58 protein-coding genes and 1 pseudogene (2 of these 59 only partly in view) are annotated in these 57,671 nt (G+C 36.7%); all 59 read left to right on the top strand.

What is annotated here, in order from left to right; all coding sequences use genetic code 11:
* Positions 1–236 carry the final stretch of a signal peptidase I gene (lepB, locus tag BLE01S_RS08480; protein WP_066139727.1) on the top strand. The gene continues 307 nt to the left of window position 1, outside the view, so the window shows 236 of its 543 coding nt (coding positions 308–543); its start codon lies off the left edge, out of view; its stop codon occupies positions 234–236.
* A 19-nt stretch (positions 237–255) separates the two neighbouring features.
* Positions 256–1,113, top strand: coding sequence for a ribosome biogenesis GTPase YlqF (ylqF, locus tag BLE01S_RS08475; protein WP_066139724.1), 858 nt, complete (start codon positions 256–258; stop codon positions 1,111–1,113).
* Between the two features lie 322 nt (positions 1,114–1,435).
* Entirely contained in the window at positions 1,436–2,206 is a 771-nt protein-coding gene (rnhB, locus tag BLE01S_RS08470; RefSeq protein WP_066139721.1) for a ribonuclease HII, read from the top strand.
* A gap of 18 nt (positions 2,207–2,224) precedes the next feature.
* Positions 2,225–3,784 carry a TP0910 N-terminal domain-containing protein gene (locus tag BLE01S_RS08465; protein ID WP_066139718.1) on the top strand — a complete coding sequence of 520 codons (1,560 nt, stop codon included), beginning with the start codon at positions 2,225–2,227 and terminating at the stop codon, positions 3,782–3,784.
* Complete coding sequence (locus tag BLE01S_RS08460) at positions 3,781–4,071, top strand: EscU/YscU/HrcU family type III secretion system export apparatus switch protein (protein WP_066139715.1); 291 nt, start codon at positions 3,781–3,783, stop codon at positions 4,069–4,071. Before BLE01S_RS08465 ends, BLE01S_RS08460 begins: the two co-directional genes overlap by 4 nt.
* A gap of 96 nt (positions 4,072–4,167) precedes the next feature.
* Positions 4,168–5,328, top strand: a complete 1,161-nt coding sequence (gene sucC / locus BLE01S_RS08455; protein ID WP_066139712.1) for an ADP-forming succinate--CoA ligase subunit beta — start codon at positions 4,168–4,170, stop codon at positions 5,326–5,328.
* Between the two features lie 82 nt (positions 5,329–5,410).
* Positions 5,411–6,313: a succinate--CoA ligase subunit alpha gene (sucD, locus tag BLE01S_RS08450; protein WP_066139709.1), complete on the top strand. Its 903-nt coding sequence runs from the start codon at positions 5,411–5,413 to the stop codon at positions 6,311–6,313.
* Positions 6,314–6,372: 59 nt separating this feature from the next.
* Positions 6,373–7,251, top strand: a complete 879-nt coding sequence (gene dprA / locus BLE01S_RS08445; protein WP_420812669.1) for a DNA-processing protein DprA — start codon at positions 6,373–6,375, stop codon at positions 7,249–7,251.
* Positions 7,252–7,472: 221 nt separating this feature from the next.
* Positions 7,473–9,548 (top strand): type I DNA topoisomerase, encoded by a 2,076-nt coding sequence (gene topA, locus BLE01S_RS08440; protein ID WP_066139706.1) that lies wholly within the window; start codon positions 7,473–7,475, stop codon positions 9,546–9,548.
* A gap of 165 nt (positions 9,549–9,713) precedes the next feature.
* On the top strand, positions 9,714–11,018 hold the full coding sequence (trmFO, locus tag BLE01S_RS08435; RefSeq protein WP_066139703.1) for an FADH(2)-oxidizing methylenetetrahydrofolate--tRNA-(uracil(54)-C(5))-methyltransferase TrmFO: 1,305 nt from the start codon (positions 9,714–9,716) through the stop codon (positions 11,016–11,018).
* 60 nt (positions 11,019–11,078) lie between these two features.
* Positions 11,079–11,978: a tyrosine recombinase XerC gene (gene xerC, locus BLE01S_RS08430; protein ID WP_066139700.1), complete on the top strand. Its 900-nt coding sequence runs from the start codon at positions 11,079–11,081 to the stop codon at positions 11,976–11,978.
* A 19-nt stretch (positions 11,979–11,997) separates the two neighbouring features.
* Positions 11,998–12,540: an ATP-dependent protease subunit HslV gene (gene hslV / locus BLE01S_RS08425; protein ID WP_066139696.1), complete on the top strand. Its 543-nt coding sequence runs from the start codon at positions 11,998–12,000 to the stop codon at positions 12,538–12,540.
* A gap of 47 nt (positions 12,541–12,587) precedes the next feature.
* Positions 12,588–13,990 (top strand): annotated as a pseudogene (gene hslU, locus BLE01S_RS08420) (ATP-dependent protease ATPase subunit HslU).
* Between the two features lie 139 nt (positions 13,991–14,129).
* Positions 14,130–14,909, top strand: coding sequence for a GTP-sensing pleiotropic transcriptional regulator CodY (gene codY / locus BLE01S_RS08415; RefSeq protein WP_066139693.1), 780 nt, complete (start codon positions 14,130–14,132; stop codon positions 14,907–14,909).
* 582 nt (positions 14,910–15,491) lie between these two features.
* Complete coding sequence (gene flgB / locus BLE01S_RS08410; RefSeq protein ID WP_066139690.1) at positions 15,492–15,884, top strand: flagellar basal body rod protein FlgB; 393 nt, start codon at positions 15,492–15,494, stop codon at positions 15,882–15,884.
* A 1-nt stretch (position 15,885) separates the two neighbouring features.
* The gene (gene flgC, locus BLE01S_RS08405) at positions 15,886–16,344 is read left to right on the top strand and encodes a flagellar basal body rod protein FlgC (protein WP_066139688.1); all 459 of its coding nucleotides are present in this window, start codon (positions 15,886–15,888) and stop codon (positions 16,342–16,344) included.
* 95 nt (positions 16,345–16,439) lie between these two features.
* Positions 16,440–16,688 carry a flagellar hook-basal body complex protein FliE gene (fliE, locus tag BLE01S_RS08400; protein ID WP_231955948.1) on the top strand — a complete coding sequence of 83 codons (249 nt, stop codon included), beginning with the start codon at positions 16,440–16,442 and terminating at the stop codon, positions 16,686–16,688.
* 70 nt (positions 16,689–16,758) lie between these two features.
* Positions 16,759–18,351, top strand: a complete 1,593-nt coding sequence (gene fliF / locus BLE01S_RS08395; protein ID WP_066139682.1) for a flagellar basal-body MS-ring/collar protein FliF — start codon at positions 16,759–16,761, stop codon at positions 18,349–18,351.
* A gap of 10 nt (positions 18,352–18,361) precedes the next feature.
* On the top strand, positions 18,362–19,375 hold the full coding sequence (fliG, locus tag BLE01S_RS08390) for a flagellar motor switch protein FliG (RefSeq protein ID WP_066139680.1): 1,014 nt from the start codon (positions 18,362–18,364) through the stop codon (positions 19,373–19,375).
* Positions 19,368–20,135, top strand: a complete 768-nt coding sequence (gene fliH / locus BLE01S_RS08385) for a flagellar assembly protein FliH (protein ID WP_169800021.1) — start codon at positions 19,368–19,370, stop codon at positions 20,133–20,135. The genes fliG and fliH overlap by 8 nt, the downstream gene beginning before the upstream one ends.
* Entirely contained in the window at positions 20,132–21,457 is a 1,326-nt protein-coding gene (fliI, locus tag BLE01S_RS08380) for a flagellar protein export ATPase FliI (RefSeq protein ID WP_066139672.1), read from the top strand. The genes fliH and fliI overlap by 4 nt, the downstream gene beginning before the upstream one ends.
* Entirely contained in the window at positions 21,454–21,900 is a 447-nt protein-coding gene (fliJ, locus tag BLE01S_RS08375) for a flagellar export protein FliJ (RefSeq protein ID WP_066139669.1), read from the top strand. Before fliI ends, fliJ begins: the two co-directional genes overlap by 4 nt.
* A gap of 8 nt (positions 21,901–21,908) precedes the next feature.
* Positions 21,909–22,505 (top strand): MotE family protein, encoded by a 597-nt coding sequence (locus BLE01S_RS08370; protein WP_066139666.1) that lies wholly within the window; start codon positions 21,909–21,911, stop codon positions 22,503–22,505.
* A 31-nt stretch (positions 22,506–22,536) separates the two neighbouring features.
* A complete protein-coding gene (locus BLE01S_RS08365) occupies positions 22,537–23,844 on the top strand; it encodes a flagellar hook-length control protein FliK (RefSeq protein ID WP_066139665.1) in 1,308 nt (435 codons plus the stop codon).
* Between the two features lie 8 nt (positions 23,845–23,852).
* Positions 23,853–24,482 carry a flagellar hook assembly protein FlgD gene (gene flgD, locus BLE01S_RS08360; protein ID WP_066139663.1) on the top strand — a complete coding sequence of 210 codons (630 nt, stop codon included), beginning with the start codon at positions 23,853–23,855 and terminating at the stop codon, positions 24,480–24,482.
* 15 nt (positions 24,483–24,497) lie between these two features.
* Positions 24,498–24,890, top strand: coding sequence for a TIGR02530 family flagellar biosynthesis protein (locus BLE01S_RS08355; RefSeq protein ID WP_066139660.1), 393 nt, complete (start codon positions 24,498–24,500; stop codon positions 24,888–24,890).
* A gap of 96 nt (positions 24,891–24,986) precedes the next feature.
* Positions 24,987–25,829, top strand: a complete 843-nt coding sequence (gene flgG / locus BLE01S_RS08350) for a flagellar basal body rod protein FlgG (protein WP_066139655.1) — start codon at positions 24,987–24,989, stop codon at positions 25,827–25,829.
* Positions 25,830–25,880: 51 nt separating this feature from the next.
* A complete protein-coding gene (locus BLE01S_RS08345) occupies positions 25,881–26,099 on the top strand; it encodes a flagellar FlbD family protein (protein WP_066139653.1) in 219 nt (72 codons plus the stop codon).
* Positions 26,092–26,523, top strand: coding sequence for a flagellar basal body-associated protein FliL (gene fliL, locus BLE01S_RS08340; RefSeq protein ID WP_285863871.1), 432 nt, complete (start codon positions 26,092–26,094; stop codon positions 26,521–26,523). The genes BLE01S_RS08345 and fliL overlap by 8 nt, the downstream gene beginning before the upstream one ends.
* A 33-nt stretch (positions 26,524–26,556) precedes the next feature.
* Positions 26,557–27,558: a flagellar motor switch protein FliM gene (fliM, locus tag BLE01S_RS08335; RefSeq protein ID WP_066139651.1), complete on the top strand. Its 1,002-nt coding sequence runs from the start codon at positions 26,557–26,559 to the stop codon at positions 27,556–27,558.
* On the top strand, positions 27,548–28,699 hold the full coding sequence (fliY, locus tag BLE01S_RS08330; protein WP_066139648.1) for a flagellar motor switch phosphatase FliY: 1,152 nt from the start codon (positions 27,548–27,550) through the stop codon (positions 28,697–28,699). Before fliM ends, fliY begins: the two co-directional genes overlap by 11 nt.
* A gap of 20 nt (positions 28,700–28,719) precedes the next feature.
* The gene (gene cheY / locus BLE01S_RS08325) at positions 28,720–29,082 is read left to right on the top strand and encodes a chemotaxis protein CheY (protein WP_066141050.1); all 363 of its coding nucleotides are present in this window, start codon (positions 28,720–28,722) and stop codon (positions 29,080–29,082) included.
* A gap of 10 nt (positions 29,083–29,092) precedes the next feature.
* Entirely contained in the window at positions 29,093–29,785 is a 693-nt protein-coding gene (locus BLE01S_RS08320) for a flagellar biosynthetic protein FliO (protein ID WP_066139645.1), read from the top strand.
* Complete coding sequence (fliP, locus tag BLE01S_RS08315; RefSeq protein ID WP_066139638.1) at positions 29,778–30,446, top strand: flagellar type III secretion system pore protein FliP; 669 nt, start codon at positions 29,778–29,780, stop codon at positions 30,444–30,446. Before BLE01S_RS08320 ends, fliP begins: the two co-directional genes overlap by 8 nt.
* Positions 30,447–30,491: 45 nt before the next feature.
* On the top strand, positions 30,492–30,761 hold the full coding sequence (gene fliQ, locus BLE01S_RS08310) for a flagellar biosynthesis protein FliQ (protein WP_066139636.1): 270 nt from the start codon (positions 30,492–30,494) through the stop codon (positions 30,759–30,761).
* A gap of 4 nt (positions 30,762–30,765) precedes the next feature.
* Positions 30,766–31,545: a flagellar biosynthetic protein FliR gene (gene fliR, locus BLE01S_RS08305; protein WP_066139633.1), complete on the top strand. Its 780-nt coding sequence runs from the start codon at positions 30,766–30,768 to the stop codon at positions 31,543–31,545.
* Positions 31,542–32,624: a flagellar biosynthesis protein FlhB gene (gene flhB / locus BLE01S_RS08300; protein ID WP_066139630.1), complete on the top strand. Its 1,083-nt coding sequence runs from the start codon at positions 31,542–31,544 to the stop codon at positions 32,622–32,624. The genes fliR and flhB overlap by 4 nt, the downstream gene beginning before the upstream one ends.
* A 34-nt stretch (positions 32,625–32,658) precedes the next feature.
* Positions 32,659–34,692: a flagellar biosynthesis protein FlhA gene (gene flhA / locus BLE01S_RS08295; protein WP_066139628.1), complete on the top strand. Its 2,034-nt coding sequence runs from the start codon at positions 32,659–32,661 to the stop codon at positions 34,690–34,692.
* Entirely contained in the window at positions 34,689–35,852 is a 1,164-nt protein-coding gene (flhF, locus tag BLE01S_RS08290; RefSeq protein ID WP_066139625.1) for a flagellar biosynthesis GTPase FlhF, read from the top strand. The genes flhA and flhF overlap by 4 nt, the downstream gene beginning before the upstream one ends.
* Positions 35,849–36,718, top strand: a complete 870-nt coding sequence (locus BLE01S_RS08285; RefSeq protein ID WP_066139622.1) for a MinD/ParA family protein — start codon at positions 35,849–35,851, stop codon at positions 36,716–36,718. The genes flhF and BLE01S_RS08285 overlap by 4 nt, the downstream gene beginning before the upstream one ends.
* Positions 36,718–37,815, top strand: coding sequence for a CheB methylesterase domain-containing protein (locus BLE01S_RS08280; protein ID WP_066139620.1), 1,098 nt, complete (start codon positions 36,718–36,720; stop codon positions 37,813–37,815). The genes BLE01S_RS08285 and BLE01S_RS08280 overlap by 1 nt, the downstream gene beginning before the upstream one ends.
* Positions 37,806–39,830: a chemotaxis protein CheA gene (locus BLE01S_RS08275; RefSeq protein ID WP_066139617.1), complete on the top strand. Its 2,025-nt coding sequence runs from the start codon at positions 37,806–37,808 to the stop codon at positions 39,828–39,830. The genes BLE01S_RS08280 and BLE01S_RS08275 overlap by 10 nt, the downstream gene beginning before the upstream one ends.
* Before the next feature lie 22 nt (positions 39,831–39,852).
* Positions 39,853–40,323, top strand: a complete 471-nt coding sequence (locus BLE01S_RS08270) for a chemotaxis protein CheW (protein ID WP_082788625.1) — start codon at positions 39,853–39,855, stop codon at positions 40,321–40,323.
* Entirely contained in the window at positions 40,313–40,954 is a 642-nt protein-coding gene (locus tag BLE01S_RS08265) for a chemotaxis protein CheC (protein ID WP_066139612.1), read from the top strand. Before BLE01S_RS08270 ends, BLE01S_RS08265 begins: the two co-directional genes overlap by 11 nt.
* Positions 40,947–41,441 carry a chemotaxis protein CheD gene (locus tag BLE01S_RS08260; protein WP_066139609.1) on the top strand — a complete coding sequence of 165 codons (495 nt, stop codon included), beginning with the start codon at positions 40,947–40,949 and terminating at the stop codon, positions 41,439–41,441. Before BLE01S_RS08265 ends, BLE01S_RS08260 begins: the two co-directional genes overlap by 8 nt.
* 44 nt (positions 41,442–41,485) lie before the next feature.
* Positions 41,486–42,268, top strand: coding sequence for a FliA/WhiG family RNA polymerase sigma factor (locus tag BLE01S_RS08255; protein ID WP_066139605.1), 783 nt, complete (start codon positions 41,486–41,488; stop codon positions 42,266–42,268).
* Positions 42,265–42,576: a hypothetical protein gene (locus tag BLE01S_RS08250; protein ID WP_066139602.1), complete on the top strand. Its 312-nt coding sequence runs from the start codon at positions 42,265–42,267 to the stop codon at positions 42,574–42,576. Before BLE01S_RS08255 ends, BLE01S_RS08250 begins: the two co-directional genes overlap by 4 nt.
* An 8-nt stretch (positions 42,577–42,584) precedes the next feature.
* Entirely contained in the window at positions 42,585–43,106 is a 522-nt protein-coding gene (locus BLE01S_RS08245) for a hypothetical protein (RefSeq protein WP_066139598.1), read from the top strand.
* Positions 43,107–43,260: 154 nt separating this feature from the next.
* Positions 43,261–43,983 (top strand): 30S ribosomal protein S2, encoded by a 723-nt coding sequence (gene rpsB, locus BLE01S_RS08240; RefSeq protein ID WP_066139595.1) that lies wholly within the window; start codon positions 43,261–43,263, stop codon positions 43,981–43,983.
* Positions 43,984–44,121: 138 nt separating this feature from the next.
* Positions 44,122–45,003: a translation elongation factor Ts gene (tsf, locus tag BLE01S_RS08235; protein ID WP_066139593.1), complete on the top strand. Its 882-nt coding sequence runs from the start codon at positions 44,122–44,124 to the stop codon at positions 45,001–45,003.
* Between the two features lie 245 nt (positions 45,004–45,248).
* Positions 45,249–45,974: a UMP kinase gene (pyrH, locus tag BLE01S_RS08230; RefSeq protein ID WP_066139591.1), complete on the top strand. Its 726-nt coding sequence runs from the start codon at positions 45,249–45,251 to the stop codon at positions 45,972–45,974.
* The gene (frr, locus tag BLE01S_RS08225; RefSeq protein ID WP_066139588.1) at positions 45,974–46,531 is read left to right on the top strand and encodes a ribosome recycling factor; all 558 of its coding nucleotides are present in this window, start codon (positions 45,974–45,976) and stop codon (positions 46,529–46,531) included. Before pyrH ends, frr begins: the two co-directional genes overlap by 1 nt.
* A 215-nt stretch (positions 46,532–46,746) precedes the next feature.
* Positions 46,747–47,544, top strand: coding sequence for an undecaprenyl pyrophosphate synthase (uppS, locus tag BLE01S_RS08220; protein ID WP_066139585.1), 798 nt, complete (start codon positions 46,747–46,749; stop codon positions 47,542–47,544).
* Entirely contained in the window at positions 47,541–48,332 is a 792-nt protein-coding gene (locus BLE01S_RS08215) for a phosphatidate cytidylyltransferase (RefSeq protein WP_066139583.1), read from the top strand. The genes uppS and BLE01S_RS08215 overlap by 4 nt, the downstream gene beginning before the upstream one ends.
* Positions 48,333–48,361: 29 nt before the next feature.
* Positions 48,362–49,507 (top strand): 1-deoxy-D-xylulose-5-phosphate reductoisomerase, encoded by a 1,146-nt coding sequence (locus BLE01S_RS08210; protein ID WP_066139580.1) that lies wholly within the window; start codon positions 48,362–48,364, stop codon positions 49,505–49,507.
* An 18-nt stretch (positions 49,508–49,525) separates the two neighbouring features.
* Positions 49,526–50,797 (top strand): RIP metalloprotease RseP, encoded by a 1,272-nt coding sequence (gene rseP, locus BLE01S_RS08205; RefSeq protein ID WP_066139577.1) that lies wholly within the window; start codon positions 49,526–49,528, stop codon positions 50,795–50,797.
* A 31-nt stretch (positions 50,798–50,828) separates the two neighbouring features.
* Positions 50,829–52,535 carry a proline--tRNA ligase gene (locus BLE01S_RS08200; RefSeq protein WP_066139574.1) on the top strand — a complete coding sequence of 569 codons (1,707 nt, stop codon included), beginning with the start codon at positions 50,829–50,831 and terminating at the stop codon, positions 52,533–52,535.
* A gap of 179 nt (positions 52,536–52,714) precedes the next feature.
* Positions 52,715–57,040, top strand: coding sequence for a PolC-type DNA polymerase III (locus tag BLE01S_RS08195; protein ID WP_066139571.1), 4,326 nt, complete (start codon positions 52,715–52,717; stop codon positions 57,038–57,040).
* A gap of 172 nt (positions 57,041–57,212) precedes the next feature.
* Positions 57,213–57,671, top strand: partial view of a ribosome maturation factor RimP gene (gene rimP / locus BLE01S_RS08190; RefSeq protein ID WP_066139569.1) — the 5' portion only. Its footprint extends 9 nt past the window's final position; the window shows 459 of its 468 coding nt (coding positions 1–459); its start codon is at positions 57,213–57,215; the stop codon falls past the right edge of the window.

Genomic DNA, 57,671 nt, shown 5'->3' with positions numbered 1-57,671 from the left:
CTTATTTAGATACGTATAAAAAACAGATTGCAGACGGCCCATTAACCGAAGATTTCACATTACAAGACACGCCTGGTGAAAGCGAAGTGGTGCCAGAGGGTGAAGTTTTTGTAATGGGTGATAACCGTCGATTCAGTAAAGACAGCCGACATATCGGAACCGTTTCTCTCGATGAAGTAATTGGAAATACGTCTTTAGTATATTGGCCGGTTAAAGATATTAGAGTTGTAAAGTAGCTAAAGGGGGCGAACATCTATGACAATCCAATGGTTTCCAGGACATATGGCGAAAGCGCGCAGAGAAGTAACGGAAAAACTAAAATTAGTTGATATCATTTTTGAGCTTGTGGATGCCCGAATTCCGATATCCTCCTCTAATCCAATGCTCCAAGATATAATCCAACAAAAGCCACGGCTCATTTTATTAAATAAAGCTGATATGGCAGATCAAAGGTTAACTAAGAAATGGATAGAAGCATATGAAGATAGAGGTTTGAAAGCATTAGCTATTAATGCACAAGCAGGAAATGGAATGAAGGAAATTGTAAAGGCAGCACAGGAAATTCTTCATGAAAAACGTGAACGTCAAAAAGCGAAAGGTTTAAAGCCTCGACCAGTACGAGCAATGATTATTGGCATACCTAATGTAGGAAAATCGACACTCATTAATCGGTTGGCAAAAAAGAATATTGCAAAGACGGGTAATACACCGGGCGTAACACGTGCACAGCAATGGATAAAGGTAGGCAAAGAGCTGGAGTTACTTGATACACCAGGAATACTCTGGCCTAAATTTGAAGACCCTGAGACGGGTTATAAACTTGCTTTAACAGGAGCAATTAAAGATACTTTATTAAATATGCAGGATATAGCTGTATTTGGTTTGCGTTATCTCGAAGAAAACTATCCAGATCGCCTGATGGAACGATACGAACTATCAGAAATCCCTGATGATATTGATCATTTATTTGATCATATTGCATCTCAAAGAGGGTGTATTGCTCAAGGGGGCGATACGGATTATGATAAAACGGCGGATGTCATTGTTAAGGATTTGAGAACGCAAAAATTTGGAACAATCACTTTTGATTTGCCTGACAAAGATCCGGTTTAACGAGGGGGCTAGACTCCTGCTAGAAAAATGGAGCGTGGAGGCCCCGAACCGCCTAAGGTTAGCGAGAGACTGCAATGTAAATCAACGGTATAAATAATAAAAGAAGGAGGGGTATCCAAAAAGTCAATTACTACGACTTCTTGGACAGCCCCTCTTTTGGTTGCTTTCATAAAATAAAGTACACATTACTAAGCAGATCGAATACGTGTATTCCTGCGTGACTAATATAAGATCTACAATGAAATACGAACGAAGAGCTCACGTGCTAGTGTTAAAAACACAATTTTGATACCGATAATAATAGTAAAAGACGGAGTGAACCATGAGATCAATTGCCATTAAAGAAATTAAAGAAATGTTAACAAATATTACAGATGAAAATGATCCGCTATTAACAGAACTTGCTAATGATTCGAGAAAAGGTGCACAGTCACTTTTACAAAAGTGGAAGCGAGAAAAAAGTGCACAAGTAAAAGATAAGGAGCGCTTTGTGCGCATGACTGAACACGAACGGGAAGCACGAATAGAAGGATATGAGTGGATTGCAGGAATAGATGAAGCAGGGCGTGGACCACTAGCAGGTCCAGTCGTTTCAGCAGCGGTCATATTAACCCCTGATAGTTATATAGAAGGACTGAATGATTCGAAAAAGGTAAGCGAAAAAAACAGAGCAAGGTTATATGAGGCGATCATGCGAGAAGCAATTGCGGTAGGTGTAGGAATTATTCAATCGGAAGAAATTGATCAGGTAAATATTTATGAAGCTGCGAAAAAATCAATGTTAAGTGCAGTTCAAAATTTACCGAAAAAACCCGATATGTTATTTATCGATGCGATGACTTTAAATAGCATTTATCCAGAAAAAACCTTTATTAAAGGAGATGCAATTAGTGTATCTATTGCAGCAGCATCAATCATTGCAAAGGTGACGCGCGATCGAATAATGGAGAAATACAATGAGCAATACCCCGAATATGGTTTTTCTAGTCATATGGGATATGGTACAAAGAGTCATATAGAAGCCATTCAAGCATTTGGTCCTTGTCCTATCCATCGCATAAGTTTTGAACCGATAAAATCACTGATTAAATAGGCTGGAGGTGAAGGGAAGTTGGATATTCAAACAGTGCTAAGAAATATGCTGTCACATCATGAAACGAAAATAAGCGGGCAATTAAGTTTTAAACCTGGACAAATATTTTATGGTACTGTCCAAAAACTTTTTCCAAATCAGCATGCAGAAATTCAAGTCGGTGCCCATAAAATGATGGCTAAACTTGAAGTTCCGTTAGTTAGCGGAAATGGATATTGGCTGCAAGTGACCTCTGGTGAAGTAGAAACTAGACTCAAGCTTCTCACATCTGGCACTGATTCTGTTCTTAAGGATAACGGGACACAAGTCTTGCTTAAGCAACTTTCACTTCCGGATGATAAAAAGAATCAAGTACTTGCTCGATTTTTAATGAACGAGCAAATTCCACTTTCCAAAGAAGAGATGAGGCGTGCTTCCCAGTTTTTAAAACAAACGGGCGATATAGATGGCGCTTTAAATACGATAAAGCTTATGAAAGAAAAGCAAATGCCGATGAATGAAGAGGTATTTAGATCACTCATGACGGTAGGTAAAGAATCTTCAACAAATCAATTGATTCAATCATTGCAAACAGCTTTAACATCAGAGAGTGAAATAAGTTCCTCAGGAAAAGAGATTTTAACTCTTCTAAACAGCTGGCAAAAAGAAAGCCTCACGCAACGGGGGCATCAGTTGTTTCGTGAGATATTGCAAGCGACTGGAGAACAATCTGCGCCCGCTCAAAAAATGATCATGCAATCACTTTTACAAAAATTAAATATTTCCTCCGGTTCTATTGACCAGAGAATAATTGAATTAGCTATTCAAAAACTAGGTTTATATGCAAAGTTTATGCAATCAGGTACGGAAGTTGCTCCAATTCCGAATGAGTTGCAAAGCTTCGTACAATCATTATCTGTTGCTGAAAAAGAGGCTATACAACAATTAGTTGCCACTGCTGAAAAACAGTATAAGGGTGAGGCAGCATTACAGCAATTAAAACAGTCCTTACAAAGAACAGGATTATTTTACGAGGGTGAGATTTTCCAAGAACGTAGCAGAGATATTCTAGAGTCATTGAAACCATTGTTAGTAAAATATGTTCAAGAAACAAGTAGCACAGCCGTTAATGGATCAAGAGATAATGCTGAGCAGTTATTAATGCGTTTTAACGGTCAACAATTGCTCTCTTTCGAAAATGGACCTGTCCAACAAATTTTATACGAGATCCCGATACAGTTGGGTAAATATCAAACTGAACTAACGATGCAATGGGAAGGGAAGCGTACATCAGATGGCCAAATTGATCCTGACTTTTGCCGGATTATATTTTATTTAGAGCTAGAGCATTTAAAAGAAACAGTTGTTGAAATGCAAGTCCAAAACCGTGTTGTGACAGTGAATATTATAAATGAATCACCGGGAATAAAGCCGATAGCAGAGTCATTGGTACCTACATTAAAAACAGGACTTGAACAAATGAAATATCAACTATCAGCTGTTCATTTTAAACAGCCGGAAACGAATATAAAGCAACCAACTAAAAAAGGGTATTATCAAAGTCAACACTCATATACAGGAGTAGATATACGCATATGAGACATAAAAAAATTCAAATAGACAATTCAAAAATAGAAGCTATTGCATTAAAATATCAACAAGGCACACAAGAGGCACCAATGGTTATTGCGAAGGGGAAAGGAATAGTAGCGGAAAATATTTTAGAAAAAGCAAAGGAAAATGAAATACCTATTCAACAGGATTCAACACTTGTTGGATTACTAAGTCAATTAAATATGAATGAGACAATTCCAGAAGAATTATATAAAGCTGTCGCAGAAGTGTTCGCGTTTGTATATCGGCTAGATAGAAACCAAAATAGTTAATGTCAGTTTCGGTCGATAAAGGTGGACATCTTTCCCTGCATTTAATACAATTAAAGCGCAATCTATTTTTTTGAGAGTTTGACAGGAGGATGTAAAATGAATATCCATGAGTATCAAGGTAAAGAAATCCTCAGAAAGTATGGGGTAACTGTACCTGCAGGCAAAGTTGCTTTTACCGTTGAAGAAGCTGTTGAAGCGGCGAAAGAACTAGGCAGCGACGTAAGTGTCGTAAAAGCACAAATCCATGCGGGTGGAAGAGGAAAAGCCGGCGGGGTAAAAGTAGCAAAAAATTTAGAAGAAGTACGTACATATGCCGAAGAGATCCTAGGTAAAACATTAGTAACTCCGCAAACAGGACCTGAAGGTAAAGAAGTTAAGCGTCTTCTTATTGAAGAAGGCTGCGATATTAAAAAAGAGTATTACGTAGGACTAGTTGTCGACCGTGCCACAGATCGCATCGTTTTGATGGCATCTGAAGAAGGTGGTACAGAAATCGAGGAAGTTGCAGAGCAAACTCCAGAAAAGATTTTTTATGAAGTAGTGGATCCAGCAATAGGTCTAACGGGGTTCCAGGCAAGGAGAGTTGCCTTTAATATTAATATCCCGAAAGAACTCGTTGGGAAAGCTGCTAAGTTTATGTTAAGCCTTTACAAAGCATTCGAGGAAAAAGATTGTTCTATTGCAGAAATCAATCCTCTAGTAGTAACTGGTGACGGCAATGTAATCGCTCTAGATGCAAAACTCAATTTTGATGCGAACGCTTTATTTAAACATAAGGATATTCTAGAGTACCGCGATCTTGATGAGGAGGATCCAAAGGAAATAGAGGCTTCTAAATATGATCTAAGCTATATTTCCCTTGAAGGTAATATTGGCTGTATGGTAAACGGTGCTGGTCTGGCGATGGCAACAATGGATATCATTAAGCACTATGGTGGAGATCCCGCTAACTTCCTCGATGTTGGGGGCGGTGCTACTGCTGAAAAAGTAACAGAAGCTTTCAAGATTATTCTTTCTGATGAAAATGTAAAAGGTATTTTTGTAAATATTTTTGGCGGAATCATGAAATGTGACATCATTGCTACCGGGGTAGTAGAAGCGGCAAAACAAGTAAGTCTTGAAGTTCCACTCGTTGTGAGATTAGAAGGAACAAATGTGGACCTTGGTAAAAAAATCTTGAATGAATCAGGACTGAATATTATTGCAGCTGAATCTATGGCAGATGGAGCTCAAAAAATCGTTGAATTAGTAGGTTAATAAATAAAAGATATTTTCATATATTCGGGCCATGCCCAGTCTGTATATGATGTAGCCAGAAATTTGAAAGGCAGGGAAAATCATGAGTGTTTTTGTAAATAAAGATACAAAAGTAATTGTCCAAGGGATCACCGGCTCAACAGCTCTTTTCCATACAGAGCAAATGCTTGAATATGGGACGAAAATTGTCGGTGGTGTTACACCAGGAAAAGGCGGATCGGAAGCAGCGGGTGTTCCGGTTTTTAACACTGTGGAAGACGCTGTTAAAGAGACGGGAGCAAATGCTTCTGTTATCTACGTACCAGCACCATTTGCAGCAGATGCAATCATGGAAGCTGTTGATGCAGAATTGGATCTAGTTATTTGTATTACAGAGCATATCCCAGTTATTGACATGATCAATGTGAAGCGTTATATGGAAGGGAAGAAGACTCGTCTTGTTGGCCCTAACTGTCCAGGAGTTATCACTCCGGATGAATGTAAGATTGGTATTATGCCAGGCTATATTCATACAAAAGGCCATGTTGGCGTTGTTTCTCGTTCAGGTACATTGACATATGAAGCAGTACATCAGTTGTCACAAGCTGGAGTTGGCCAAACGACAGCTGTAGGTATAGGTGGAGATCCAGTAAATGGTACAAACTTTATAGATGTTTTGAAAGCATTTAATGAAGACCCGGAAACAGAAGCGGTCATTATGATCGGAGAAATTGGCGGGACTGCCGAGGAAGAAGCAGCTGAATGGGTGAAGGCTAATATGACTAAACCTGTGGTTGGCTTTATCGGCGGGCGTACAGCGCCTCCAGGGAAGCGTATGGGCCATGCAGGAGCGATTATTTCTGGCGGTAAAGGTACTGCGGATGAAAAAATGCGTGTCATGAATGAATGTGGCATTAAAGTTGCAGAAACACCTTCTGTCATTGGTGAAACATTGATCGAAGTATTGAAAGAAAAAGGCTTGTATGAAAAATGTAAAACACATTGATTATTAGTGAGATAACCCCTCCAAAATGAGGGGTTATTTCACTACCAATAAAAAAGGAAGTGATTCTTATTTTTCAAGAAAAATTGCTCCACCTCATTCATTGTCGGTCAATCGGCAATAAAACAATCAAAAACCTATTACGTTTTGACCCCGACCTTAAAAACTTGTATTCCACTTCACTTAACAATCTTCAACGATATCTACAGCTTACTCCTTCCCAAATGCTAAAGTTTTCCCGTGAATTTCATGCTATCCAAACGAAAAAGTTACTTGAACTTTATGCGAAGGAAAATATTGTGATCATCCCATATAATCACCCGGAATACCCTCAATTACTACGAGAAATTCATGATCCGCCACTTGTTTTATTCTCAAAAGGAGACAGGTCCTTATTATCAAACAAAGCAATCGCAATCGTAGGAGCTCGGGATGCTGATAATTATGCTAGAGAGGCGATTGAGCTACTATTACCACCTCTAGTCGAAAAAAAATTTGTCATTGTTAGCGGTTTGGCAAAAGGAACAGATACAATAGCACATGAAAGTACAATTGCGCACGGCGGAAAAACAATTGCTGTACTAGGTGGTGGATTTTTTCATATTTATCCTCGTGAAAACAAACAACTAGCAGATAAAATACAGCATGCTCATTTATTAATATCAGAATATCCTCCAATATGGAGACCGGAAAAATGGCATTTTCCAATGAGAAATAGAATTATTAGTGGGATGACGCTTGGTACTATTGTTATACAAGCTAAAAGCAGAAGTGGTTCTTTAATCACTGCTGACCAGGCATTGGAAGCTGGGCGTGAGGTATTTGCTTTACCCGGTCAAATCAATCAACCGCTTTCTGTTGGGACAAACCACCTGATTCAACAAGGTGCTAAATTGGTAGCTAGTGGCCAAGATATTCTGGAAGAACTAAACCTAGATTAGAAGTTTCTATCCCTATAAACCACTAAAAATGTAATGATAAAAATTAAAAAGCTTGCAATTCCTTCTATTGTAGGATAGATTTTCAAAAGATATAGAATTGGAATATAATGAATTTCCATCTGTCACATTTTATCCTTCATTGACAAATATAAAATGGGCGTATAGTATTTACTCTAATTTATAGATGGAATTTATTATTAACCTCTAGGGAGGATTTTTGCATGTCAGATTACTTAGTAATTGTAGAATCGCCAGCTAAGGCAAAAACAATAGAACGTTATTTAGGAAAAAAATATAAAGTAAAGGCATCCATGGGCCATGTGCGTGATTTACCAAAGAGTCAAATGGGAGTAGATGTTGAACAAAACTTTGAACCCAAATATATTACAATCAGAGGCAAAGGTCCAGTAATGAAAGAATTAAGGACTGCAGCTAAAAAAGCGAAAAAGATTTTTCTCGCAGCTGACCCGGATCGTGAAGGGGAAGCGATAGCATGGCATTTAGCAAATAGTCTTGATGTGGATATCCATTCTAATTGCCGAGTAGTTTTCAATGAAATTACAAAAGATGCAATTAAAGAGTCGTTTAAACATCCGAGGCCAATTAATATGGACCTTGTTGATGCACAGCAAGCAAGACGTATTCTTGATAGGCTTGTAGGTTACAATATTAGCCCATTACTATGGAAGAAAGTGAAGAAGGGTTTGAGTGCAGGCCGTGTACAATCAGTAGCGCTTCGATTAGTAATCGATCGAGAAAACGAAATAAAGAATTTTATACCTGAGGAATATTGGTCCATTGATGGAGAATTTAAAAAAGACAAAAATGATTTTCAAGCCGGTTTTTATGGTTTAAAAGGAAAAAAAACAAAGCTAAGTTCGGAAGCGGACGTTAATTCAGTAATGGATAAGCTTTCAGATGATGTATTTAAAGTTGTCTCCGTTGTGAAAAAAGAAAGAAAAAGAAATCCAGCTCTACCATTTACTACATCATCTTTACAACAGGAAGCGGCTAGGAAGTTAAACTTTCGGGCAAGAAAAACAATGATGCTTGCTCAACAGCTTTATGAAGGAATGGACATAGGTAAAGAAGGTACTGTCGGTTTGATTACGTATATGCGTACAGATTCTACTAGAATTTCCGAGGTAGCTCAAGAGGAAGCCGCAGAATTTATTTCCTCTAAATATGGCAGTGAGTATTTAAAATCCGATAAACCAAAAGCGAAGAAAAAAGGAAAAACCCAAGATGCGCATGAAGCTGTGAGACCTACAAGCACATTGCGTGAACCAAGCTCTGTTAAGGCATTTTTAAGTAGAGACCAATTAAGATTATATAAGCTTATTTGGGAAAGATTTATTGCAAGTCAAATGGCACCCGCTGTAATGGATACGATGGCTGTAGATTTACAGAATGGTGAAGTAATTTTTCGAGCGAATGGGTCAAAGGTTAAATTTTCTGGTTTTATGAAAGTATATGTAGAAGGTTCCGACGATCAATTAGAAGAAAAAGAAAACTTTCTACCGGATTTGGTTGAAGGAGACGAAGTAATTGCTGACAAAATCAGTCCAAAACAGCATTTCACTCAGCCGCCTCCAAGGTATACGGAAGCTAGACTTGTTAAAACCCTTGAAGAACTTGGGATAGGAAGACCATCGACATACGCCCCAACACTTGATACGATTCAAAAACGAGGTTATGTGGCGTTAGAAAATAAACGCTTCATACCTACAGAGCTTGGTGAAATTGTATTAGAGCTCATAATGGAATTTTTTCCGGAAGTGATTAACGTCGAGTTTACAGTAAAAATGGAAAGTGAACTAGATGAAATTGAAGAAGGAAAGATTGCGTGGGTTTCGATTATAGATGAATTTTATAAAGGATTCGAGGTTAATTTAAAAAAAGCTGAGATTGAAATGCGCGAAGTAGAAATTGAAGATGAGTACGCAGGAGAAGATTGTGATCTTTGTGGTAATCCGATGATTATTAAAATGGGTCGCTATGGTAAATTCATGGCATGCAGCAACTTCCCTGAATGTAGAAATACGAAAGCGATTGTGAAACAAATTGGAGTAAAGTGTCCAACTTGTAAACAAGGAGAAATTATTGAGCGGAAAAGTAAGAAAAAACGAATCTTTTATGGCTGTGATCGCTACCCAGAATGCGAATTTATTTCATGGGATAAGCCGATTGAACGGCCGTGTCCTAAGTGTAGTAGCACACTTGTGGAGAAAAAACTTAAAAAAGGAATTCAAGTTCAATGTACGAGTTGTGATTATAAAGAGTTGTCTCAGCAGTAATATTATTTAAACACCACTTAAGAGTCTTCACTCTAAGTGGTGAATTTTTTGTCATAATTAAAAAATTCAATGCGCATTATTTTTCTTTCATGGATCATTAGTGTAAAATGCAATAAGCATTGTGTACTGTATAGATGATATTGATATTTTTTGGGAGGCATATAAATGACGCAAACCGTAAATGTAGTTGGGGCCGGTCTTGCAGGCAGTGAAGCTGCTTGGCAATTAGCCAAAAGAGGTATCCATGTAAAGTTATTTGAAATGAGACCGATAAAACAAACACCGGCTCACCATACGGATAAATTTGCAGAACTAGTGTGTTCGAATTCGCTACGTTCCAACACATTGGCGAACGCGGTAGGTGTGTTGAAAGAAGAGATGCGATTACTTGACTCTGTCATTATTAGTGCAGCAGATCGCTCATCTGTTCCAGCCGGTGGAGCGCTAGCAGTCGATAGGCATGAATTTGCGGGCTACGTTACTGAAAAAGTTAAACAGCATCCTCTTATCGAGGTATTTAATGAAGAAATAAAAGAGATTCCAGAAGGGATTACAATTATAGCGACTGGACCTCTAACAAGTGAATTACTATCTAAGCAACTTCTAGAACTGACTGCTGAGGAATATTTATATTTTTATGATGCTGCTGCACCTATCATTGAGAAAGACAGTATTGATATGGATAAAGTTTATTTAAAATCCCGTTATGATAAAGGTGAGGCTGCTTATCTAAACTGTCCAATGACTGAAGAAGAATTTGATCGTTTTTATGAGGCTTTAATTACTGCCGAAACAGTACCATTAAAAGAATTTGAAAAAGAAATCTTCTTTGAAGGGTGCATGCCCATTGAAGTTATGGCTGGAAGAGGAAAAAAAACAATGTTGTTTGGCCCGATGAAACCTGTAGGGCTTGAAGATCCTCGAACTGGAAAAAGACCCTATGCAGTAGTCCAACTTCGTCAAGATGATGCTGCGGGTACGTTGTACAACTTAGTAGGCTTCCAAACGCATCTAAAATGGGGCCCTCAAAAGGAAGTTCTTCGTCTGATACCTGGTTTGGAAAATGCAGAGGTTGTCAGGTATGGAGTAATGCACAGGAATACTTTTATTAATTCTCCTAACGTACTTGCACCTACATATCAATTTAAAGAACGCCCGACATTATTTTTTGCTGGTCAAATGACAGGTGTAGAAGGGTATGTAGAATCTGCAGCAAGCGGATTGATTGCAGGTATTAATGCCGCCCGTTTAGCTATTGGAGAAGATCCAGTTGTTTTCCCTAAAGAAACAACAATGGGAAGCATGGCTAATTATATTACGGCAACTGGGGCAAAAAACTTTCAACCAATGAATGTGAATTTCGGTTTGCTGCCTGATTTGCCGGAAAAAATAAAAGATAAAAAGCTAAGGAATGAGCAGTACGGGGAAAGAGCGTTGCGAACAATTCAAAACTTTGTGAAAAATTTGTAACATTTATTGCGCTGACTACTAAAGTATGTTAATCTTTAGTAGTCTTTATGAGGTGAACCTGTGAAAGAATTTTCAGATGAATCAGTATATTGTTTTATCGAATATTTACAAATAGAGAAGAACTATTCCCAGTATACAATTGATTTCTATAGAAAAGATATTGATGACTTTATTTTATTTATGACAGCACAGGGCTTAGAAGCTTTTATGGATGTGGAATATTCGGATGCCCGCTTGTATGTTACCGATTTATATAATCAACAATATGCACGTTCTAGTGCTGCGAGAAAAATATCATGTCTACGTAGTTTTTTTAAATTTCTTTTAAGGGAAGAAAAAGTAAAGGAAAATCCTTTTGCTCTTGTCATCCAAAGGAAAGAAGGAATAAAGCTACCTAAATTTTTTTATGTAGAAGAGATGGAGTTGCTTTTTGAGGCATGTTCGAATCCTACATCATTAGGAAAACGAAATTTAGCACTATTAGAGCTGTTATATGCAACAGGAATTCGTGTAAGCGAATGTGCTAACATTCAATTAAAAGATGTGGATTTTGATTTTGCTACCCTGTTAGTAAAAGGAAAAGGGCGGAAAGAACGTTATGTTCCGTTCGGAAGTTTTGCATTAGATGCCTTACAGATCTATATAAATGAAGTAAGACAACATTTGTTAGGCACTAATCAGCATCAATACCTCTTCCTTAATTCTCGAGGCGGTCCTCTTACTGCACGTGGAATTCGTTATATTTTAAATAAAATAATCGCTGAAGCATCTTTAACAGGAAAAATTCATCCACATATGCTGCGCCACAGTTTTGCCACACATTTGTTAAATAATGGTGCGGATATGCGGACAGTACAGGAATTGCTGGGGCATGCACATTTATCTTCAACACAGGTTTATACTCATGTGACTAAGGAACACTTGAGAAAAACTTATATGAATTTTCATCCCCGTGCATAGTCATGAAGGAGGGATAACAATGGGACAATTTCATGCCACAACGATTTTTGCTGTTCAACATAAAGGAGAGTGTGCAATGGCAGGCGATGGCCAAGTGACATTTGGCAATGCTGTCGTCATGAAGCATACTGCAAGAAAAGTCCGGAAATTGTTTAATGGCAAAATACTAGCTGGCTTTGCGGGGTCAGTCGCAGATGCCTTTACACTGTTTGAAAAATTCGAAGAGAAACTTCAAGAATTTAATGGAAACTTGCAAAGGGCGTCCGTTGAATTAGCGAAGGAATGGCGAAGTGATAAAGTATTGCGTAAACTTGAAGCAATGCTAATTGTCATGGATAAAAGTCATCTATTGTTAGTTTCAGGAACCGGCGAAGTGATTGAACCGGATGATGGAATACTTGCGATTGGTTCAGGTGGGAATTATGCGCTTGCTGCTGGCAGGTCATTAAAACAATATGCTGCGGATCATCTATCAGCTAAAGAAATGGCAACTGCTGCTTTAGAAATAGCCGCGGATATTTGTGTGTATACGAATCGGAATATTATCGTCGAAGAAATTTAAACTTGTTTGCTTAAAGTTGCAAAGGAGGAAACGGATTGGACTCAAGGATGCAAGGGGCAAACATGACCCCAAGACAAATTGTAGAGAAGCTTGATCAACATATTATTGGTCAGAAAGACGCTAAAAGGGCTGTTGCAGTAGCTCTTCGTAACCGATACCGACGGGGATTGCTTAATCCAGATATCCGCGATGAAATTATTCCGAAGAATATCTTAATGATGGGTCCTACTGGTGTCGGTAAAACAGAAATTGCTAGGCGTATGGCAAAATTGGTTAAAGCTCCATTTGTAAAAGTGGAGGCGACAAAATTTACCGAAGTAGGTTATGTAGGTCGAGACGTAGAATCAATGGTGAGAGATTTGATGGAAATAGCCATCAGAATTGTGAAAGACGAGAAAATGCAAGATGTGAAAGTACAAGCCGAAAAACAAGCTAATAAACGTCTTGTTGAATTACTTGTTCCTTCTAAGAAAAAAACTGAAAACTTTAAAAACCCATTTGAAATGATTTTCGGTGGACAACAGCAAGAAGAGGACAAGATGAAGAAAAGCAACGCGAATATAGCATTCGTGAACAAAGAAAAATAATCTCAGAAAAACTTAACGCTGGAGAGCTTGAAGATCAAATGGTTCAAGTTGAATTAGAAGAACAGCAACCATCTATGTTTGATATGCTTCAAGGTTCTGGGATGGAACAAATGGGCATGAATATGCAGGATGCATTTAGTAATTTGATGCCCAAAAAAATGAAAAAAAGAAATTTAACGGTGAAAGATGCTCGTGTTGCCCTTACAAACGATGAAGCACAGAAGATGATTGATATGGATGAAGTTTCCCAAACTGCTATCATTAGAGCGGAACAAACAGGAATCATCTTTATCGATGAAATTGACAAAATTGCAAGCAAAGCTAGTAATTCTTCATCCGCTGATGTATCAAGAGAAGGTGTGCAGCGTGACATTTTACCAATCGTTGAAGGTTCTACAGTAGTTACAAAATACGGCCCTGTAAAAACGGATCATGTGTTATTTATCGCGTCTGGAGCCTTTCATATAGCGAAGCCATCGGATTTAATTCCTGAACTTCAAGGAAGATTTCCGATTAGAGTGGAACTTGGAAAGCTAGCCATTTCAGATTTTGTCAGTATTTTGACAGAGCCGGATAATGCTTTGATAAAACAATATACTGCATTATTGGAAACGGAAGGTATACAAATCGAATTTTCTGACGATGCTATTTATAGACTTGCTGAAATTGCTTTTAATGTCAATCAACAAACAGACAATATTGGAGCGAGACGTCTTCATACAATTATGGAAAAACTACTTGAAGATCTATCGTTTGAAGCACCGGAAGTTACTTTAGAAAAAGTAAATATCACTAAAAATTATGTCGATGAAAAACTAGGTGCTATTGTAGAGAATAAGGATTTAAGCGAGTTTATTTTATAAACGTTTAATTTCTTATTGGTAAGGGAAAAGAAAAGCAACAATCATGTGCAACTAGTAAACATGATTATGTGAAGAAAAACACATCAACACGAATAATTATCAAAATATATAACTTTGCAGCTATTTAGGAGGAAGTATAATGGATTTATTAACAAGAACTAGAAAAATCAACTCAATGTTACAAAAGACTTCAGGGAAAACAGTTAATTTTAAAGAGATGGCAGAAACATTAACAGAAGTAATTGAAGCAAATGTTTTTGTCGTAAGCAGAAGAGGTAAATTGTTAGGAATCGCAATTAATCAACAAATTGAAAATGAAAGAATGAAAAGAATGTTCGAAGATAGACAGTTTCCGGAAGAATATACGCAAAATCTATTCAAAATTACAGAGACTTCTCCAAACTTAGATGTGGATAGTGAATATACAGCGTTTCCGATTGAAAATAAGGAATTATTCGAAAAAGGTCTGACTACTATTGTGCCTATTATTGGTGGAGGAGACCGACTTGGTACACTGATACTTGCTCGCTTAGAGGATCAATTCCAAGATGATGATCTAATTTTAGCTGAGTATGGAGCAACAGTTGTTGGTATGGAAATTTTACGTGAAAAATCGGAAGAAATTGAAGAGGAAGCAAGAAGTAGAGCTGTAGTACAAATGGCTATTAGTTCCCTATCTTATAGTGAACTAGAAGCAATTGAGCATATTTTCGAAGAATTAGATGGTAATGAAGGTTTATTGGTTGCTTCTAAAATTGCAGACCGAGTTGGTATTACGCGTTCGGTTATCGTAAATGCACTAAGAAAGCTTGAAAGTGCAGGAGTAATAGAATCAAGATCTCTTGGTATGAAAGGAACATACATTAAAGTTTTAAATTCGAAATTCCTTAAGGAATTAGAAAAAATTAAATCAAACTAAAATAAATTAAAAAGACTGCGGACTCGCAGTCTTTTTTTGTATGTAAAAGAACGATAGAAGAATGTATTTCGCATCTAGATTCAGTATAAAAAACGGCTGGAGAATAGAAATTTTTTTCAAAGCTTTTCTTCATTTAGTTTGTACAATGTTCATATTCCCTCCAGGATACAAGGCGCCTTTGGTCTCCTTCCTACATGGAGGGAAGTGAGTAACCGTGCGAGATTATGCCATTTGACTTGATGTTTAGTCGTCAAATTCCCATAAATTTGTCGAAAGTGGCATGTAATTGGACCTATATCTAATTACCCCTATTGACTAATTTAATTAATTGATTCATTATGTTTATATGTAGGGAAGGAAACAATAAGATTGTATATATAAGGGTTTAAGGAGTAGGTAGGCTAAAAGGCATATATGCAAGTATTTTTCAAGAGAATATTTGAAAAATAAAACTAAAGTCGTAAATTTGTCGCAAAGTGTCGTATTTAGCAATATTACCACTAGACTAACTGTTACATAACTATTACAATTACATTAGATTGTTTTGCAAGATGTGTAAAAATTAACCGGAGGTGTCATACTTTGGACTTCTTTTCAGGTAATATAAATACGTTGGAAAAAGCGTTGAATTATTCATCACTTAAACACAAAGTAACAGCTGAGAATATAGCTAATGTTGATGTACCAAATTATAAAGGGAAAGATGTAAGTTTTAAACAAATGCTACGTGAAGAGTCTGGAAAATCAATCAATGCCTATAGAAGTGACCCCCGTCATTATCAAATCACTGCTAAACCCGGAAAGTCTTCTATTATCACAAATAAAAACCTACAATATAATCACAATGGGAATAACGTAGATATGGATAAAGAGATGGCAAATTTAGCTACAAATCAAATATACTATAATGCATTAATTGACAGATTAAACAGCAAATTTTCATCCCTTTCAAATGTAATTAGAGGAGGTAGGTAAAATGTCTTTATTTCAAGGAATGAATATTACTACCTCTGCGTTAACAGCTCAACGCTTACGGATGGATGTTATCTCTTCAAATATGGCGAACGTAGATACAACAAGAGGGAAGATGGTTGATGGCGAGTGGCAGCCGTATACTAGGAAAATGGTTGTCATGGAACCGAAGGCTTCATCATTTTCCTCTATGTTAAATACAGCAATTAACTCAAATAATGTTAGTTCTGCTTTAAATGGGGTAAAAATTACTAATATTGTTGAAGATAATGCTCCATATCGACTTGTGCATGATCCGGACCATCCAGATGCAAATGATGAAGGTTTTGTACAGTTACCGAATGTCGACCCATTAAAAGAGATGGTTGATTTAATTAGTACTACACGTTCTTATGAAGCGAATGTAACAGTAATGAACTCAACAAAATCTATGTATATGAAAGCTTTAGAAATAGGTAAATAATGTTCAGAGGGGAGGCATTATATAGGATGCCTGTAAATAGTGTTAATTTCAGTGATATTCAGCCTAATAATGTGAATAATATAACTAACTCAAGTATGAATAGGTTAAATGAAACGGAACAGAAATCTAATTTTGGTGAATTTTTGACAAATGCCATAAACGATGTGAATGGTGCGCAGATTCAATCAGATATTGCAACTGATAAATTAGCAAGAGGTGAAGATATAGAACTGCATAATGTAATGATTACTGCCCAAAAAGCATCAATCAGTATGCAAACTGCACTAGAGGTGCGCAATAAAGCTGTAGAAGCTTATCAAGAAATTATGAGAATGCAAGTTTGATAGGTTGTAGCAATTAATAATTTTAATAGTATGTCGTTTGATAAATGTATGTATGTTAAGGGGCTTTTACATGAAAGAGACACTATCAAGGTATATAAAAAAGACAAAAGAATATTGGACAAGTCGAACAGGGAATCAAAAATTCATTTTATTAGGTTCTATTTTGACTGCCGTTATTTTTGGTGTGGGGATTGCTTATTTTGCCACTAAAACTACATTAGTACCTTTATATACCAATCTAACACCTTCTGAGACAGGTTCTATTAAGGAGAGTTTGGATTCTAAAGGGATTAAATCGGAAATCGCCAATGGAGGTACTACTATACGGGTTCCGAAAGAAAATGTAGAAGCTTTAATGGTAGAGCTTGCGGCAGAAGGGATTCCTAAATCAGGAAATATTGATTATTCATTTTTTGGCGAAAATGCTGGATTTGGGATGACTGATAATGAGTTCAATGTTTTAAAGTTAGATGCAACACAGACGGAATTGGCCAAAATGATGAAAAGTATTGATGGGATAGAACAGGCGACGGTTATGTTTAACATGCCTGAAAAGGGCGTATTTTTGAATGATGCAAAAGAAACAGCCTCAGCATCTATTGTGCTTCAAACAAAGCCAGGGCATGAGTTCAGTGACAAACAAATAAAGTCTTTATATCATCTAGTATCTAAGAGTGTTCCTAATTTACCTCCTGAGAATATTGTTATCAGAAACCAATTTTTAGATTACTTTGATTTAAATAATGAACAATATGCTGATGATGGTTATACACAGCAAATGCAAATTAAAAGTCAAGTGGAGCGAGATATCCAAAGGCAAGTGCAAAATATGCTCGGTACCTTAATGGGATTCGATAAGATTGTTACATCTGTCACCGCAGATATTGATTTTACACAGGAAAATCGCGAAGAAAATATCGTTACGCCAGTGGATGAAGAAAATATGCGTGGGATAGAAATTAGCGCACAGCGAATTACAGAAACATTTACCGGCACAGGGGATGAAGTTGGCGGTGTTCCTCAAGCAGAAGATGCGCCAGATAGTGGGGGAAGCCAATATTTAGAGGGTGCTGAAGGTAACGGCGATTACGAAAGAACGGAAGAAACCCTTAATAATGAAGTTAATAGGATTCGAAAAGAGATCGTAGAAAGTCCTTATAAGATTCGTGATTTAGGAATTCAAGTGATGGTCGAACCACCTAACGCAGATGACGTGAATTCATTTCCGGAAGATAGAAAAGAAGATATAAGAAAAATGTTGTCAACAATTGTAAAGACATCTATTAATAAAGATTTTGATACGGATGTATCTGATGCTGCGATAGAAAATAAAGTTCTTGTTTCTGTTCAACCGTTTAATGGGAAAGTTGATATAGAAGCTGATCCAAAAAGCGGATTGCCTTGGTGGGTGTTTGTTGTTGGTGGTCTATTACTCGCCATTATCGGACTCTTAATTTTCTTTATGCTTAGAAAACGTAAAGAAACGGAGATGGAAGAAGAAATATATATGGAAGAAACCATTCCTGAACCAATGGATATCCCAGACTTAAATGAAGAAGTGATGAACGAAGCTAACGTTCGCAGGAAACAGTTGGAAAAAATGGCTAAGGAAAAGCCGGATGAATTTGCTAAATTGCTACGTACATGGTTAACAGAAGATTAGGAGGATGGACATGTCAAGAAGAGAAGCTGGTCTAACAGGAAAACAAAAAGCTGCTATCCTCTTGATCTCACTTGGACCAGATGTTGCTTCATCTGTTTATAAACATTTATCTGAAGAAGAAATGGAAAAATTAACGCTGGAAATATCAAGTGTGCGAAAAGTAGATTCTGCAGCAAAAGAAGATGTGATGGATGAATTTCATAATATCGCCATAGCCCAAGATTATATTTCCCAAGGTGGAATTGGTTACGCGAAAACGGTATTAGAAAAGGCGCTTGGTGCTGAGCAGGCACTAGAGATTATTAATAGACTTACATCTTCATTACAAGTAAAGCCTTTCGATTTTGCTCGAAAAGCTGACGCTGGTCAAATATTAAATTTTATTCAAAATGAACATCCACAAACAATTGCGCTTATATTATCGTACTTAGATCCTGAGAAAGCTGGTCAAATTCTATCGGAACTTCCGCAAGAATTACAAGCTGATATTGCAAAAAGAATCGCTATTATGGACAGTACTTCTCCAGAAGTAATTAGTGAAGTGGAAGCAATACTTGAACGGAAGCTTTCAGCAACTGTTACGCAAGATTATACGCAAACCGGAGGAATTGAAGCGGTAGTAGAGGTATTAAATGGGGTGGATCGTGCCACGGAAAAAACGATTCTTGACTCATTGGAAATTCAAGATCCTGAGCTAGCCGAAGAAATAAAGAAACGTATGTTTGTGTTTGAGGATATTGTTACACTTGATAATCGTTCCATACAGCGTGTGATTCGTGAATGTGAAAATGAAGATCTCTTACTCGCATTAAAAATTTCAAGTGAGGAAGTAAAAGAAGTAATCTATCGCAATATGTCTACACGTATGGTTGAAACCTTTAAAGAGGAAATGGAATTTATGGGTCCTGTACGATTGCGTGATGTGGAAGAGGCTCAAACGAGTATTGTTAATATCATTCGTAGGTTGGAGGAAACTGGAGAAATTATCGTTGCCCGTGGTGGGGGAGATGATATTATTGTCTAGAATTATTAAATCCGGAACTTCTACGTTAAAAAAAAATGATTCAAGATTAATTCAATTAAAACAAGTTCACCTGGATAGAGATGAAGAATATGCTTCTGTAAATACCGAGTTTAATAATGAACAACAATTAATACTTGCAAATGCAGAAAATGAAGCAAAATCACTTATATCTCAAGCTCAATCGCAAGCGGACAATATGATCAATGAAATGAAAGAGCAACAGGAAGCATGGGAGCACGAAAAAAGAAATCTGTCTGCATTTGCTTACGATGAAGGCTTCCAAGCAGGTGTGGAAGAAGGCAGAAGCAGTGGTTTCAATGAATATGAGAAACTAATAGAAATTGCAAAGCAAGTAACGGATGATTCAAAAATAGCTTTTTCCGAACATATTCAAATTGCGGAGGGAACGATTTTAGAAATTGCGATTGCAGTTGCTGAACGAATTCTTCACACTACATTAACGGAAGAAAAAGAAAAGTTTGTTCCTCTAGTGAAAAGGGCGATAAAAGAGGCGAGAGATTTTAAAGATGTACAAATTCACGTACATCCAATACATTATGATCTGCTAATTAATGAAAAAGCAGAGTTAGACGCAATATTCCCTAACAATATTACATGTTTTATATATCCTGATACGGATTTAGAGGAGCATGCCTGCTTTATTGAATCTGATAATGGAAGAATAGATGCTAGCATTTCAAGCCAATTAGTAGAGCTTAAAGAAAGCTTAAAGGATTTAATTGAAGGAGAGTCTCAATGAAAGCAAAGGAATTACTACCCTTCATACCTAATATAGATACGCTCCAGTATTATGGAAAAGTAGTAAAAGTGGTTGGCTTAATGATCGAATCACAAGGGCCTGAAAGCTCAATAGGAGATGTTTGTTTCATACATGTAGGCGCCAAAACAAAAAAACGAAAAATAATGGCAGAGGTTGTTGGCTTTAAAGAGCAAAATATCGTTTTAATGCCCTATACAAACATCCAAGACATCCGACCTGGAAGCCTTGTGGAAGCCACTTCAAAACCGTTACAAATAAAAGTGGGTCCTGAATTAATTGGTAAAGTAATTGATTCGCTCGGACATCCAATAGATGGTTCAACAATGCCAATTGGAATGAAAGCAGTCGATACAGATAAAACTCCGCCAAATCCATTAAGTAGACCTACGATTGCAGAGCCTTTGGAAGTTGGAGTTAGACCAATAGATAGTTTATTAACTGTCGGTAAGGGACAAAGGCTTGGGATATTTGCTGGAAGTGGTGTTGGTAAGAGTACACTGCTTGGAATGATTGCTAGAAATACAAAAGCTGATATTAACGTAATTGCACTTATTGGTGAGCGAGGAAGAGAAGTAAGAGAATTTGTTGAAAATGATTTAGGTCCAGAAGGGTTAAAGAAATCAATCATTATTGCTGCCACTTCAGATCAGCCTGCATTAATGCGAATAAAAGGTGCATTTACAGCGACTGCTATTGCGGAATATTTTCGGGATAAAGGCCATGATGTCATGTTCATGATGGATTCCGTTACACGTGTAGCGATGGCGCAGCGTGAAGTAGGCCTTGCGGTAGGTGAACCACCCGCTACTAAAGGCTATACTCCTTCTGTTTTTTCTATTATGCCTCGTCTATTAGAGCGAACTGGAACCAACCAATTTGGATCAATCACTGCATTTTATACAGTCCTTGTGGATGGTGACGATATGAATGAGCCAATTGCGGATGCTGTACGCGGTATATTAGATGGCCATATTGTACTGGACCGATCTTTAGCTAATAAGGGTCAATATCCGGCTATAAATATATTACAGAGTGTGAGCAGACTCATGAGCGCTCTCGCCAGTTCTGAGCATCGAACAGCAGCAGTGAGAGTACGTGATTTATTAAGCACGTATTTAAATTCAGAGGATTTAATTAATATCGGAGCATATAAGAAGGGTGCTTCACGAGAAATAGACGAAGCTATACAAGCTTATCCAGAAATCATTTCCTTTTTGAAGCAAAATACAGATGAAAAAAAGACTCTCCAAGAAAGTATACAATCTTTGATTGAACTATCAGAAACAGGTGAATTCAATTGAATTATAATTTTAAGTTCCAAAAGATTTTGAACTTAAGAGAAAGGGAAAAAGAAGAGGCTTTTAATCTTTACCAAGATTCTGTTAGAAACTTCGAAGAAAGCGCAGAAAAATTATTTGATTTACTTAAAAAGAAAGAAAACCTGGAACATTACATGTCTGAACAACTTAGCCAAGGCTTTTCAATCCTAGAAATTCGCCACTACCAGCATTTTATTAGTAATTTAGAAAAAACGATAGAACATCACCAAATTGTTGTCATGAATGCTCGAAATAAAATGAATTGGCGCGAAGAAGAATTAAAAGAAAGTAATATAGAAATGAAAAAGTATGAAAAGCTAAAAGAACGAAATTATAAAAGTTATATGAAAGAAATAAGTCAACTTGAAAATATGCAACTTGATGAAATATCAGCAATTCAATATTTTCATCGGGAAGGAAATTAGGTGATTAAGTGGAGAAAACCTTAAAAAAACATAAAGAAGAGAAAGAGACTAGCTTTCTCCAGAGATTCATATTTTGGTTTTTTATTCCGCTTCTCTTCGCCGTATTTCTTGGTCTACTAATTGCTTCGGTTAACGGGGTGAATGTCTTTGAAAAAGCAAAAGAAATAAGTGAAAAAATTCCGATCATAACCGATATAAAAGAAGGAAAAGAAAATGAAAAAGTTGTCGAATATGAGGATAAAATCATTAGTTTAGATGCAGAAATTCAAGATAAAAATGCCCAAATTAATCAATTAAAAAGTCAATTAGACAATAAAGACTTAGAAAAGGAACGACTTGTTGTTGAACAAGAAAGACTTGAACAAACGATCGAGGAATTGCGACAGATTCAAACGGAAAACAAACGTGCTTTCAAGGAGATTGTTTCCACATTTGAATCTATGACACCTAAAAAAGCTGCACCCATTATTTTAGAAATGAAAGAAGAAGAAGCAATTAAAATACTTTCAAATTTAAATACGGCGTCACTTGCTAAGGTGCTAGAAAAAATGCCACCAGAAAAAGCTGCCACTTATTCGGATTTATTGGCAGCCAATACAAATTAATATTCACTTTGAAGGGAGGTGTAAAAAACAATTGCGGATTGAAATGATGGAATCAACAATTCCAGTTACTAAAAATGCAACGAAACTAAGCCAATCACAATCAAGTTTTTTTGCGGCTTTAGAGACAGCGATGCAAACAAATTCAAACGAAACAGATTTGAAAAAAGCAGAAGTAGTTACAACTGATTTGCAGCAGTTAATTGATATCTTTAGTGAAATTCCCGAAAGTTTTTTAGCTGAATTGCAAGGAGTAGATGTCGCAAATCAACATGCATTATTTGAATTAATTATTAAAGATGATCCAAACCTTTCAGAGACATTGCAAGCAATGGAGGAACAAATGAAAATCCTACTTCAAGAAAAAAATAGCTTGGAATTTTCTACTCTCCATTCTTTATTAGATGAAGAGGAAAAAAGCCTATCAATGTTTGATACGAAGGATAAAGAGCCAATTAATGCGTTAATTGATAAACTTACACTGCTTTTATCGCAAGCAAGTCAGTTAGGGTTGCGAGAATTACTTCAAGTCCCTGCTAAAGAATTAGGGAGCATAGTAGATATAGCAAAAAAAATACAAGTGAGCGTTCAAACGACCCAATCACATGTATTAGGCCAACATCAGTTGGACGAGCTTGATTCAGTAATGGAGGAGCTTCTCATACGTATAAAAACATTAGAAAGTGAGAAGCGTTTGCAAAAACTAGGAAGTGTATTAGATGCTGCTTTTTCTAAGGGACAGATAAAAAAAGATGCAACTATGCTGCTGCCTAATCAACACATGAACTTAGTAAAAATAACACCCAAGACAATGATCACTGAAGCTCCTATTGTCGCCATGCATAATCAAGAGGCGATTTCAAAAACGGAACAATTTGTTTTACATGTTGGGAATAGACCGACTCAAGAGCCTAAAGCAACAGAGCTTATAAAAGCTTTTTCGAATATATTAGCTAAATCGCAGTTATCGCAAACTCCAGGATCAACTAGACTGTTAATCAAACTATATCCTGAGCATTTAGGATCTTTAAGAGTGGAACTTCTACAAAAAGAAGGCATGATGATGGCGCGAATGATCGCATCATCAAGTACCGCAAAAGATATGCTAGATTCGCAACTTCATAGCTTAAAACAAGCATTCAATCAACAAAATATTCAAGTGGATAGAATTGAAGTTACGTTTAGCCAAAATGATCTGCAGAAATATATGAATCAGCATGCACGCGATGAAGGTAATAATCGTGACGAACAAAATAATACAGAGCATAATAGCGATGAAAATGATGATATACCCGCGTTTGCAGAGGCATTAAACACTATTTTATTTGAAACGGAAGTGTGATTGAACACATGGTTAATTCCATAAATGAAAACCTACTTTTATCATCAGTTCAAAAAAGAGATGTGAAAACGGGAAACGATATTTTAGGGAAAGATGACTTCCTAAAAATATTAATGGTGCAATTGCAAAATCAAGACCCAATGAATCCAATGGAAGATAAAGATTTCATTGCGCAAATGGCTACATTTTCTTCACTTGAACAAATGACTAATATGAGCGCATCCATCGAGAAATTAGTGCAGCTCCAGTCACAAACGAGCTTGATCTCATTTAATCAATTTATTGGACAAGAAGTAACTTGGCATAAAATGGACGAAAATGTGGAGGCTGGTGAACCTACTGTTACTGAAGGTAAAGGCACTGTGAAAACAGTTCAATTCATGGGAGATACAGTGAAAATAATTTTGGAAGATGGTACAGAATTAGCTCCAGCAAATATATCCCAAATAAATAATATGTCATCAGAAACACCACTTATTCAGGCTAGCTCGATGATTGGAAAAAATATAACTTGGCTTGACGGTGAAAAGGAATTAGACGGTATTGTTAGTTCAGTGTCGATGAAAGATGGTTTTATCTGGCTTATTACTGAAAATGGAGAATCAGTTAAAACAAGTGAAATTACAAAAATAGCGTAAAAAAGGGTGGTTGTAATGGGAAACAACATTATTCATAAACTTCCATCGCAGCCGATTACGATTCAATCTTATCCAAAGAAAGCGATAAGGGAATCTGTTCCTTCTAGCAAATCATTTTCACAGCATTTGGAACAGGCCAGCACGGCACAGACAAGCTTGAAAATTAGTAAACATGCCGGGATCAGGATGGATCAAAGACAGATTGATATTGGTCCAGATGTTTGGGAGCAAATTGGCGAGAAAGTGGATGAAGCAAAGCGAAAAGGTGTAAATGACTCACTTGTACTAATTAAGAATGCAGCACTAATTGTAAATACAAAAAATAGCACGGTTGTTACAGTAATGGATAGGAAAGAAGCAGGAAAACAAATTTTCACTAAAATTGATGGCACTATCATCATGGATTAAAAAATTAAAATCAATATGGAAAACGGCCGGACCTATAAGGAAGCCGTGAACCGCCGACTGACTGACGTGGTTCTATCGAAGGGAGAAAAATTTTAAATGATTCGTTCAATGTATTCGGGTATTAGTGGTATGAAAAACTTTCAAACTAAATTAGATGTAATTGGTAATAATATCGCAAACGTCAACACGTACGGGTTCAAAAAAGGGCGCGTATCTTTCAAAGATATGGTTAGTCAAACTATATCCGGAGCAAGCGGTCCGACACAAGGAAAAGGTGGAATTAACCCACAACAAGTAGGGTTAGGTGCACAGCTTGCTGCGATCGATACGATCGATACACAAGGTTCTTTGCAACCAACTGGGAGAGTACTTGATCTCGCGATACAGGGTGATGGATATTTAGTTGTTGCTGAAGGAACGGGTACCGGCAATAATATCACTGCTGCAGATACATTCTATACAAGAGCAGGGAACTTATACTTAAATAATAATGGTTACCTTGTCACTTCTTCAGGACATTATGTATTAAATAATAATGTTAATAATCCAGCACCTATTCAATTAAATGGGGGTAATATCGACAAAATTCAAAACTTGAGTATATCAGAAGATGGAAAAATTTCATTTATTTCTGATGGAGTATTAAATGAAGGAACAGAACCAGTAATTGGTATAGCACGTTATACTAATCCAGGTGGACTTGAAAAAGTAGGAGAAAATATGTATCAAGCAACAGCGAACGCTGGTGTACGCACTATTATGACCCCTAGCCTTGACGGTGCTGGAACGTTAGTTTCTGGTGCACTTGAAATGTCTAATGTGGATCTTTCTGAAGAATTCACGGAAATGATTGTGGCACAGCGGGGATTTCAAGCGAACACAAGAATCATCACAACTTCTGATGAAATTCTACAAGAGCTGATTAATTTAAAACGCTAAGATAAGGGAGGGATAGGGCCCGGTTCTACTGAGCCGGCCCTGATTTTTACGGTGATTACTATTACGAAATTGAACGGAAAAACATTTCAATTAAATGCGTTATTAATCGAGAAAATCGAATCTTTTCCTGATACGACGATTACTTTAACAAACGGCCGCAAGTATGTTATCGCGGAATCAGAAGAGCGATTAAAGGAACTAATTTTGATATTTTATCGGTCCATCAATCTTCTCGGTCGAAAAGAATGGGAGGGTGTGGATAATGAGTAAAAAGTTAATCAATACGATGATCGTCCTGTTAACAGCTATATTGCTTCTTGCTGCATTAGCTTTAATTATTGTAATGAAATTTAATCCTGCAAATGATAACAAAGAGCAAGAGCCATCAATTGAAGAGGTATTAAAGGTATCTGTTGATGTACCAGAAATCACAACGAATTTAAAGAACGACCAATATGTTAAAATTTCATTCAAAGTGCAAACAGATGGAAAGAAAGCGAAAGAAGAATTTACTAAAAGAGATTTTCAAGTTCAGAATTTAATGATCTCTGAACTATCTGAGATGGAAGCATCAGATTTACAAGGCAAAAAGGGACAACAAAATCTCGAAGAGTCAATGAAAATCAAAATAAATGAATTAATGCAAAGTGGGAAAGTTGTGAAAGTGTATATCACCTCCTATATCATTTCATAGAAAATATAAAAAAACTGAAACGGAGGTGTAGATATGTCAGCAGATGTTTTATCGCAAAATGAAATTGACGCTTTACTTTCTGCTATTTCAACAGGAGAAATGACAGCGGAGGATTTGAAGAAGGAAGAAGAAGAGAAAAAAGTGAAAGTATATGATTTTAAACGAGCGTTAAGATTTTCTAAGGATCAAGTGAGAAGTCTAACAAGAATCTATGAGAATTTTGCCCGTTTACTTACAACCCACTTTTCAGCACAACTTCGAACCTATGTAGACATTACCGTGGCTTCAGCTGATCAAATACCTTATGAAGAATACATTCGTTCTGTTCCGAGCATGACTATTTTAAACGTTATTGAAGTTCCGCCGCTTGAAGGCCGAATGATTATGGAGGTTCATCCTACTATAGCTTATGCAATGGTAGATCGTGTCCTTGGAGGACAGGGATCGAGCATAAATAAGATTGATAGTTTAACAGAGATAGAATTGAGATTGATGACTAATTTATTTGAACACACATTGGAACATTTACAAGATGCATGGTCAGGTATTGCAGAAATAGAGCCGACCATGTCTGAGCTTGAAGTTAATCCACAATTTTTACAAGTTATGTCACCGAATGAAACGGTGGTTGTTATTTCAATGAATGCCACTGTTGGAGAAACGAGCGGGATGATTAATATCTGTATACCACATGTGCTTCTAGAACCTATTATCCCGAAACTGTCCGCCCATTATTGGATGGAAACCGTCAGCAAAAATAGAAAACCGACGGAAGTAGCAATACTTGAGAAAAAAGTAAAAAATGCAAATGTGCAGTTGACAGCACAGCTTGGGACATCAAAATTATCTATTGAAGATTTCTTATCTTTAGATCATGGAGATGTAATTGAATTGAATACAAGAATCGATGAACCTCTTATTATAAAAATTGGGGAGATTCCAAAGTTTACGGGGCAACCTGGTAAAGTGAATAAAAAGTTAGCTGTTCAAATCTTAAATAATTTTAAGGAGGGAGACGAAGAAAATGACTGGTGAAATGCTCTCTCAAGATGAGATCGATGCGTTATTGAATGGAAATACTACTTCTGATTCAAGCGCAGAAAACAATGATTTAAACGTAGAAGATTATTTATCAGAAATGCAACAAGATGCACTGGGGGAAATTGGTAATATCTCATTTGGTAGCTCAGCAACAGCATTATCGGCATTATTGAACCAAAAAGTTGAGATTACTACACCAACTGTTTCGATTATTGATTATGCCAAATTGGAAGATGAATTTCCACATCCCTATGTAGCCATTCAAGTGAAGTACACAGAAGGATTCTCAGGTGTAAATATACTCGTTGTAAAACAATCAGATGCCGCGATAATCGCAGATTTGATGCTTGGAGGAGATGGGAAAACTCCCGCGGACTTGATGGACGAAATTCATTTAAGTGCGGTTCAAGAAGCGATGAATCAAATGATGGGCTCAGCAGCAACATCTATGTCATCAGTATTCAATAAGAAGGTGGACATATCTCCACCATCAATAGAATTATTGAACTTAACAGAAGGGGAAGGTACTGAGACGATACCCCAACAAAATTTACTTGCTAAAGTTTCGTTTAGACTCAAAATAGGGGATTTAATCGACTCTAGTATCATGCAAGTATTACCTGTTGAATTTGCTACAAGTCTTGTAGAGGAATTATTTGCTCAAACAGAGTCGAATGAACCAAAAGCTACTCAAGCTTCACAAAGTGAAACTGCTGCACCATCTCCTAGAATAGATGAGATATCTGAACAAAAGCCTAAACAACAAGCAAGTGAATTAGCGAAACAAAAGGAAGCTGTAGAAAAAGAAACAATGCCAAATGTTCAAACTGCAAGTTTCTCTGAGTTTAGTGCAAGTTCTCCATCTGCGCCTGAGACAAAGAACCTTGAAATGTTACTAGATATTCCTCTTCAGGTAACGGTAGAATTAGGGAGAACTAGTAGAACAGTGAAAGAAATTATCGAATTAGGTTCTGGATCGATTATTGAACTTGATAAACTAGCAGGTGAACCTGTTGATATTCTTGTAAATAGTCGTTTGATCGCACAGGGAGAAGTTGTTGTAATTGAAGAAAACTTTGGTGTTAGAGTGACGGATATAGTAAGTCAGTCTGATCGTATTAAAAGATTAAAATAATGGATTGTGAGGGAAATTTAGTGGCAAATAAAATTTTAATTGTAGACGATGCTGCATTTATGAGAATGATGGTTAAGGATATCTTAACAAAAAATGGTTTTGAGGTAGTTGGTGAAGCTGCAGATGGAGCACAAGCAGTGGAAAAATATAAGGAGTTAAAACCAGATCTTGTAACGATGGATATTACAATGCCTGAAATGGATGGTATCACTGCTTTGAAAGAAATTAAAGCTTTTGATCCTTCCGCTAAAATTATTATGTGCTCTGCAATGGGACAACAAGCAATGGTAATTGATGCTATTCAAGCGGGTGCTAAAGACTTTATTGTTAAACCATTTCAAGCGGACCGTGTAATTGAAGCAATCTCCAAGACATTAGGATAAGAAAATATATATGAATTTTGTTCGTAAAATAATATTTATTGTTTTTTTGTGCTTAATTGTCCTATCACGGTTTCACCATTTTCCAATTATTGTAAATGCTGAGACTCTAGATAATACTGTCAGTGATTACTTAGAAAATAAGGAAGAGAACAGTGAAGAGCATGAGCCGAAGGAGAAACCAGCTTCAGAAAATTTAGTGGAACAACAAAATAAAGAAATAGGCATAGGACCGTTTGAAGTCATTAAAATGCTTGCAGCACTAGTATTTGTAGTATTATTATTATATTTTTTATTAAAATTTATGAATAAAAAAAGCCGATCTTATCAACAAAATAAACTGGTGCAAAATTTTGGGGGAACGTCCCTAGGTGGTAATCGTTCTGTTCAAGTCATTAAGATAGGAAAGCAAGTACTTATTCTTGGTGTTGGTGAGGACATACGGCTATTAAAAGAAATTACCGACGAGGATGAACTCCAATATTACATCCGGCAATATGAAGAGCAATTAGACCAAAGTTTACAACCATCAGATCTCATTACAAAATGGTGGAAAGCGAATCAACAGAAAAACAAACGTAAAAACGATCAACATGTTGATAAATCATTTCATGCACACTTGAAAGAGAAGTTGGATGAGATAAAAAAGGATCGGAAAAAGGCTATAAATCATCTTGAGGAGAAGGAGCATAGATCAGATGAATGAGTTTATGGAGTTTTTTAATACCGGTTCAGCTGAGTCTGTCTCTACCTCTGTCAAGCTATTCTTATTATTAACTGTTTTATCGCTTGCGCCTAGCATCTTAATTTTATTAACTTCTTTTACGAGAATTATTATCGTTTTATCCTTTGTCAGAACGTCGCTAGCTACACAGCAAATGCCGCCAAATCAAGTGTTGGTAGGACTTTCATTATTTCTTACTTTTTTCATTATGACACCAGTTTTGACAGAGGTGAATCAAGAGGCGTTGCAACCATTATTTAATGATGAGATTAATTTGGAAACAGCATATGAACGAGCAGCAACTCCATTTAAAGAATTCATGAGTAAACATACTAGACAGAAAGATTTGGAGTTATTTTTAAATTATGCTGAATTGGAAAGACCAGAAACAATACAAGATATCCCAATGACAGCGTTAGTTCCGGCTTTCGCTTTAAGTGAAATGAAAACAGCATTCCAAATAGGGTTCATGATTTTCATTCCATTTTTAGTTATTGATATGGTTGTTGCCAGTATATTAATGTCAATGGGGATGATGATGCTCCCGCCTGTTATGATTTCCTTACCATTTAAGATACTCTTATTTGTTCTTGTAGACGGATGGTATTTAGTAGTCCAATCATTGCTTCAAAGTTTTAGTTAGATGATGAAAAATTTGTTAAACGAACCAAACAGTGAGGTGTTTTGAATGAACGCAGAAGCAGTTATATCGCTTGCCCAAAATGGAGTTTTCACTACACTGACTGTAGCTGGACCTCTTTTACTACTTGCCCTTGGAGTAGGGCTAGCGGTAAGTATATTTCAAGCTACTACTCAAATTCAGGAGCAAACACTGGCGTTCATTCCGAAAATTGTAGCTGTACTAGTTGGAGTAGTTGTGATGGGACCGTGGATGTTAAGTAGACTAATATCCTATTCAACGGAAATCTTTCAAAATTTAACTAGATTTGTAGGTTAAATGAATGGAAAATTTACTTCCCGATATATCTATTTTTTTACTTGTATTTATGAGAGTGTCGGCATTTTTTGTGACGATGCCCCTATTCTCTTATCGAACGCTTCCTGCAACATATCGCATAGGATTTGCATTTTTTCTAGCGTTATTAATGCAATATACGATCGATACAGATCCGATCCCTTTTACTGGTGAATACTTTTTGCTCATAATTAAAGAAGCAAGCGTTGGATTGCTTATAGGGTTTATTGCATTTATGATTTTATCTGCAATTCAAATTGCAGGAGGATTTATAGATTTTCAAATGGGTTTTGCGATTGCAAATGTAATTGATCCGCAAACTGGAACGCAGAGCCCACTAATAGGACAATATTTATATATGTTTTCATTATTATTTTTACTAGCGATCAACGGACATCATTTAATACTTGATGGGATATTTCATAGTTATCAATACATTCCAATTGACCAAGTGTTTATTCCGTTTGGAAATGCGTCGTTTATCGAATATATTGCCCAATCATTTGGATTGATGTTTATGATCGCTTTTCAAATGTCCATTCCAGTTGTCGCTTCTTTATTTTTAGTTGATGTAGCTTTAGGTATTATCGCTAGAACTGTCCCACAGTTAAATATATTTGTTGTTGGTTTTCCGATTAAGATTGCTGTTAGTTTTATTGTGATTTTCATCGTGCTTGGCGTGATGTTCGGGGTGGTTCAACATTTGTTTGAAACGATGCTATATGTTATGAGAACTGCAATGGAGTATATAGGAGGCTTAAGATGAAACAACTTACTCTTAATCTTCAGTTTTTCGCAGGAGAAAAAACAGAAAAGGCTACACCCAAAAAACGCCAAGATTCCAAGAAAAAAGGGCAGACAGCTAAAAGTCAAGATGTGAATACTGCGATTGGATTATTAGCAGTTTTTGGTTTCCTGTCTTTCTTTTCGTCTCAAATGGGAAGTATCATCCTTGCAACATTCCGTCATACATTTTCTACGTATATGCTAATGGATGTAACTGAAGCCAATGTTCAGTTGGTATTGATGGATATTCTAAAGGAACTTGTTTTTTTATTGGGACCTATTATGTTAGTTGCCTTAGTCGCGGGAATAGCGGCCAATTTGCTACAAGTAGGCTTTATGTTTACGACCGAACCATTACAACCTAAGTTGGAAAAGTTAGATCCGATTAAAGGGTTGAAAAGAATTTTTTCCATAAGAGCAATTGTTGAATTGATGAAATCAATTTTAAAAATTGGTTTCGTAGGTGTAATTACTGTGTCGGTTTTATGGATGCGATTCGATGAGGTGTTAGTTTTAGCTCATCAATCAGTTGCTTCGGCATTAAAAACGATTGGTAGCTTAACTTTGCAAATGGGAATTGCTGCGTCTTTAGCGCTGTTATTCTTATCTCTATTTGACTTTCTATATCAAAAATACGATTTTGAGAAAAATATAAGAATGTCTAAACAGGACCTTAAAGATGAATATAAAAACATGGAAGGTGACCCGCTAATCAAGTCGAAAATCAAGCAGAAACAGCGAGAAATGGCAATGTCTCGGATGATGCAGGAAGTACCAAAAGCAGATGTAATTATCACAAATCCTACTCATTATGCCATTGCACTTAAATATGATGAAACAAATGCAGATGCTCCAATTGTGGTGGCTAAAGGTGTAGATTTTATGGCACAAAAAATTAAATTAATTGCCGGGAACCATAAAATCGTGATGGTAGAGAACCGGCCATTGGCAAGGTCACTATATGATCAGGTGGAAATTGGAGAAGTAATACCGGATGATTTTTTTAAAGCAGTTGCGGAAATATTGGCTTATGTATATAGGATAAAACAAAAAATATAGTCCTATGTTGAAAGTAAGGCAAGGAGAGATCGTTATGAAACTTAAAGATATTGTAGTATTATCAAGTGTTATTTTAATTGTAGCCATGCTGGTCATTCCATTTCCAACGTGGTTATTAAGTTTGTTAATCATAGCGAATATTTCACTTGCACTACTTGTTCTACTCACTTCAATGAATATGCAAGAGCCCCTGCAATTTTCTATATTCCCTTCATTATTATTACTGTTGACTTTATTTAGATTAGGTTTGAACGTTTCCACAACGAGATCCATTCTCTCAAAAGGTGATGCAGGTGGGGTAGTTGAAACTTTCGGGTCTTTTGTTGTCGGTGGGAATGTATTGGTTGGACTCGTTGTGTTTTTTATTTTGATTGTTATTCAATTCATCGTCATCACTAAAGGATCTGAACGTGTTTCTGAAGTAGCAGCACGTTTTACACTCGATGCGATGCCTGGTAAGCAAATGAGCATAGATGCCGATTTAAATGCGGGTGTTATTTCTGAACAAGAAGCAAGAGAAAGAAGAGATAAAGTATCGCGAGAATCGGATTTCTACGGGGCAATGGATGGTGCAAGTAAATTTGTTAAAGGTGATGCCATCGCGGGTATCATAATAGTATTAATAAACTTGTTATTTGGCATTATAATCGGAATGATGCAAGAAGGATTGCCAATTGCTGAAGCTTCTCTTAAATATTCAATGCTGACTGTGGGAGATGGGATTGTGAGTCAAATCCCAGCATTGCTTATTTCTACTGCAACAGGGATTGTTGTTACTCGTGCTGCTTCTGAAGGAAACATCGGCTCAGACATTTTTGGACAATTATTATCTTCGCCGTCTTTGCTTTATATTGCAGCAGCAACTATTTTTCTATTAGGTTTAGTAACACCAATCAATGATATTATTACTATCCCAATTGCAGCAGGGTTAGCCATCGGAGGACTGATGCTATCTCGACAACCAACTAATACTGAAGAAGATTTAATTGAGTCTTTGGAAGAGACAGAAGCAGATGAAATGAAAAGTCCTGATAGTGTAATTAACTTATTAAATGTTGATGCGATCGAGTTTGAATTTGGATATGGACTTATTCCTCTAGCGGATGTCAATCAGGGCGGGGATCTCCTCGATAGAATTGTCATGATTAGGAGACAGCTGGCCTTGGAACTAGGGATTGTTATTCCTGTAGTTAGAATTAGGGATAATATTCAACTAGAACCTAATGAATACCGTTTAAAAATAAAAGGAAATGAAATGGCTAGAAGTGAACTATTACTTGATCATTATTTAGCTATGAGCCCTGGGGGAGAGGATACGATAGAAGGTATTGATACAATTGAACCTTCCTTCGGTTTACCTGCCAAATGGATAACAGAGGATGTAAAAGAACAAGCCGAAATCATGGGATATACGGTTGTTGATCCATCGTCAGTCGTATCGACACATATTACCGAATTATTAAAAACAAATGCTTATGAACTGTTAGGTCGACAAGAAACGAAACAGTTGATTGACCATCTTCAGGAATCTTATCCGATTCTGGCTGAAGAAGTCACTCCGAATCCATTGTCAGTAGGAGAAGTACAAAAAGTGTTAGCAAAATTATTAAAAGAAAATGTATCTATTCGAAATCTGCCAATTATTTTTGAAACACTTGCTGATTATGGAAGAATGAGTACAGATACAGAACTATTGGCAGAATATGTTCGACAATCACTAGCAAGGCAGATTACAACTCAATATGCGGAAGATGGCGGTTTGTTAAAGGTAATTACCGTATCTGGAAAAATCGAGAAAGTAATTGCTGATAGTATCCAACAAACAGAACATGGAAACTATTTATCATTAGATCCAGCTGATTCTCAAAGGATACTGGAAGCAATAGCGGGTCAAGTAGAAGAGTTATCGCTAATGCAACAGTCGCCAATCCTACTATGCTCGCCAGCAGTTCGTATGTACGTAAGACAAATGACAGAAAGATACTTTCCGCATGTGCCAGTTCTTTCTTATAACGAATTAGAAGCGAATGTGGAAGTTCAAAGTACTGGGGTGGTGAACATCGAATGAATATAAAAAAAATTATCGCTCCATCTATGCCAGCTGCGATGAAAAAAGTCAAAGATGAACTAGGTGATAATGCAGTTATATTAAATTCCAAAGTTGTTTATCATGGTGGCTTTCTCGGCATGTTTCGAAAGAAAAAAATTGAAGTAATTGCCGCTCTTGATGAAATTGCGGTACAACCTAAACAAAAAACCAAAGTAAAAAAAAGGAAATTACCAGACAACTCGCATACAGAAACGATTAAGAAAGAAACCAAACATGTTGAGAGTATTGCAAGAAGTAATCGCGAGAATAGAGACATTATGTCTGAAATGGCAGAAATAAAAAGGGAGCTAACATCTGTTAGACATCACCACTTAAATATACAAAGTTATCCAGAGTATATTCAATCTTGTTTATTGCAGCTGCATGAAGCGGAACTTAACGAAAAATATGTGCAAGAACTTGGGGATATTATGTTAGAAAAGTGGAGAAACGCTTCTAGTCAACCTACCAAACAAGATGTTATCTCATGGTGTAATGAAATAATTGTTGACCAATTGACTACATTTAATTTTGAGGGAATCGATTATTCCAAAAAATATATTAATCTTGTGGGACCAACGGGTGTAGGCAAAACTACTACAATTGCCAAATTAGCGGCTGAAGCAATGCTTGAGCAAAATAAAAGAGTTGCATTTATCACTTTAGATACTTATAGGATTGCAGCAATCGAGCAATTAAAAACATATGCTCAGCTTTTAAATATTCCGATAGAAGTTGTATATAAACAGGAAGACTTTTCTGCTGCGATGGATAAATTTGCCGATTTTGATCTTGTATTAATTGATACAGCGGGTAGAAATTATAGAGAATTAGTGTTTGTTGATGAGTTGAAAAACACTTTTAATGAAGTGAATATGGCTACTTTTTTGGTATTATCTATCTCTATGAGAGAAAAAGATATGGGTGAAATTGTAGAAAACTTTCAACAGCTTAATATTGATCAATTTATTTTTACTAAAATAGATGAGACACAGTCTTATGGAGCAATGTTTAATTTAATAAAGAAGTATGAAAAAGGCGTTGCTTATATTACTACTGGACAAGACGTTCCTGATGACATTTTGACTGCAAGTCCTGAAATAATAGCGAATTATCTACTTGGAGATGAAAAACCATGAAAGACCAGGCGGAGAAGTTGCGATTGAAATTGCAAAATCACACTCAAGAGTTAGCAAGAACAATTGCTATTGTAAGTGGTAAAGGAGGCGTCGGAAAGACGAATATTTCCACTAACTTAGCTTTGACGTTAGCAGATAAAGGAAAGCGAGTGTTACTTTTTGATTTTGATATCGGGATGGGTAACGTCAATATTCTTCTTGGTACAACATCTAACTCAAATATTTCCGCTTTTTTACAGGATGACGTACCATTAAAATCCATTATTCAACACACGGCTAACGGTATCTCCTATATTTCGGCTGGTAATGGACTGAATGAAGTAATGGAAATGGATAATCGAATGTACAACCGACTTTTAGATGGATTAAGTGAATTGCAAGCAGAATATGATTTCATCATTTTTGATATGGCTGCAGGTGCAACCACAACCGCACTTAATATTTTACTTTCTGCTGATGATATTTTTGTAGTATGTACACCAGAGCCAACTGCCATTACGGATGCTTATTCTATGATGAAATTTATTTGTTCCGCACAATCAGAAAGTAGATTTTTATTAATTTGCAATCGCGCAGAGAGTAAGCGGCAAGGCAAGGAAACTTTGGAAAGATTACAAAGTGCAGCGCAAAAATTTTTGAAAAAAGAAGTAACGCTGCTGGGTGTTTTACCTGAAGATAAGCATGTTAGAAAAGCAGTGATTAGCCAAACAGCATTTTCGGAAAAATTTCCAAATGCTGATATCTCTCTTAAACTTAAAAAAATGGTCGATATATATATGGAAGATGATTATTCTGATCGTTTTAACCATCGGTCATTCGTAAGTAAGCTCCGCAACATTTTTACGAATAAGGAGGGCCGGTTGTGATGCATCCGACTTTCTTTCTAGTCAGTGATTCCGCAGTAACTAGAATTTTATATGGGAAGATGTTTGAAAATAATAAGGAAGTGAACTTTTTAGGTGCAGCTAGGTTTAATGAAGCGGGCATAACCAAGATGTTAAAAGTATCTCCGGATTTTTTATTAGTCGATTTAGATAATATACCAAAGGAAACGAAAGATGGAATAGCTGATTTACGGAAAAAGTACTGTGGAAAAGTGATCATTATTCTCTCAAAAGATCAGGAAGAAGATGGTCTATTTAGCGGAGATGAAAAGGGAATCAGATTAATAAAGAGACCAGAATTAATAGATCTGTCCGCAATGGAAGCATTTAAAACGACTATTAATCAACTAATTAAATCGGTAAATGGAACATATGCTATAACCAGTCAAAGTCAAGTTACTAGTCAGGTGAAAACAAAAACATCTATCCATAATATGTACTCTGAAATGAAAAGGCAGGGCCTATCACCTTTAAAACTTCAAAAGAATAAAAAAATAATTTGTATAGGGACATCTACGGGTGGACCCGGGGCTTTGCAAAAAGTTTTAACTAAACTTCCCAAAGGGATGGAAGCCCCCATAGTAATTGTACAACATATGCCACCTTCCTTTACAAAATCCTTGGCTAATCGCTTAAATAGCATATGTGAAATAGATGTAAAGGAAGCGGAAGATGGCGAGCGTTTAGTAGATGGTATTGCCTATATCGCCCCAGGTGGAAAACATTTAACGATTCATCCATCAAGTGATGATCTAATAATTAAAATTTCAGAAGATCCGCCTGTAAATGGGCATCGTCCATCAGTGGATGTTATGTTTCATTCTCTTAGTTTAATAGAAGACTATGCCAAAATAGCTGTAATAATGACAGGTATGGGAGCAGATGGTGCGGCTGGTTTAATAGAGTTGAAGAAACAAGGGAAGCTTACTGCGATTGCGGAGGCGGAAGAAAGCTGTATTGTATATGGCATGCCAAAAGCAGCGATTAGTACAGGTTGTGTGGATACTATTGCAGAAATTAATGATATCGCTTCTAACATTTTGAAATATACGAAGAAGGACGTGGGAAAATGGATGTGAATCAGTATTTAGAGATTTTTATAGATGAAAGTAAAGAGCATTTGCAGGCCCTCAATGACCAACTCTTGAATTTAGAAAGCAATCCTACTGAATTGGTAATTGTGAATGAAATATTCAGAGCAGCTCATACGTTAAAGGGCATGTCTGCTACAATGGGTTATGCTGATTTAGCAAATCTAACACATATTTTAGAAAATGTTTTTGATGGTATTCGCAATGAAAAAATACAGATCACCTCACAGGTATTCGATATTATGTTTTTAGCTGTTGATGATCTAGAGGCAATTGTGGAATCAATCGCTTCAGGTGGAGATGGACATCGTGATGTAAGTACAGTTATTAATCAATTAGAGCAAATAGAAAAAGGTAATACGGCAGCTATAAATGCAGTATTCGAAGAAGTGGCTGCATCAACAGAAGTGGGAATAGTGAAAAATGAATATGACCAATATGAAAGAACTATTATAGAACAATCAGTAGAACAAGGGTTTCAATGTTTCGAGTTTACAATTTCATTACGTCCAGATTGTTTATTAAAAACAGCCCGTGTCTTTATGGTATTTGAAGTGTTGGAACAATGTGGAGAAGTTATTAAATCTGTACCAAGTGTAGAACAATTAGAAGAAGAGCAGTTTGATTCCGAGTTTACAGTTACGATTATAACTAAAGAATCACCAGATGAAATTAAAAATAAATTAATGAAAGTGTCTGAGATTGACGAGATTAGATCTAACTCTGTAAGTGTATCTCAATTATCAATGAGCAACGATGAGAAGGAAAAAAATATTAATGCTGTAGAAACTAATGTACAAACTAAACAAAGTTCGGTTGATAATACTCCAACAGAAAGAAAAAGTGGAAAAGCAGGCGGAAAAACGATTAGGGTTAATATCGATCGATTGGATGTCCTTATGAATTTATTTGAAGAGTTAGTAATAGATAGAGGACGATTAGAGCAAATTTCTCAAGATATTCAAAATCCAGAATTGGAAGAAACGGTTGAGCGAATGATCAGAGTTTCTGGGGATCTGCAAAATATAATTTTAAATATGAGAATGGTTCCGGTCGAAACCGTTTTTAATCGCTTTCCTCGTATGGTTAGGCAACTTGAAAGAGATTTGGGCAAGAAATTAGACTTAGAGATTATTGGCGCGGAAACAGAACTCGATCGAACGGTTATTGATGAAATAGGAGATCCAATTGTGCATTTGCTAAGAAATGCAATTGATCATGGTATTGAGAGTCCGGAAGTACGTAAAGCAATAGGGAAACCAGAAACTGGTAGTATTAAGTTAAAAGCATACCATAGTGGAAATCATGTTTTCATTGAAATTGAAGATGATGGAGCTGGAATAAATCGCCAAAAGGTGATTGATAGCGCAATTTCTAAAGGAATTATTACGAATACAGAGGCAGTTAACCTAACCGATCAAGCTGCGTATGAATTAATTATGGCCTCGGGCTTCTCTACCGCGGAAACGATAACGGATGTATCTGGACGAGGGGTTGGATTAGATGTTGTAAAATCAACGATTCAGTCACTTGGAGGAGTAATCTCTATTGATTCTAAGGAAGGATCGGGTTCAAAGTTCTCTATTCAATTGCCTTTAACTTTATCTATCATCTCGGCGATGCTTGTTGAAGTTAGTAATGAAAAATACGCGATTCCTTTATCGTCTATCATTGAAACTGCGATTATTCGTAAATCTGAAATATTAACTGCTCACAATCAGAAGGTAATTGATTTTAGAGGGAAAGTCGTCCCACTCGTAGCGTTATCGGAAGTATTCGAGATGGATGTGACAGATGATAAGGATGAATATATTTCTATAGTTATAGTGAGAAAAGGCGAGAAGATGGCTGGATTGGTTGTTAATTCCTTCATAGGCCAGCAAGAAATTGTCCTGAAATCATTGGGTAACTATTTGAACGAGGTATTTGCTATTTCTGGTGCGACAATATTGGGTGACGGTCAAGTAGCTTTAATCATTGACTGTAATGCACTAATTAAATAGTCATAAAGGAGGCTGAATGTTAATGAATGATACATCTATTACTACCGAGCAAAAAGTAATTGTTTTTATGTTAAATGGGAATGAATATGCTCTTTCAGTTGAACAAGTAACTGCTATTGAAAAGATGCAATATATTACAAGAGTTCCTAAAGTAGTTTCTTTTATAAAAGGCGTTATTAATTTAAGAGGGGTCATTATCCCGATTATTGACTTAAAGAAACGTTTTGATCTTGGCGATTCAGAGTATACAGATAATACAAGGATTATTATCGTTTCTTATAAAGATTTAGAAGTAGGATTGATTGTTGATTTAGCAAATGATGTTTTGGATATACCGAATGATGCTATTGAACCCCAACCTGAAGTAATAGGTGCGGTTGAAGCAGAGTTTATTAGTGGTGTTGCCAAACTAGAAAAGCGACTTTTGATTTTGCTTAACTTAGAAAATATACTTGAGTCTGTAAGTAATAGGAATGCGACAGATGGGAATTGAAAAAAATATCACGATGATGCAAATGGATGTTTTGAAAGAGATTGGGAATATAGGTGCAGGTAATGCGTCTACTGCACTTTCTACTTTAGTCGGGAAAAAAATTGATATGAATGTTCCGACTGTAAGAATTATCACCTTTGATGAAATGCTTGAACTTGCAGGTGGCCATGATACTACAGTGGTTGCTGTGTTTTTACGAATAGAAGGTGATGCAACTGGAAGTATGTTTTTCATATTACCTCTTGACCAAGCAAGTAAATATATTCAAAAAATGACTGGTGAATCATCGATTTCATTTGCTAATCCACCGTATTCGGAACTTGGGCTTTCAGCAATGCAAGAATTAGGAAACATATTAGCTGGTTCCTATTTGTCTTCATTAGCTGATTTTACAGGGCTCGATTTACTACCTTCTGTTCCTTCTATCAGCATTGATATGGCTGGGGCGATTATTAGTTACGGCTTGATAGAGTTATCCCAATCTGAGGATTATGCAATCGTCATTGATACAGCTTTAGATGAAGCCAATGCAGGTGATGATGAATTTGTAAAAGGACATTTTTTCCTATTACCTGATCCCCAGTCATTTTCAGTAATATTTAACACACTGGGAGTCGGGAGGAATGAGTGAAACTGTCATAAGAGTTGGTATTGCAGATATGAAAATTGTACAAGCACCTAACAAAATCAGGACACTTGGTCTTGGGTCATGTGTCGGAGTGATTATTTATGATCCAAATAAAAAAATGGCTGGGATGGCACACATTATGCTACCGGATTCTTCCTTGGCAAAAGGAAATAAAGCGATGAATGTGGCTAAATTTGCTGATACTGCTATCAAAGCTCTTACAAAAGAGCTTATTACGTTGGGAGCAAATCGTTCCAATTTAAAAGCTAAAATTTCCGGTGGTGCTCAAATGTTTCAATTTTCATCGAAAAATGAGCAGATGAGAATAGGACCACGTAATGTTGAAGCTGTGAAAAAGGAATTGCAAAAACTTAATATTCAACTCATTAGCGAAGATACAGGTGGAAATAGCGGAAGAACGATTGAATTTAATCCCGATAGTTTAGCATTACAAATAAATACTGTCTATCAAGATCAGGTTGTTATCTGAATCAGCGTTGAAAGGATGCTTATAACTGTGAGGAGGAAGATAGGATGTCAAACTCACCACCGATAATAGAGCAACAATTTTGGGAGCGATGGAGCCGCTCCCGGGATGCTGATGCAGGAAATGTTTTAGTGGAAAAGTATATGCCGCTTGTTACATATCATGTCCAACGAATTGCTGTCGGTATCCCCAAGAACATCAGTAGAGATGAGTTGAGAAGTCTCGGATTAATGGGATTGTTAGATGCTTTGAATAAATTTGACACCACTCGGGATCTGAAATTTGAAACATATGCTTCTTTTAGGATTAGGGGAGCAATTATAGATGGACTGCGAAAAGAAGACTGGCTTCCTAGAAGCACAAGAGAAAAGATTAAGAAAATCGAATCAGCTTCTGATCGGCTTGAACAAAGGTTACTACGACATGCTTCGCCTGCTGAAATAGCAGCAGAAAGTGGTTACTCTGAAGAAGATGTCTGTCAGACAATGAATGAATATTTTTTTGCTCATGTTTTATCAATGGACGAGCAAATGAATGATAATGATGAAAACGAAAAGCAAACACACGTAATTAAAGATGAACTTACACCTAATCCAGAGGATCATTTAATAAAAAATGAGTGGTTAGTAGAATTAGCTGAGGTCATTCAAACATTAAATAAAAATGAACAATTGGTTATTAGTTTGTTTTATAAAGAAGAATTAACTTTTACGGAAATAGGAGAAATCATTCAATTATCTACCTCGAGAATTTCGCAAATTCACTCAAAGGCTCTTCTTAAATTAAAAACAGTTCTTTCGAAGATGACTGGTGAAGGAGGAGGAAAATGAGTCTTAAGTTGATTGAGATGCAAGTGGCTCTGCCGAGAACTTTTGATGCAGGGAAAATAACAGATCAACTTCAACAAAGAGGACAAGCCGGTTTCGATCAAGCTACAAATGAAATGGAAAAGAAACTTAAGCAAGATAGACATTCCGTGATTAAAATGGAACAAAAGGAAAAAATCAGATTGAAAGACAATACCTCAAGTGATGTTGATCCATTTACGCATGATCAACTTAATGAGAGATTGAATGAAGAAACTTCAATAAAAGAGGAACATCCTTATAAAGGAAATAGTATTGATTACAGCGGGTAGGGATAAAATTGACGGGTACATTAATCTTTATTTTATTCATGATAAATGCTCTAACCATTTTGGCAGTTACTCTATTATATTTACGCCAAAATAGGATCATGGAGATGGAAAACAGTCAACGTAAAAATCAAGAAGAGTTTGCTGAGTTATTTTCACATTTTCTGATGGAACTGAAAGAGGAAAATGATCAATTTGTTTCAGTAGTGAGTAATCTGAATAAACAAGGTAAAACAGCTGAAACAAATTTAAACGAAAGTGAAAAAGGCAATATGACAGATCAAAAGGCTTCTGTTGATCAAGAATTACCAATTTCAAGTGAAACATATTCTAGATTGCTGGCTTTTCAAACCTATGATAAAGATAATAATAATGCCCCTTCTGCGAAAAATGTTGAAAAGACTTTACAAGAAATGAGTTTCAGTGAGCAAGTGGAGAGCCTTGAGCAGCAAGGGTTAACAATTGATGAAATAGCAAAAACTTTAAAAAAAGGTAAAACGGAAATTGAATTAATGCTCAAATTTCGACGTTAATCACAGCAAATGCTTGATTACGTCTTTTTTTTATGATATATTGATTAATGGTGTTAATACACACGTTCTATGATTTTGTATTAGGTGCTGTTGTTCTAACAGTTTGTACAAAATGAGATTAGAGCGGAGGATAAAAACCAAGGAGGAATTTATAATGTCAGTAATTTCAATGAAGCAATTGCTTGAAGCAGGTGTACATTTTGGACACCAAACACGCCGTTGGAACCCGAAAATGAAAAAGTATATTTTCACGGAGCGTAACGGTATCTATATTATCGACCTACAAAAAACAGTAAAAAAGGTTGAAGAAGCTTATAATTTCATGAGAGAAATTGGAGAAAACAACGGAAAAGTTTTATTCGTTGGAACGAAAAAACAAGCTCATGATTCTGTGAAAGATGAAGCAGAGCGCGCAGGCCACTATTATGTAAATCATCGTTGGTTAGGTGGTACTCTAACTAACTTTGAAACAATTCAAAAAAGAATTGAACGCCTAAAAGCAATCGAAAAAATGGAAGAAGATGGAACATTTGAAGTTCTTCCTAAAAAAGAAGTTGTTATGCTTAATAAAGAGTATGACCGTCTTGTTAAATTCTTGGGCGGTATTAAAGAAATGAAGAGACTTCCAGACGCAATGTTTATCATTGATCCTCGTAAAGAGCGCATTGCAGTTGCAGAAGCACGCAAATTAAACATTCCGATCGTCGGTATTGTTGATACAAACTGTGATCCAGATGAAATTGACTATGTAATCCCTGCTAACGATGACGCAATTAGAGCTGTCAAACTATTAACTTCGAAAATGGCTGACGCTTTATTAGAGTCGAAGCAAGAAGAAGAAGTAGAAGAAGCAGCAACTGAAACTGCTAACGCGTAATAGTAGATAAATGCTATACCCGTTTTGTTCGCAAGAACTGTAAGGTATGTCGAGAAAGGTGATGAGAGTGATTAACACTTATCACCTTTTTTCAAACAAATATTTAGCAACACATATGTTTAAGGAGGACTATTAATAATGGCTATTACTGCAAAAATGGTTAAAGAACTTCGTGAAAAAACTGGCGCAGGTATGATGGATTGTAAAAAGGCGCTTACAGAAACAGACGGAAACATGGAAGCGGCAATTGACTTTTTACGTGAAAAAGGTATCGCTTCAGCTGCAAAGAAAGCGGATCGTATCGCAGCAGAAGGAACAACTTTTATTCTATCTGAAGGCAATGATGCTGTTATTCTTGAAGTTAATGCAGAAACAGATTTTGTTGCTAAAAACGAAAACTTCCAAGTTTTAGTAAAAGAGCTAGCTGAGCACTTATTAGCGAATAAACCAGCTTCTGTAGAAGAAGCACTTAAGCAAAAAATGAGCAATGGTCAATCTGTGGATGAGTACATTAATGCAGCGATTGCAAAAATCGGTGAAAAACTTACCCTTCGTCGCTTTGAATTGAAAACGAAAACTGATAATGGGGCATTTGGTGAATACTTGCATATGGGTGGACGTATTTCTGTTCTAACAGTACTTGAAGGTACAACAGATGCTGCTGCAGCTAAGGATATTGCTATGCATATTGCTGCAATTAATCCTAAATACATCACTAGAGATCAAGTTTCTGCTGAAGAAGCCGACCATGAGCGTCAAGTTTTAACTCAACAAGCTTTAAATGAAGGTAAACCAGAGAAAATTGTTGCGAAAATGGTTGAAGGTCGTCTTGGTAAATTCTTCGAGGAAATTTGTCTACTTGATCAAGCATTCGTTAAAAATCCTGATCAAAAAGTGCGTCAATTTGCGGAATCTCTTGGTGCAGAAGTCGTTGACTTTATCCGCTATGAAGTAGGAGAAGGAATTGAAAAGCGTCAAGAAAACTTTGCTGAAGAAGTAATGAATCAAGTTAAACAATAATTTTTATTAATTATTGATACAATATACACAATAAAATAGGGGACACGCCGCGTGTTCCCTATTTTCCAAGACCAGAAAGTATGAGTTTGTACAGATCAAATATAATTTAATAAATTCTTATCTCGATCTAAGGAATGGACGTCAGTGTCGCCAGATCTTGTGCTCGTAGGTCCGTACGTCACTAAGCGCGGAAGCTTGGACTTTTCTTAGTTAGAAAATACATACAGATAATATTGGAGGTTTATATGGCCAATCCAACTTATAAAAGAGTAGTTCTTAAATTAAGTGGTGAAGCACTTGCTGGTACAGACGGATTTGGTATTAACCCAAGCGTCATCAAGTCAATTGCCAAACAAGTGAAAGAAGTAGCAGATCTTGGTGTGGAAGTAGCTGTCGTAGTCGGCGGGGGTAATATTTGGCGAGGCAAAGTAGGAAGCGAGATGGGAATGGATAGAACTTCAGCAGATTACATGGGAATGCTAGCTACGGTTATGAATTCCCTTGCGCTCCAGGATAGCCTAGAGCAAATGGACGTAGAAACTCGGGTACAATCATCTATTGATATGCGCCAAATTGCTGAACCATATATTCGTCGAAGAGCAATTAGACATCTGGAGAAGAAACGTGTGGTAATTTTTGCCGCAGGAACAGGTAATCCCTATTTTTCTACGGATACTACTGCAGCTTTGCGAGCAGCTGAAATTGAGGCTGAAGTTATCTTAATGGCAAAAAACAATGTGGATGGGGTTTATTCTGCAGATCCAAAATTAGATGCAAATGCAGTGAAATACGAGCAACTTTCTTATTTAGATGTATTGAAAGAAGGATTAGGAGTTATGGATTCAACTGCATCTTCTCTATGCATGGATAATGACATTCCATTAATAGTGTTTTCTTTTACAGAAGAAGGAAATGTAAAGCGTGCTGTTTTGGGTGAACAAATTGGAACATTAGTGAGGGGGAAGGAATAATGCCAAACAATGTGATTTCCGCTACAAAAGATAAGATGGAAAAAGCAATTCAAGTTTATAGCCGCGAACTCTCTAGTATTCGCGCTGGTCGGGCTAATGCTGCTATATTAGATAAAATTGTTGTTGATTATTATGGTGCACCAACGCCAATTAACCAAATGGCGTCAATTTCAGTACCAGAGGCGAGACAACTCGTTATTCAACCTTATGATAAAACTATTTTAGGTGAAATAGAAAAAGCAATTTTAAGATCTGATCTTGGATTAACACCAACAAATGATGGTTCATTAATCAGGATTTCCATCCCACATTTAACAGAAGAACGCAGAAAAGATCTTGTTAAAATGGTGAGAAAAGAATCAGAGGATGCAAAAGTTGCTATTCGTAATATTCGTAGAGATGGAAATGAAGACTTGAAAAAGCTTGAAAAGAGTAGCGAGATAACTGAAGATGATCTTCGTAGTTTTTCTGATGATATTCAAAAATTAACAGACGATCATATTAAAAAAATTGACGAAATTACAAAAGAAAAAGAAGATGAAATTTTAGAGGTTTAATTTTTTACAGAGTATAAAATGTTAAAACATTCCCTTCGTCAGAAGGGATTTTTTTTTGAAAAAAGAAAGCTATTCAAATAGAATTAATTTCTTTATAATAGTATTCACAGTTCTTTCATAATATGGAGTAGCGAATTTATAACGCTTCATAGATTTTATATGTTAAGATATGCTTTGATGCACAAGAGGAAGCATTTCTAACGGAGGACGTTTTTATGTTGAAAAAAATGAAGTTTTGGAAATCTTCCAGAACAATAATGGCAGAAAAAGATCGTGTTGAATTTATACTACAAAACCAATTACCGAACCATATCGCAATCATTATGGATGGTAACGGTCGCTGGGCGAAAAAACGCGCACTACCACGTATTGCAGGGCACCATGAAGGTATGAAAGTCGTAAAAAAGATTACCAAACTAGCGAACCGCCTTGGAATAAAGACATTAACGCTTTATGCTTTTTCTACGGAAAACTGGAAACGCCCTAAACAAGAAGTCGATTATTTGATGAAACTGCCTGAAGAATTTCTTAGCAGCTTTTTGCCTGAGCTTAATGAAGAAAATGTTCAAGTTTGTATGATGGGTTATAAAGAACAACTTCCCTTAAGCACTAGAAATGCTGTGGATAAGGCTATCGAAACTACGAAAGATAATACAGGGCTCAAACTAAATTTTGCTTTGAATTATGGCAGTCGTTCTGAAATAATCGATGCGATCAAAGATATTTCTAATGATCTTAAAAATGGTGAAATCACGGAAACAGACTTGAATGAAGATCTTTTCTCAAGCTACCTGATGACGAAAGAGCTTCCTGAACCGGATTTGTTAATTCGAACAAGCGGTGAATTGCGTTTAAGCAATTTTATGCTTTGGCAGTTAGCGTATACTGAGTTATGGTTTACTGATGTATTATGGCCAGATTTTTCAGAGGGACATTTGTTAGAAGCGATTGAAGCTTTTCAAAGTAGATCCAGAAGATATGGCGGAATACATAAAGAGGAGATAAGAAAATGAAACAAAGAATTATTTCAGCAGTTGTTGCTATTGCGATTTTCTTACCATTAGTTTTTTGGGGAGGATGGGCATTTTTAATCTTAGCTTACGCAATGGCTACAGTAGGATTATACGAAATCTTTAAAATGCGCAAATTATCACTAACATCTGGTCAAGGTATAATCTCCTTACTATTACTTTGGATTTTATTGTTACCACAGCATCTTTTTGATGCTATGATCTTTGCTGGATGGACAAAATTAGAAGTCATGGCTATAGGTGTTCTTCTTTACCTAGCTTATACAGTGGTAGTGAAAAACCGATTTACATTTGACGATGTAGGGTCTTCGTTATTTTCGGTTTTATATATAGGTATTGGTTTTTATTTTATTGTTTTAACGAGAGAAGCTGGTCTTGTATATCTGTTGTATGCATTATTTGTAGTATGGGTTACCGATTCAGGCGCCTATTTTATCGGCAAAGCGATTGGGAAAAGAAAGTTATGGCCTGATATTAGCCCTAACAAGACTGTAGAAGGATTTATTGGTGGAATTGTTGCGGCATTAGCGGTTGCCATTCTGTTCGCGGTATTTACCAACATCCAAATTCCACTTTTTAAATTAATGCTCATTACAATTGTCTTATCTATTTTTGGACAAATTGGTGATCTGGCGGAATCTGCGTTGAAGCGACATTATGGTGTAAAGGACTCTGGTAATATTATGCCTGGCCACGGAGGAATTCTTGATAGATGTGACAGTTGGCTTTTTGTTTTGCCTCTTTTTTATCTTCTTTATACTATCATTTGATTAAGGGGCCATCGTAAGGAGTGGAGAATATGAAGCATATTAGTTTGCTTGGTGCGACTGGGTCGATTGGAACTCAGACACTTGACGTAATAAGAAATCATCCCCAACATTTTAAATTAGTAGCTATGTCGGCAGGGAAAAATATAAATCTTACAAGAAAAATTATTGCGGAGTTCCAACCGGAATTTGTTGCGGTGCAGGAAGAAGAAGATCGTGATTCATTGAGAGCAGAGTTTCCTTCCAATATAAAATTCGTATCTGGTCATCAAGGGCTCGTGGAAGTCGCTGTTTACGATAAAACGGAGGTACTATTAAATGCCGTGATTGGAAGTGTAGGGCTTTATCCCACATTAGAAGCAATCAAGGCAAAGAAAACAATAGCGATAGCAAATAAGGAAACACTTGTAACAGCAGGTCATATTGTGATGGCAGCTGCAAAAGAAAACAATGTGGATATATTACCAGTTGACAGTGAACATTCAGCTATATTTCAATGTTTACAAGGAGAGAGAGCAGCAAGTATACAAAGACTTATTATTACAGCCTCCGGAGGCAGTTTTCGAGATTTGAAACGAGATGAATTAAAAGCTGTGACACTCGAAGAAGCATTAAATCATCCGAATTGGTCCATGGGCTCCAAAATTACAATCGATTCTGCTACAATGATGAACAAAGGGCTTGAAGTTATCGAGGCACATTGGTTATTTAATCTACCTTATGAGCAAATCGATGTGTTGTTGCATCGAGAAAGTATCATACATTCTATGGTAGAATTTGAAGACAGCAGTGTGATGGCACAGTTGGGAAGTCCAGATATGAGGGTACCGATCCAATATGCATTGACGTATCCTAATAGGATGACTCTTCCAAGTTCTACTCCTTTAAATCTTGCTCAGATTGGTACATTACATTTTGAAAAAATGGATATGCTGAGGTTTCGCTGTTTAAAATTTGCATATGATGCAGGTCAAGCAGGTGGAACTATGCCAACAGTTTTGAATGCTGCTAATGAAGCTGCAGTTGCTGCTTTTCTTAAGGGGGAAATTGGATTTCTCACCATAGAAGATCTTATAGAAAAAGCACTTGATTGGCACAGAAATATAATTGATCCAGATATTTCAGTTATTCATGAAGTTGATTTAGAGACAAGGAAGTATGTAAACACACTCTTTTAAACAAAGGTGGTAATTTATTTGAACACGGTGATATCCTTTATCATCATTTTTGGGGCACTTGTATTCTTTCACGAGTTAGGACATTTTGTATTTGCTAAGCGGTCCGGAATATTGGTGAGGGAATTCGCAATTGGTTTCGGACCAAAGATATTTTCTTACTCCAAAAATGAAACGACGTACACGATCCGACTTTTGCCAATAGGCGGATTTGTTAGAATGGCGGGAGAAGATCCTGAAATGGCAGAAATTAAACCTGGATATCGTGTCGCTCTTCTATTAGATGAGGAAGAAGTGGTGCAGAAGCTTATTTTAAATGGTAAAGATCGATATCCCAATGCCAGAAATATAGAGGTAGAATCGGCTGATTTAGAGCATGATTTATTTATAAAAGGCTATGAGGAAGGCGAAGATGAACAACTTCAAACATTTGCTATTTCTCGAGAAGCTTTGATTGTTGAAGACCAAGTTGAAACACAAATTGCTCCTTGGAATCGTCAATTTGCATCAAAAAAACTTAGTGCTAGAGCGATGACAATCTTTGCTGGACCGATGATGAACTTTATTCTAGCAATTGTCGTTTTCACTATTATTAGTGTTATCCAAGGTGTACCGGTTGAGGAGCCAATCCTAGGTGTCATTTCTCCTGACGGAGCTGCGGAGCAATCGGGTTTGAAACAGAATGATGCTGTTTTAAGTATTGATGGAGCGGAAGTTTCAAGTTTTATGGATATTACTGAAATTGTGAGAGCACATCCACAAGAAGAATTAGTTTTTACAGTTGACCGTGATGGACAAACAATGGACATTGCAGTTACTCCAGAAAAATTTGTTGCTGAAGAAGAAGGCGGAGAAGATTTCGGTTTAATAGGAGTCCATGCTCCATTGGATAAATCGTTTATGAAAGTTGCTACAAGTGGTTTTAAGGAAACTTATCACTGGACAATTGAGATATTTAGATTACTTGGTAAGCTTGTTACAGGTCAATTTTCGATTGACATGCTGTCAGGTCCAGTAGGAATTTATAAATCAACTGAAGTTGTAGCACAGGCGGGTATTCTTTATTTAATGAAATGGACAGGACTACTCAGTATCAACTTAGGTATTATGAATCTCCTTCCAATTCCAGCTCTAGACGGAGGAAGATTGTTGTTTTTTGGAGTTGAAGCATTACGTGGAAAACCGATTGATAGGCATAAAGAAGGTGTTGTACATTTCATCGGCTTCGCTCTTTTAATGATCTTGATGATCGTCGTTACATGGAATGATATACAACAATTTTTTATCCATTAATGCTGTTTATTGATAATGATGAGGTGTAGTAATGAAACAAAGTAGGACATTAATTCCAACGCTTCGTGAAATGCCGGCAGACGCAGAAATAAAAAGCCATCAGTTTTTGCTAAGAGCCGGCTTTATAAGGCAGGTTGCGAGTGGCGTTTATACCTATATGCCACTCGCAAAACGAGTCCTTGATAAAATCGAAAATATCATTCGTGAAGAAATGGAAAATGCAGGCGCAGCTGAATTACTAATGCCTGCTTTACAACCAGCAGAATTATGGCAGGAATCTGGACGTTGGCACACATATGGTGATGAGCTTATGCGTCTTCGCGATCGTCACGGAAGAGGATTTGCACTTGGAGCAACACATGAGGAAGTAATTACAAGCCTTGTGAATGATGATGTGCAATCATATAAGAAGATGCCACTCACATTGTATCAAATTCAAACTAAATTTCGTGATGAACAACGCCCAAGATTTGGATTGCTACGTGGTCGTGAATTTATTATGAAGGATGCATACTCCTTCCATACTTCAGAAGAAAGTCTGGATGAAGTTTATCAAAAAATATATAAAGCATATACTAATATTTTCACTAGATGTGAACTAGATTTTCGCGCTGTTTTAGCTGATTCAGGGGCGATTGGTGGTAAGGATACACAGGAATTCATGGTCTTATCGGATATCGGTGAGGATACAATTGTTTATTCAGACACGTCTGATTATGCAGCCAATCTTGAAATGGCTGAAGCGCCTCAAAATTATGATAAACCTACTGACATTGAAAAAGAGTTAGTTAAAGTAGAAACACCAGCACAAAAATCAATTGAAGAAGTATCCAGGTTTTTAAACTCACATCCAGGGCACTGTATTAAATCACTTGTGTTTAAAGCGGATGACGAATACGTGATGATATTAGTACGTGGAGATCATGAAGTAAATGACATTAAAGTAAAAAATGGCTTAAATGCAAAAATTGTCGAACTCGCTGAACACGTAGAAATAGAACATTTGCTAGAATGCCCTATTGGTTCACTTGGTCCGATCAATCTTAATGAGAAAATGAAAGTGTATGCTGATCATGCTGTAAAAGCGCTAGCGAATGCTATATGTGGTGCCAATGAAGATGGTTACCATTATATGAATGTACAACCATGTCGTGACTTTACAGTTGATAAATATATGGATTTTCGTTTTATAAAAGAAGGTGATCCTTCTCCTGATGGAAAAGGAAAAGTGCAGTTCGCACGCGGTATCGAAGTGGGACATATTTTTAAATTAGGCAAAACATATAGTGAGGCAATGGGAGCTTCTTATTTAGATGTAAATGGTAGATCACAAAGCTATATTATGGGTTGCTATGGGATCGGTGTTTCTCGTACATTATCAGCGGTAGCTGAACAATTTAATGATGAGAATGGACTTGTATGGCCAGTCAATATTGCTCCATATCATATTCATGTGATACCTGTAAATACAAAGGATGAGGCTCAATCATACCTAGCAGAAGAGCTATACGAGCTCTTTAAAAGCAATCGGTATGAAGTATTGCTTGATGACCGATCCGAGCGACCGGGTGTAAAGTTCAAAGATTCTGATTTAATTGGTTTGCCTGTAAGAATAACAGTTGGTAAAAAAGCCAACGATGGAATTGTAGAAGTAAAAGTCAGAAAAACTGGCGAGATGTTTGAAGTAACAAAAGACGAAATTTTACCAATGCTCGCCAAGATATTACAAGAGGCTTAAGAAAGAAAAGCGGAAGGCACTCGTTTAGTGTCTTCATTAGTAAGATATGGATAACTATTGTTATAAGTTATACCTACAAAAAACTTATACTTTCTTTGCTAAATAAAGTTGAGGTACCTTTCTTAGGTACCTTCATTTAATTTCCCTCATATTGAAATATAGGGATGGGAGGTTGAAAAGTGGCTAATAATCCTGCCGAAAAAAAAGAAAGATTTTTACTGTTACTTCAGCAGTTAAATTTAACAAGTGATGCTGTGATAGAGCATTTTCGTAACGCAGAAATTGAAAAGTTGAAAATAGATAGAAAAAATAAACAGTGGCATTTTTATTTTATATTAGACAGTATTATTCCTTGTAATATATATTCGCAATTTGTGGAGCGACTCCAGCATTCTTTTCAGCACATTGCGTCTATCAGCTATAGCGTAACGGTAAGAGATCAATCATTCAATGAAGAAACGATTATCGACTACTGGAATAATTGCATTAAAGAAATCGACGGTATTTCTCCCATGTTGTTAAAATTATTAAATGAACAAACCCCTAAAGTTCAAGGGAATAAAATTTTGGTTAGTGCACGGAATGATACAGAAGTACGCACATTAAAGACAAAATATAATGTTCTTATACAAAAAATTTATGAAGGCTTTGGATTTCCTACGTTAACACTTGATGCAGAAATAGTGGAACAATCGGAAGCCAATGATGACTTTCAGAACTTCATTGCAGCTAAACAAAAAGAAGATGAAGCCAGAGCAAGGCAAGCTGTGATTGAAATGCAACAACAGGAAGCTGCAAGGGATAGTGGAGGAACAACACACACAGGACCAGTTACAATTGGTATAACGATTAAGAACGATGAAGACTTCAGAAAGCTAGAAGACATTGTAGATGAGGAACGTCGTATTGCAGTGGAAGGCTATATATTCAATGCAGAGACAAGGGAACTAAGAAGTGGAAGAACGTTATTGACATTTAAAATAACGGATTATACCGATTCTATATTAGTAAAAGTGTTTTCTAGGGATAAAGAAGACGCGGAAATGTTAAAGTTAGTGAAAAAAGGCATGTGGGCAAGAGTGCGTGGTAGTATACAAAATGATACTTTTGTACGTGATCTTGTAATGATGGCTAATGATATTAACGAGATAAGGCCAAAGGGAAGATTGGACACAGCTGAAGAAGGAGAAAAGCGCGTCGAGCTCCATTTGCATTCGCCAATGAGCCAAATGGATGCAGTAACGTCCATTTCCGATTATATCGCACAGGCGAAAAAATGGGGCCATGAAGCAATTGCAATAACGGATCATGCAGTTGTGCAATCATATCCAGAAGCGTATAGCGCCGGTAAAAAGAACGATATTAAAATCCTTTACGGACTAGAGGCTAATTTAGTCGATGATGGTGTTCCTATTGCTTATAATAGTGTTCATCAATTACTGGATGAAGCAGAGTATATTGTTTTTGACGTTGAAACTACAGGGCTATCAGCCATCTACGACACAATTATTGAGCTTGCAGCAGTAAAAATACGTGATGGAGAAGTGATTGATACATTTGAAAGCTTTGCTAATCCACATCATCGTTTATCTGCTACAACAATTGAATTAACCGGTATTACAGACGATATGGTGCAAGACGCACCAGAAGTACCAGAAATGCTACAGAAATTTTATGATTGGTCAGGTGACTCTATATTTGTAGCTCATAATGCATCATTTGATATGGGTTTTTTAAATGTTGGGCTACAGAGAATGGGGCTTGGTAAGTCAAAAAATCCAGTTATTGATACATTAGAGTTAGGTAGATTCCTTTATCCGCAATTTAAAAATCACCGGTTAAATACATTAGCAAAAAGATTTGACATTGAACTTACCCAACACCATAGAGCGATTTATGATGCAGAAGCAACAGGATATTTGTTTTTAAAAATGTTAAAAGACGCAAAGGAACAGGGTATAGAATATCATGATCAATTCAATGATAATATGGGCAAAGGAGATGCTTATAAACGAGCTAGACCAAGCCATTGTACTTTACTAGCTAAAAATGACATAGGTTTGAAAAATATATTTAAGCTTGTCTCCATCTCTCACATGAACTATTTTTATCGAGTGCCGCGTATACCAAGATCATTATTAGAAAAGCACCGGGAAGGAATACTGATCGGATCTGGTTGTTCTAATGGTGAAGTGTTTGAAGCAATGATGCAAAAAGGTCGAGCAGAAGCTGAAAAAGCTGCTGAATTTTATGATTATCTGGAAGTCCACCCAAAGCCAGTCTATGCTCCATTGGTCGAACGAGAGCTCATTCGGGACGAGGGAGATTTGGAAGATATCATTAAAAATATTGTCGATATGGGTGAGCAATTAGACATTCCAGTTGTTGCGACAGGCAATGTACATTACTTAAATGAACAAGATAAGATCTACCGGAAAATATTAATTAACTCACAAGGTGGAGCGAATCCACTGAACCGAAGTTCTTTGCCCGATGTTCATTTTCGAACTACGAATGAGATGCTTCAAGAATTTGCTTTTCTTGGTAAAGAAACGGCAAAGAAGATTGTGGTCGACAATACAAATGCAATCGCAAATATGACCGAGACAGTGAAGCCGATTAAAGATGATCTGTATACACCTAAAATCGAAGGTGCGGAAGAAGAAATTCGAACGATGAGCTATGATATGGCTAAGTCAATTTATGGGGACGAATTGCCGGAGATAGTGGAAGCTAGATTAGAGAAAGAATTAAAAAGTATTATTGGACACGGATTTGCTGTTATCTATTTAATCTCACACAAACTCGTGAAAAAATCACTTGATGATGGTTATTTGGTAGGGTCAAGGGGATCTGTTGGTTCTTCATTGGTTGCAACGATGACTGAAATTACGGAAGTAAACCCGCTCCCACCCCATTATGTCTGTCCTTCTTGTAAACATTCGCAGTTTTTTGATGATGGATCAGTCGGGTCAGGGTTCGATTTACCAGATAAAGAGTGTCCAGAATGTGGAGCGAGTTATAAAAAAGATGGACACGATATCCCGTTCGAAACATTTCTTGGTTTTAAAGGGGATAAGGTGCCTGATATCGATCTTAACTTTTCTGGGGAATATCAGCCTAAAGCACATAACTATACAAAGGTTCTTTTTGGTGAAGATTATGTATATAGAGCAGGTACAATTGGTACGGTTGCTGAAAAAACCGCATTTGGTTATGTAAAAGGTTACGCTCAAGATAATAATGTGGTCTTAAGAAATGCTGAGGTAGATAGGCTAGTTCAAGGATGTACTGGAGTAAAGCGGACAACTGGACAGCATCCAGGTGGAATTATTGTTGTCCCAGATGACATGGAAATCTTTGATTTTTCACCAATACAGTTTCCAGCAGATGATAAAGAATCAGAATGGATGACTACGCATTTTGATTTCCACTCTATTGATAATAACTTATTAAAGCTAGATATTCTTGGTCATGATGATCCTACTGTTATAAGGATGTTGCAGGATCTAAGTGGGATCGATCCGACAACCATTCCTACAGATGATCCTGAGGTTATGAAAATTTTTAGTGGCCCTGAATCGCTTGGTGTAACGGAAGAACAAATTTTATGTAAAACGGGAACATATGGAATTCCAGAATTCGGTACCCGCTTTGTTCGTCAAATGCTAGAGGATACAAAACCAACGACTTTTTCAGAATTAGTGCAAATATCTGGACTATCCCATGGGACAGATGTATGGCTTGGCAATGCCCAAGAGCTGATACACGCGGGAACATGTACACTTCCTGAAGTAATAGGTTGTCGGGATGACATCATGGTTTACTTAATATATCAAGGATTAGATCCTTCTTTAGCATTTAAGATTATGGAATTTGTTCGGAAGGGTAAAGGTCTCGATCCTGAATGGGAAGAAGAAATGAGGAAAAACAATGTACCCGAGTGGTATATTGATTCATGTAAGAAGATTAAATACATGTTCCCTAAAGCCCATGCCGCAGCATATGTGTTAATGGCTGTTAGAATTGCTTATTTCAAAGTCCATCATCCACTACTATATTATGCTGCTTATTTTACCGTGCGAGCGGAGGACTTCGATCTTGATGCGATGGTTCGAGGCTCTGAAACAATTCGAGCTCGTATTCAAGAAATTAATGCAAAAGGTCTGGAAGCTTCGACAAAGGAAAAGAACTTGATGACAGTATTAGAATTAGCTTTAGAAATGTGTGAACGAAATTATCAATTCCAACGGGTTGATTTGTATCGTTCAAGCGCGACAGAATTCATTATTGATGGTAAAACGCTTATACCGCCTTTCAATTCTATTCCTGGACTTGGAACAAATGCGGCATTAAATATTGTGAATTCACGAGTGGACGGAGAGTTCCTTTCCAAGGAAGATTTACAACAACGAGGTAAGGTATCAAAAACAGTCATTGAGTATCTTGATAATCATGGGTGTTTAGAATCCTTGCCAGATCAAAATCAATTATCGTTGTTTTAATGGGGTTCACAAAGCCTAGGTTGTTTGCAAAAGAAAAATGGTTATGGTATATTTTTAATGGAAATACTGTGAATAACTCTCTGTTGACAAAAGAGTGGGCGCCCCCCACTCTTTCGTATTGTTGCGGATAATCTGGTATATAACCGTTGAAACTCTTATCCTGGAGGTTATTATGAGTAAAGTAATAAGTATTGTAGAAGAACTTACTATCCCAATTTTAGAGGATATGAATCTTGAATTAGTTGATATTGAGTATGTAAAAGAGGGGAAAAATTGGTTTCTCCGTTTGTTTATTGACAAAGAAAATGGTGTTGACATTGAGGAATGTGGGATTGTTAGTGAGCGTCTCAGTGAGCATTTAGATGAATTAGATCCGATTCCACATAACTATTTTCTTGAAGTGTCTTCGCCTGGGGCAGAACGCCCTTTAAAAAAAGAAGCAGATTTTTTGAAAGCTGTTGATAAGTACGTAAACATTAAAACGTACGAACCTATCGATGGAGAAAAAGTGTTTGAAGGAAAGCTTGTATCTTTTCAAGAGGGCTTACTTACAATTGAAGTGAAGATTAAAACACGAATAAAGACAGTAGATATTCCATTAGAGAAAGTTGCAAAAGCCAGATTAGCCATT

Origin of the sequence: Lederbergia lenta NBRC 16444 (assembly GCF_001591545.1) — a bacterium.
In the GTDB taxonomy this organism is placed as follows: domain Bacteria; phylum Bacillota; class Bacilli; order Bacillales; family Bacillaceae_C; genus Lederbergia; species Lederbergia lenta.
This window is presented reverse-complemented; position numbering and strand designations above follow the sequence as displayed.

What these genes read in the sequence shown, in the direction of transcription:
- frr (WP_066139588.1), top strand. Translation starts at nt 45,974, where the DNA reads ATGCCAAACAATGTGATTTCCGCTACAAAAGATAAGATGGAAAAAGCA.
- flgD (WP_066139663.1), top strand. Translation starts at nt 23,853, where the DNA reads ATGGTTAATTCCATAAATGAAAACCTACTTTTATCATCAGTTCAAAAA.
- flgG (WP_066139655.1), top strand. Translation starts at nt 24,987, where the DNA reads ATGATTCGTTCAATGTATTCGGGTATTAGTGGTATGAAAAACTTTCAA.
- fliM (WP_066139651.1), top strand. Translation starts at nt 26,557, where the DNA reads ATGTCAGCAGATGTTTTATCGCAAAATGAAATTGACGCTTTACTTTCT.
- sucD (WP_066139709.1), top strand. Translation starts at nt 5,411, where the DNA reads ATGAGTGTTTTTGTAAATAAAGATACAAAAGTAATTGTCCAAGGGATC.
- rnhB (WP_066139721.1), top strand. Translation starts at nt 1,436, where the DNA reads ATGAGATCAATTGCCATTAAAGAAATTAAAGAAATGTTAACAAATATT.
- sucC (WP_066139712.1), top strand. Translation starts at nt 4,168, where the DNA reads ATGAATATCCATGAGTATCAAGGTAAAGAAATCCTCAGAAAGTATGGG.
- fliY (WP_066139648.1), top strand. Translation starts at nt 27,548, where the DNA reads ATGACTGGTGAAATGCTCTCTCAAGATGAGATCGATGCGTTATTGAAT.
- BLE01S_RS08250 (WP_066139602.1), top strand. Translation starts at nt 42,265, where the DNA reads ATGAGTCTTAAGTTGATTGAGATGCAAGTGGCTCTGCCGAGAACTTTT.
- fliG (WP_066139680.1), top strand. Translation starts at nt 18,362, where the DNA reads ATGTCAAGAAGAGAAGCTGGTCTAACAGGAAAACAAAAAGCTGCTATC.
- hslV (WP_066139696.1), top strand. Translation starts at nt 11,998, where the DNA reads ATGGGACAATTTCATGCCACAACGATTTTTGCTGTTCAACATAAAGGA.
- BLE01S_RS08200 (WP_066139574.1), top strand. Translation starts at nt 50,829, where the DNA reads ATGAAACAAAGTAGGACATTAATTCCAACGCTTCGTGAAATGCCGGCA.
- flgC (WP_066139688.1), top strand. Translation starts at nt 15,886, where the DNA reads ATGTCTTTATTTCAAGGAATGAATATTACTACCTCTGCGTTAACAGCT.
- fliQ (WP_066139636.1), top strand. Translation starts at nt 30,492, where the DNA reads ATGAACGCAGAAGCAGTTATATCGCTTGCCCAAAATGGAGTTTTCACT.
- flhB (WP_066139630.1), top strand. Translation starts at nt 31,542, where the DNA reads ATGAAACAACTTACTCTTAATCTTCAGTTTTTCGCAGGAGAAAAAACA.
- BLE01S_RS08280 (WP_066139620.1), top strand. Translation starts at nt 36,718, where the DNA reads ATGCATCCGACTTTCTTTCTAGTCAGTGATTCCGCAGTAACTAGAATT.
- ylqF (WP_066139724.1), top strand. Translation starts at nt 256, where the DNA reads ATGACAATCCAATGGTTTCCAGGACATATGGCGAAAGCGCGCAGAGAA.
- tsf (WP_066139593.1), top strand. Translation starts at nt 44,122, where the DNA reads ATGGCTATTACTGCAAAAATGGTTAAAGAACTTCGTGAAAAAACTGGC.
- flhF (WP_066139625.1), top strand. Translation starts at nt 34,689, where the DNA reads ATGAATATAAAAAAAATTATCGCTCCATCTATGCCAGCTGCGATGAAA.
- BLE01S_RS08460 (WP_066139715.1), top strand. Translation starts at nt 3,781, where the DNA reads ATGAGACATAAAAAAATTCAAATAGACAATTCAAAAATAGAAGCTATT.
- BLE01S_RS08275 (WP_066139617.1), top strand. Translation starts at nt 37,806, where the DNA reads ATGGATGTGAATCAGTATTTAGAGATTTTTATAGATGAAAGTAAAGAG.
- fliR (WP_066139633.1), top strand. Translation starts at nt 30,766, where the DNA reads ATGGAAAATTTACTTCCCGATATATCTATTTTTTTACTTGTATTTATG.
- fliL (WP_285863871.1), top strand. Translation starts at nt 26,092, where the DNA reads ATGAGTAAAAAGTTAATCAATACGATGATCGTCCTGTTAACAGCTATA.
- BLE01S_RS08260 (WP_066139609.1), top strand. Translation starts at nt 40,947, where the DNA reads ATGAGTGAAACTGTCATAAGAGTTGGTATTGCAGATATGAAAATTGTA.
- BLE01S_RS08270 (WP_082788625.1), top strand. Translation starts at nt 39,853, where the DNA reads ATGAATGATACATCTATTACTACCGAGCAAAAAGTAATTGTTTTTATG.
- BLE01S_RS08285 (WP_066139622.1), top strand. Translation starts at nt 35,849, where the DNA reads ATGAAAGACCAGGCGGAGAAGTTGCGATTGAAATTGCAAAATCACACT.
- fliI (WP_066139672.1), top strand. Translation starts at nt 20,132, where the DNA reads ATGAAAGCAAAGGAATTACTACCCTTCATACCTAATATAGATACGCTC.
- pyrH (WP_066139591.1), top strand. Translation starts at nt 45,249, where the DNA reads ATGGCCAATCCAACTTATAAAAGAGTAGTTCTTAAATTAAGTGGTGAA.
- BLE01S_RS08210 (WP_066139580.1), top strand. Translation starts at nt 48,362, where the DNA reads ATGAAGCATATTAGTTTGCTTGGTGCGACTGGGTCGATTGGAACTCAG.
- uppS (WP_066139585.1), top strand. Translation starts at nt 46,747, where the DNA reads ATGTTGAAAAAAATGAAGTTTTGGAAATCTTCCAGAACAATAATGGCA.
- trmFO (WP_066139703.1), top strand. Translation starts at nt 9,714, where the DNA reads ATGACGCAAACCGTAAATGTAGTTGGGGCCGGTCTTGCAGGCAGTGAA.
- fliF (WP_066139682.1), top strand. Translation starts at nt 16,759, where the DNA reads ATGAAAGAGACACTATCAAGGTATATAAAAAAGACAAAAGAATATTGG.
- BLE01S_RS08320 (WP_066139645.1), top strand. Translation starts at nt 29,093, where the DNA reads ATGAATTTTGTTCGTAAAATAATATTTATTGTTTTTTTGTGCTTAATT.
- BLE01S_RS08215 (WP_066139583.1), top strand. Translation starts at nt 47,541, where the DNA reads ATGAAACAAAGAATTATTTCAGCAGTTGTTGCTATTGCGATTTTCTTA.
- fliE (WP_231955948.1), top strand. Translation starts at nt 16,440, where the DNA reads ATGAATAGGTTAAATGAAACGGAACAGAAATCTAATTTTGGTGAATTT.
- topA (WP_066139706.1), top strand. Translation starts at nt 7,473, where the DNA reads ATGTCAGATTACTTAGTAATTGTAGAATCGCCAGCTAAGGCAAAAACA.
- flhA (WP_066139628.1), top strand. Translation starts at nt 32,659, where the DNA reads ATGAAACTTAAAGATATTGTAGTATTATCAAGTGTTATTTTAATTGTA.
- BLE01S_RS08255 (WP_066139605.1), top strand. Translation starts at nt 41,486, where the DNA reads ATGTCAAACTCACCACCGATAATAGAGCAACAATTTTGGGAGCGATGG.
- BLE01S_RS08355 (WP_066139660.1), top strand. Translation starts at nt 24,498, where the DNA reads ATGGGAAACAACATTATTCATAAACTTCCATCGCAGCCGATTACGATT.
- fliP (WP_066139638.1), top strand. Translation starts at nt 29,778, where the DNA reads ATGAATGAGTTTATGGAGTTTTTTAATACCGGTTCAGCTGAGTCTGTC.
- BLE01S_RS08265 (WP_066139612.1), top strand. Translation starts at nt 40,313, where the DNA reads ATGGGAATTGAAAAAAATATCACGATGATGCAAATGGATGTTTTGAAA.
- codY (WP_066139693.1), top strand. Translation starts at nt 14,130, where the DNA reads ATGGATTTATTAACAAGAACTAGAAAAATCAACTCAATGTTACAAAAG.
- rpsB (WP_066139595.1), top strand. Translation starts at nt 43,261, where the DNA reads ATGTCAGTAATTTCAATGAAGCAATTGCTTGAAGCAGGTGTACATTTT.